The 57,671-nt window shown below is 49.4% G+C and carries 47 protein-coding genes and 1 riboswitch (1 of these 48 only partly in view); of the genes, 17 read left to right on the forward strand and 30 right to left on the reverse strand.

Annotated features, from left to right (window positions below):
- Positions 1-291 precede the first annotated feature (291 nt).
- The 16 genes from LQV63_RS14620 to LQV63_RS14695 all read right to left on the reverse strand — a co-directional run bounded on the left by LQV63_RS14620 (position 292) and on the right by LQV63_RS14695 (position 21,565).
- Positions 292-1,173 carry a lipoate--protein ligase family protein gene (locus LQV63_RS14620; protein ID WP_407672926.1) on the reverse strand — a complete coding sequence of 294 codons (882 nt, stop codon included), beginning with the start codon at positions 1,171-1,173 and terminating at the stop codon, positions 292-294.
- Positions 1,174-1,214: 41 nt separating this feature from the next.
- Positions 1,215-1,433: a hypothetical protein gene (locus LQV63_RS14625; RefSeq protein ID WP_233697272.1), complete on the reverse strand. Its 219-nt coding sequence runs from the start codon at positions 1,431-1,433 to the stop codon at positions 1,215-1,217.
- Positions 1,421-1,675 carry a YciI family protein gene (locus LQV63_RS14630; protein ID WP_233697273.1) on the reverse strand — a complete coding sequence of 85 codons (255 nt, stop codon included), beginning with the start codon at positions 1,673-1,675 and terminating at the stop codon, positions 1,421-1,423. Before LQV63_RS14630 ends, LQV63_RS14625 begins: the two co-directional genes overlap by 13 nt.
- A gap of 118 nt (positions 1,676-1,793) precedes the next feature.
- Entirely contained in the window at positions 1,794-3,719 is a 1,926-nt protein-coding gene (locus LQV63_RS14635) for an LTA synthase family protein (protein ID WP_233697365.1), read from the reverse strand.
- 72 nt (positions 3,720-3,791) lie between these two features.
- On the reverse strand, positions 3,792-5,087 hold the full coding sequence (locus LQV63_RS14640; RefSeq protein WP_233697274.1) for a DUF6080 domain-containing protein: 1,296 nt from the start codon (positions 5,085-5,087) through the stop codon (positions 3,792-3,794).
- 40 nt (positions 5,088-5,127) lie between these two features.
- Positions 5,128-5,445 carry an EamA family transporter gene (locus tag LQV63_RS14645; RefSeq protein WP_233697275.1) on the reverse strand — a complete coding sequence of 106 codons (318 nt, stop codon included), beginning with the start codon at positions 5,443-5,445 and terminating at the stop codon, positions 5,128-5,130.
- Positions 5,435-5,764: an EamA family transporter gene (locus LQV63_RS14650; RefSeq protein ID WP_233697276.1), complete on the reverse strand. Its 330-nt coding sequence runs from the start codon at positions 5,762-5,764 to the stop codon at positions 5,435-5,437. The genes LQV63_RS14645 and LQV63_RS14650 overlap by 11 nt, the downstream gene beginning before the upstream one ends.
- Positions 5,752-6,390, reverse strand: a complete 639-nt coding sequence (locus LQV63_RS14655; protein WP_233697277.1) for an HAD family hydrolase — start codon at positions 6,388-6,390, stop codon at positions 5,752-5,754. Before LQV63_RS14655 ends, LQV63_RS14650 begins: the two co-directional genes overlap by 13 nt.
- 23 nt (positions 6,391-6,413) lie before the next feature.
- Positions 6,414-7,304 carry a decaprenyl-phosphate phosphoribosyltransferase gene (locus LQV63_RS14660; protein ID WP_233697366.1) on the reverse strand — a complete coding sequence of 297 codons (891 nt, stop codon included), beginning with the start codon at positions 7,302-7,304 and terminating at the stop codon, positions 6,414-6,416.
- Between the two features lie 179 nt (positions 7,305-7,483).
- Positions 7,484-10,495: a GAP1-N2 domain-containing protein gene (locus tag LQV63_RS14665; protein ID WP_233697367.1), complete on the reverse strand. Its 3,012-nt coding sequence runs from the start codon at positions 10,493-10,495 to the stop codon at positions 7,484-7,486.
- A 5-nt stretch (positions 10,496-10,500) separates the two neighbouring features.
- On the reverse strand, positions 10,501-11,763 hold the full coding sequence (locus tag LQV63_RS14670) for a hypothetical protein (protein ID WP_019422336.1): 1,263 nt from the start codon (positions 11,761-11,763) through the stop codon (positions 10,501-10,503).
- A gap of 13 nt (positions 11,764-11,776) precedes the next feature.
- A complete protein-coding gene (locus LQV63_RS14675; RefSeq protein ID WP_233697278.1) occupies positions 11,777-12,412 on the reverse strand; it encodes a beta-mannanase in 636 nt (211 codons plus the stop codon).
- A 21-nt stretch (positions 12,413-12,433) separates the two neighbouring features.
- Positions 12,434-13,714, reverse strand: a complete 1,281-nt coding sequence (locus LQV63_RS14680; protein WP_233697279.1) for a vWA domain-containing protein — start codon at positions 13,712-13,714, stop codon at positions 12,434-12,436.
- A gap of 154 nt (positions 13,715-13,868) precedes the next feature.
- On the reverse strand, positions 13,869-16,328 hold the full coding sequence (locus tag LQV63_RS14685) for a transcription initiation factor TFIID (protein ID WP_233697280.1): 2,460 nt from the start codon (positions 16,326-16,328) through the stop codon (positions 13,869-13,871).
- A 4-nt stretch (positions 16,329-16,332) separates the two neighbouring features.
- A complete protein-coding gene (locus LQV63_RS14690; protein ID WP_233697281.1) occupies positions 16,333-19,722 on the reverse strand; it encodes a tubulin-like doman-containing protein in 3,390 nt (1,129 codons plus the stop codon).
- Between the two features lie 58 nt (positions 19,723-19,780).
- On the reverse strand, positions 19,781-21,565 hold the full coding sequence (locus LQV63_RS14695) for a VWA domain-containing protein (protein WP_233697282.1): 1,785 nt from the start codon (positions 21,563-21,565) through the stop codon (positions 19,781-19,783).
- Between the two features lie 528 nt (positions 21,566-22,093).
- Between LQV63_RS14695 and LQV63_RS14700 the strand changes: the two genes are divergently transcribed.
- From LQV63_RS14700 to LQV63_RS14730, 7 genes are all read left to right on the forward strand, one after another.
- Positions 22,094-23,047, forward strand: a complete 954-nt coding sequence (locus LQV63_RS14700) for a hypothetical protein (protein WP_233697283.1) — start codon at positions 22,094-22,096, stop codon at positions 23,045-23,047.
- A gap of 399 nt (positions 23,048-23,446) precedes the next feature.
- Complete coding sequence (locus tag LQV63_RS14705; protein ID WP_233697284.1) at positions 23,447-25,198, forward strand: copper amine oxidase N-terminal domain-containing protein; 1,752 nt, start codon at positions 23,447-23,449, stop codon at positions 25,196-25,198.
- A 122-nt stretch (positions 25,199-25,320) separates the two neighbouring features.
- Positions 25,321-26,016 (forward strand): response regulator transcription factor, encoded by a 696-nt coding sequence (locus tag LQV63_RS14710; RefSeq protein WP_019422327.1) that lies wholly within the window; start codon positions 25,321-25,323, stop codon positions 26,014-26,016.
- Positions 26,017-26,072: 56 nt separating this feature from the next.
- Positions 26,073-27,308, forward strand: coding sequence for a sensor histidine kinase (locus LQV63_RS14715; protein WP_233697285.1), 1,236 nt, complete (start codon positions 26,073-26,075; stop codon positions 27,306-27,308).
- A 222-nt stretch (positions 27,309-27,530) separates the two neighbouring features.
- Positions 27,531-28,691: an acyltransferase gene (locus LQV63_RS14720; protein WP_019422325.1), complete on the forward strand. Its 1,161-nt coding sequence runs from the start codon at positions 27,531-27,533 to the stop codon at positions 28,689-28,691.
- A gap of 245 nt (positions 28,692-28,936) precedes the next feature.
- Positions 28,937-29,629, forward strand: a complete 693-nt coding sequence (locus tag LQV63_RS14725; protein WP_019422324.1) for a response regulator transcription factor — start codon at positions 28,937-28,939, stop codon at positions 29,627-29,629.
- 191 nt (positions 29,630-29,820) lie between these two features.
- A complete protein-coding gene (locus tag LQV63_RS14730; RefSeq protein ID WP_233697286.1) occupies positions 29,821-31,038 on the forward strand; it encodes a polysaccharide deacetylase family protein in 1,218 nt (405 codons plus the stop codon).
- A gap of 120 nt (positions 31,039-31,158) precedes the next feature.
- On the opposite strand, the gene LQV63_RS14735 is transcribed toward LQV63_RS14730, so the two are convergent.
- The 5 genes from LQV63_RS14735 to LQV63_RS14750 all read right to left on the reverse strand — a co-directional run bounded on the left by LQV63_RS14735 (position 31,159) and on the right by LQV63_RS14750 (position 37,439).
- Positions 31,159-33,204: a methyl-accepting chemotaxis protein gene (locus LQV63_RS14735; protein ID WP_233697287.1), complete on the reverse strand. Its 2,046-nt coding sequence runs from the start codon at positions 33,202-33,204 to the stop codon at positions 31,159-31,161.
- A gap of 103 nt (positions 33,205-33,307) precedes the next feature.
- Positions 33,308-35,023 carry a gamma-glutamyltransferase gene (gene ggt, locus LQV63_RS14740; RefSeq protein WP_233697288.1) on the reverse strand — a complete coding sequence of 572 codons (1,716 nt, stop codon included), beginning with the start codon at positions 35,021-35,023 and terminating at the stop codon, positions 33,308-33,310.
- 99 nt (positions 35,024-35,122) lie between these two features.
- A riboswitch (cyclic di-GMP riboswitch) is annotated at positions 35,123-35,215 on the reverse strand.
- A 678-nt stretch (positions 35,216-35,893) separates the two neighbouring features.
- Positions 35,894-36,016, reverse strand: a complete 123-nt coding sequence (locus tag LQV63_RS31425; RefSeq protein WP_267934056.1) for a hypothetical protein — start codon at positions 36,014-36,016, stop codon at positions 35,894-35,896.
- Positions 36,017-36,406: 390 nt separating this feature from the next.
- Positions 36,407-36,769, reverse strand: coding sequence for a helix-turn-helix domain-containing protein (locus LQV63_RS14745; RefSeq protein WP_019422317.1), 363 nt, complete (start codon positions 36,767-36,769; stop codon positions 36,407-36,409).
- Positions 36,770-37,076: 307 nt separating this feature from the next.
- Positions 37,077-37,439: a helix-turn-helix domain-containing protein gene (locus LQV63_RS14750; protein WP_019422316.1), complete on the reverse strand. Its 363-nt coding sequence runs from the start codon at positions 37,437-37,439 to the stop codon at positions 37,077-37,079.
- A gap of 134 nt (positions 37,440-37,573) precedes the next feature.
- Here LQV63_RS14750 and LQV63_RS14755 point away from each other — a divergent pair, with 134 nt between their 5' ends.
- Both LQV63_RS14755 and LQV63_RS14760 read left to right on the forward strand, forming a co-directional pair.
- Positions 37,574-38,026 (forward strand): arylsulfatase regulator, encoded by a 453-nt coding sequence (locus tag LQV63_RS14755; RefSeq protein ID WP_233697289.1) that lies wholly within the window; start codon positions 37,574-37,576, stop codon positions 38,024-38,026.
- 189 nt (positions 38,027-38,215) lie between these two features.
- Positions 38,216-39,283: a hypothetical protein gene (locus LQV63_RS14760; protein ID WP_233697290.1), complete on the forward strand. Its 1,068-nt coding sequence runs from the start codon at positions 38,216-38,218 to the stop codon at positions 39,281-39,283.
- Positions 39,284-40,269: 986 nt separating this feature from the next.
- On the opposite strand, the gene LQV63_RS14765 is transcribed toward LQV63_RS14760, so the two are convergent.
- The 4 genes from LQV63_RS14765 to LQV63_RS14780 form a co-directional block, all read right to left on the reverse strand.
- Positions 40,270-41,727: an RtcB family protein gene (locus LQV63_RS14765; protein WP_407672923.1), complete on the reverse strand. Its 1,458-nt coding sequence runs from the start codon at positions 41,725-41,727 to the stop codon at positions 40,270-40,272.
- Between the two features lie 350 nt (positions 41,728-42,077).
- On the reverse strand, positions 42,078-43,298 hold the full coding sequence (locus tag LQV63_RS14770; protein WP_233697291.1) for an acyltransferase: 1,221 nt from the start codon (positions 43,296-43,298) through the stop codon (positions 42,078-42,080).
- Between the two features lie 100 nt (positions 43,299-43,398).
- Positions 43,399-44,238: an EcsC family protein gene (locus tag LQV63_RS14775; protein WP_233697292.1), complete on the reverse strand. Its 840-nt coding sequence runs from the start codon at positions 44,236-44,238 to the stop codon at positions 43,399-43,401.
- Between the two features lie 91 nt (positions 44,239-44,329).
- Positions 44,330-44,611, reverse strand: a complete 282-nt coding sequence (locus tag LQV63_RS14780) for a hypothetical protein (RefSeq protein ID WP_233697293.1) — start codon at positions 44,609-44,611, stop codon at positions 44,330-44,332.
- A gap of 453 nt (positions 44,612-45,064) precedes the next feature.
- On the opposite strand from LQV63_RS14780, the gene LQV63_RS14785 reads away from it, so the two are divergent.
- The 5 genes from LQV63_RS14785 to LQV63_RS14805 all read left to right on the forward strand — a co-directional run bounded on the left by LQV63_RS14785 (position 45,065) and on the right by LQV63_RS14805 (position 48,567).
- Positions 45,065-45,544: a MarR family winged helix-turn-helix transcriptional regulator gene (locus tag LQV63_RS14785; protein WP_019422308.1), complete on the forward strand. Its 480-nt coding sequence runs from the start codon at positions 45,065-45,067 to the stop codon at positions 45,542-45,544.
- Positions 45,541-46,401, forward strand: coding sequence for an MBL fold metallo-hydrolase (locus LQV63_RS14790; protein WP_233697294.1), 861 nt, complete (start codon positions 45,541-45,543; stop codon positions 46,399-46,401). Before LQV63_RS14785 ends, LQV63_RS14790 begins: the two co-directional genes overlap by 4 nt.
- Before the next feature lie 136 nt (positions 46,402-46,537).
- Positions 46,538-47,335: a class I SAM-dependent methyltransferase gene (locus LQV63_RS14795; RefSeq protein WP_233697295.1), complete on the forward strand. Its 798-nt coding sequence runs from the start codon at positions 46,538-46,540 to the stop codon at positions 47,333-47,335.
- Positions 47,319-48,275 carry a hypothetical protein gene (locus LQV63_RS14800; RefSeq protein ID WP_233697296.1) on the forward strand — a complete coding sequence of 319 codons (957 nt, stop codon included), beginning with the start codon at positions 47,319-47,321 and terminating at the stop codon, positions 48,273-48,275. Before LQV63_RS14795 ends, LQV63_RS14800 begins: the two co-directional genes overlap by 17 nt.
- Positions 48,276-48,327: 52 nt before the next feature.
- Positions 48,328-48,567: an NHLP leader peptide family RiPP precursor gene (locus LQV63_RS14805; RefSeq protein WP_233697297.1), complete on the forward strand. Its 240-nt coding sequence runs from the start codon at positions 48,328-48,330 to the stop codon at positions 48,565-48,567.
- A 57-nt stretch (positions 48,568-48,624) separates the two neighbouring features.
- Here LQV63_RS14805 and LQV63_RS14810 read toward each other — a convergent pair whose 3' ends face one another.
- Both LQV63_RS14810 and fabF read right to left on the reverse strand, forming a co-directional pair.
- Positions 48,625-50,532 (reverse strand): sensor histidine kinase, encoded by a 1,908-nt coding sequence (locus LQV63_RS14810; RefSeq protein WP_233697298.1) that lies wholly within the window; start codon positions 50,530-50,532, stop codon positions 48,625-48,627.
- A gap of 802 nt (positions 50,533-51,334) precedes the next feature.
- Positions 51,335-52,576 carry a beta-ketoacyl-ACP synthase II gene (gene fabF, locus LQV63_RS14815; RefSeq protein ID WP_233697299.1) on the reverse strand — a complete coding sequence of 414 codons (1,242 nt, stop codon included), beginning with the start codon at positions 52,574-52,576 and terminating at the stop codon, positions 51,335-51,337.
- Positions 52,577-52,700: 124 nt separating this feature from the next.
- Here fabF and LQV63_RS14820 point away from each other — a divergent pair, with 124 nt between their 5' ends.
- Both LQV63_RS14820 and LQV63_RS14825 read left to right on the forward strand, forming a co-directional pair.
- Positions 52,701-53,561 (forward strand): helix-turn-helix transcriptional regulator, encoded by an 861-nt coding sequence (locus LQV63_RS14820; RefSeq protein ID WP_019422301.1) that lies wholly within the window; start codon positions 52,701-52,703, stop codon positions 53,559-53,561.
- 159 nt (positions 53,562-53,720) lie between these two features.
- Positions 53,721-53,882 carry a hypothetical protein gene (locus tag LQV63_RS14825; RefSeq protein WP_019422300.1) on the forward strand — a complete coding sequence of 54 codons (162 nt, stop codon included), beginning with the start codon at positions 53,721-53,723 and terminating at the stop codon, positions 53,880-53,882.
- A 131-nt stretch (positions 53,883-54,013) separates the two neighbouring features.
- On the opposite strand, the gene LQV63_RS14830 is transcribed toward LQV63_RS14825, so the two are convergent.
- Genes LQV63_RS14830 through LQV63_RS14840 form a run of 3 tightly spaced genes read right to left on the reverse strand, consistent with a single transcriptional unit; the run spans position 54,014 to position 57,241 of the window.
- A complete protein-coding gene (locus LQV63_RS14830) occupies positions 54,014-54,724 on the reverse strand; it encodes an SDR family oxidoreductase (RefSeq protein WP_019422299.1) in 711 nt (236 codons plus the stop codon).
- 34 nt (positions 54,725-54,758) lie between these two features.
- Positions 54,759-56,003, reverse strand: coding sequence for an aminotransferase class III-fold pyridoxal phosphate-dependent enzyme (locus tag LQV63_RS14835; RefSeq protein WP_019422298.1), 1,245 nt, complete (start codon positions 56,001-56,003; stop codon positions 54,759-54,761).
- 38 nt (positions 56,004-56,041) lie between these two features.
- A complete protein-coding gene (locus LQV63_RS14840) occupies positions 56,042-57,241 on the reverse strand; it encodes a hypothetical protein (RefSeq protein ID WP_233697300.1) in 1,200 nt (399 codons plus the stop codon).
- A gap of 241 nt (positions 57,242-57,482) precedes the next feature.
- On the opposite strand from LQV63_RS14840, the gene LQV63_RS14845 reads away from it, so the two are divergent.
- A protein-coding gene (locus tag LQV63_RS14845; RefSeq protein WP_083858884.1) for a thiazolylpeptide-type bacteriocin crosses the window boundary here: on the forward strand, positions 57,483-57,671 show its 5' portion. Its footprint extends 6 nt past the window's final position; only the first 189 of its 195 coding nucleotides appear in the window; the start codon lies at positions 57,483-57,485; its stop codon lies beyond the right edge, outside the window.

A 57,671-nucleotide genomic window follows, 5' to 3' on the forward strand; every position in this document is an offset into this window, starting at 1 on the left:
ACTAGGATGCAGGCCAAATATATCTCCTGATGGAAGGAAAGAGTGACGCAAAGGAGTGAACGAGAACCCCTTCTCAAGGAAGGGGAAATTAACACACTAGGATGCAGGCCAAATATATCTCCTGATGGAAGGAAAGAGTGACGCAAAGGAGCGAATGATGTCATATTCTCTACTAATGATTCAAATGAGATTGCTGTAATGGTTGTTATATGTGTTATATGCAAACAAGGGACCGGATATAATTATCCCATCCCTTATTAACATTTTTGCGAATTGTTGCCACAGACCAGCCTACGGCGCAATCCCATACCGGCGCTGGAACAATTCCATCGTCTCCTGCACCTGATCTGGCTCTGGCAGCCACAGCTTGGCTGCGGCTTCGGTCAATCCTTGCGCCGTCTGCCGAGCGCGAATGACGCGCTTCACCGCCTCCGTGAACACCTCGGCCGCCCCGGAACCAAGTCCGGCCGATTCCTCCAAGCTGGCCGTGCTCTCCTCTGTAACGACGGGGTGATCCAGTCGTTCCGCTCCGGCGGCCGCTCGCTCATAAAACGCGCGCACCAGCTGCGTGCTCTCCCGTCCTGAGCCTGCGGCGATAACGAACGCCTGCACGATATACGCGTGCGCTTGCCTCCTCTGGGCAATGCCGCAGAACTTGCGGCCGCCAATGCTGAGATCGAAGTCGCCCGGGCAATAGGCACCTTCGACTTCGCCCTTGTCCACCCGACAGCCGGTCTCGCGGAGCGCAAGCTGAATCAGGTGGTACATCCGCTCGAAGTCGCTGTGAAAATGCTTGTCTCCCCGCTCATGCTTCGGCAGGATGAGAGAAATGTTGACGACGCCTAGGTCGAGCGGCACAGCCGCGCCGCCGGTATTGCGCACGCCGGTCGAGTACCCAAGCGAATGTAGCCAGCGCTGCGCTTCCCCGGCTCCGGGCAGGCGGCTATCGCGCTGCCCCATGACGAAGGCACGGGGATGGCGCCATAGATGACACAACGGCGCACCGCCCATGCCCACATGTCTACATAACAGCTCATCAAGCGCGAACGGATAGAGCGCATCCTCTTCCGCAAGATCATTCGTCCGATCCAGCAGCAGCAAATTATCCAGCCCGTCGATGACATCGCCATCTTGTTCTATGTTTTCTATGCCGTTATCCGTCAATCGGTTCATTTCATCCATCATGTTGAGCCTCCAGGGCAGGAGCGGTTTTTTTACTCCGTAGCTTTTGTTACTTTTGTTACTTTTGATACTTTTGATACTTTTGATGCTTTTGATGCTTTTGTTGCTTTTGATACTTTTGATGCTTTTGTTGCTTTTGATACTTTTGATGCTTTTGTTGCTTTTGATGCTTTTGTTGCTTTTGATACTTTTGATGCTTTTGTTGCTTTTGTTTCTATGTTGCTAACGTTCCGTACTTTTAAATTTTCCACTCTCGCAAGTTGAGTTGTCTTACGCCTTCCACCACGTACGGATCGTTCTCCGCAATCTGCCGAGCTTCCTCCATCGAGTCGGCGATATATACGACCATACCGCCCGAACCGTCACCGAATGGACCTTTGGCAAATAGCTTGCCCTGCTCCTTCAGATTGTCCAAGTAATCCAAATGCTGTTGGCGAAACGTCTGGTTTTTGGATGCATCCTTCATTTCCAGTATTGCTGCAAAGTATGCCATGGTAAGATCGTATCTCCTTTTTCAATAAAGTAGGTATCCGATTCTTCCTTTAGAGTACACCACATCGACTTGTCTGAAAAGCCGAGGTTGCTGCCGACTCGGCGCAGTTCATTCGTTCTTATCGTTTTGGCAAAAGTTGAACGTATTCGTCCGATAATTTCATCAGTGACATTATATAATCATAGTCCTTGCGGTATGAACTCTGAACTTGTACAGGTTGGAGCGTCTTTAAAGAAATGGCCGTTCCATCGTCAAAGCCTTCACCTGGAACAAATAATACATCGTTATTGAAAAAGGAGCCTGTGGGCAGATAATATCGCATCCCAATAACGTTGTTATCCGTGTTCAACAAATCTCGTCCAAACGCAGTGAACTGTTGCTCCTTCAGCGATATTCCCATCAGATTGGCTACAGTCGGCAATATATCAATCTGTCCGCCTATTCGTTCAACGACCTTGCCTTCGCCTTGGCCCGGAACGTGAATGAAGAGAGGGATGTTAAAGCGACTGACCAGATTATCGTAAGGAATGCCCAGCCGAGACGTAATTTCCTTCCCATCCGTCTCTTTCGGGTTGACTCCGGAGTGATCTCCATAGACAACAAGCATCGTATTATCCCAGAGCCCTTTTTCTTTCAATTGTTCAATGAATTGGCCAAGCGCGTAATCGGTATAGTTGATAGCTTCCAAATAATTGCCCAGCTGCGTTCCTTTCATATCTGCTGGGACGTTCAATCTCCGGCGATCTTCCGGAATGACAAACGGGGCATGGCTGGACGTCGTAACGAACTGGGCATAGATTGGCTTGCCGTTGCTGGACGTCTCGACCAGCTTCTCGATACCGACTCGGTACATCTCTTCATCCGAAGCGCCGAAGTCATTAAAAAAGTCATTGTTATAAAAAGGCTTATCATAGTAATGATCAAAAGCAAGTCCCGGGTACAATAAATCACGGCTCCAAAACTGAACATCGTTGATATGAAAGGTTGCCGATTGATATTCATGTTCATGCAGGAGACGCGGCAGACTCGGCAGCTGTCTGTTTCCAAAACCCGTTGACATGGCAACCTTCCCCGTCGGGTAGATGGAAGTGTTGGACAAGAACTCCGCATCCGACGTATTGCCTTGGCCGATTTGCTGATAAAAGAACGGGAAATAATAGCTTTCTTTGGCAAGGCTGTTCAGTACAGGTGTAATTTCCTGCTGCTCAAATTTTAAATGAATAGGGAAGTTCTGAAATGCTTCCATTTGCACAATAATTAAGTTCATGTTTTTGGCTGAACCGAAATAGGCAGGATTTGCTGCTCGTGAGCTGTCTTCCTGATACGGGTAGGTCGATTGCAGCGAATTCACTTGTGCTATCGTCAGCTGCATATTTCCATTGGCAATCAAATCATTCTCTCTTTTATTTTTAATAGCGGTAGCCACCTGAAAATTCAAAAATCCGAGATTCTCAGCCTTCACAAGTTCATTATCAATGGCTTCTCCATTATGAATGAAAAGCATTGAAAAACCGATGCAGAGCACCAAAATGAAGGCAGTAGCAACCTTCCATCTGTATCCGATGACCCGCGAGGAGCCAAATGCTATACCCGAAGTCTGAATGTGAAAGTCCCGACGGCGGCCGGAGAAGCGAATCCCCCCGATGATCGCAGCAATCACAAAATCTCCAAAAAACAGAAAGTGTAAGGGTTTGATCAGTGGACGAATGCTGGATTGGATCTGAGGTACCTGCCCCAATTCTCCAAACGCCGTATACGTCGGCACCGAGTTAAAATGAATCTGATACAAAGTAGCTGCAAAAAGAATGAGCGAAAAAACGACATTAAACGCCCAAAATACGGTGCTCTTTGCTTTACGAGGCAACGCGATCTCCAGCAAGCTCATAATCACGAGCAGGGACACCGTATCCTTCAGCAATCCGCTTGCCGTGATTTCTCCAAAATAGAAAAAGCGGAGAATAGATAATTTCGCTAGCAACAGCAATGACGTAACCACCACCGTTGGCAGCAGGAAGCGCCTTGATTCCAACTTGATTTCATACATTTTATTCACTTGCCGTACTTCCTTTACAATAGTATTACATTCTGTTCACCATCTTATCATGACGTAGGCCATTTACTCTACGGATTTCCCAGAAGGTACCGCTTCATGATAGATTTGCTTCACGCTATCCAACGCTTTCATGTGGCCGACAATATTACTGGTGAACGTAATTAGCGCACAGATGACAATGACCCCTGTGAGAATGCTGCGAGCTTTGCCCCGCAGGCTGTGAACAAACCACGCGCTCAGCAGGAAAAAGGCAAACAGATAATGACCGGCGTACAAATACATATCATATTCAAATGCGCCCAGCCCAAAACCAATGACAATATGCAGCAGCAGAGCAAATAAGGGGAATACAGCTAGCGAGCGAACCTCTTTGGAAGCATATCCTCTCACTAGAGCCAGCAGTGTCAACCCGATGATAACCGCCCCTATTAGGTGACCGTACAGCGGAAAAGGATCGGACATGTTAGTGACAAAAGCCATAATGGAGTCACTAATCATAACAAGATTGGGTGTGACAATGGGGCTCTCAATCATGGTGTATATTGCTTTCCAATGATGCTGCAGTGAAAACGGAGCGACGTAGCTAAAACCACCAGCTTGTATATTTTGCTGCCATGTCGTAATCCAAGAGTTACCGGGAAAAACAAAGAATTGCAGCATCGTAAAGAGAGCGACAAGCAATAAAGATACGATGGCTATCCTTATCCACTTGGACAATAACTGTTTGCCCTTGCCCAGCGTGCTGAAGAACAAAGCTCCTGCTGCTGTAACTACATTGGTAACCGTGATGCCAAAATTAAGAAATAACAGCAATGCTGCGGGCAGCGTATCCAGCCTATCATTCAGCCTGCAATATTGGCAGTACAATAATGTGAGCAGAATGACAAATACGGCATAGGGATAGGAATCCGGAATCAGAGCTGTAAATATATTATAAGAGCTGGCTCCATAGAATGCTGCCGTTCCCAAAGCTAATACATTGCCACAGTTATTTTTGCGCAAATAATAATAAATGATGACAACACCGAGCGCATTAACCATACTTTGAATACCGAGAAAGAGAGCGTTGCCAAAGGTTAGCCCGGCAAGCTGCTTCAGCGGTGTTGACAAGTAATTAAGCAGCGGGTGGATCACAGAAGACTGCGGCGCATAATAAAGAGAAGGGTCGAAATTGAACAAATTGAGCGTAAAAGGCGCTCCGTAAAAAGGACTGATCTGATTTAAAACGGCTTTATTTTGTTCCATATACGTCAAAAAAGGAATATTCATAGCTATATAAAATATGAAAAAAAACAAAAGCAGCAGCAGTGCTTTCCGGTTATCTCGCTTTACGGAAAACACGGTTCTCCAAAACCCCATGATCATTTTCCTCCATTTAATTCAGATGGCCCGGTCTCCATCACCACACGAGCAGCAGCAAACCGGCAAAAATAAAAGCAATGCCTGCCATCTTATATATTCCGATCGTTTCTTTGAATAATGCTTTTGCCAGATACATCGTCCAAATATAGGTCAACGCGTTAGCTGGGAGGACAACCGTGTATGGAAGAAATCGCAGCAAATATATATTGAGCAGCGCTCCAATTCCATAAAGAAGAAATCCGATGAGCAGAATCCACTTTTTTTTACGCAGGGAAAACATCTTGAAGCACGCGCTTCCGGCCGAGCCGAATAACGTCATCAATACAAGCAGGCCCCATAACCATTCACTTCTCATAGCTTATCAACGCCACTCCGATCATCAGCAACAGAACGGCGATCCCCTTTTGCAGATTGACGGTTTCGTTCAAGAGCAAGCCGCCATAGATGAGCGCAAAAATATAGCTGCTGGACATGAGCGGATAAGCGACGGACAGCTTTTCCAGCGAGAGGGACTTAATCATGAGCAGTGCACCGATGCCATAGAACACAAATCCTACTCCAAGATAAATCAGCTGGTGCACTCCCCATTTCCAGAACAGTTGTCCTGTTGCTGTGCAAAAAGCCGAAATGATCATCAGCACCTTCCCCATGTGCCGAGAATTCATGAGCTCCATCTTTTTTCCTCCAGCCCTTCACTTTGACCTTTATTACTGTGAATCAAGTAACCATTTCCGACAAGCTTGAACATGGGCAAATCACTCATGCAGTCCGAATAAGCGCACGACGCCTCATAATCAATGGCAAGTTGATGCCGATTCAAGTATTCTTGAATCCGCACCGCCTTTTCTTCCCCTTTGCAGTTAACTCCCTGAATCTTTCGGGTATAGCGGCCGCCCCGCATTTCAAGCCGGGTCCCGATGATGTCATCGACACAGCCCAGTTTAGTGAAATATTTCATATATGCATGGGGGGAAGCCGTGACGAGCAGTACATGGAAGCCTTGCGCTTTCTTTCTCTTTAATTCAGCCACAGCGTCCTGGTACATATCTTTGACGAGAATATCATCATAAAAAGCTTCTAAATCGGCCTCGTCCATGTACGCAATCGCATGAAAAAATGCCTGTTTTGCTTTATCGGCAGGTATCCTTCTCAGCTTGTAAAGCAATAGATTCCATGCAATTGAGAATAAATGAATCATAGCCTTCGGTTTTTTCGCGATGCCGTACTTGACGAACAATAGCATGGAATCGTGCCGAGTAATCGTTTTATCTATATCGAAAAATGCCATTTTTGTTGGCATATTCATATCAACCCCCTTACTCCTTACTCAAACAGGAGCAAAATAGCCACAACGCTGATCACATATAAAATGACGGTTACCAGGATATGTTTGTCCTCTAGCAGCATCCGATCAGGCGCCCCGCCTTTATTCTCTATATGAACAAGGTACAAATATCTGAAAATACCATAGATGACCAACGGTATTGTCCACATGAGATAGATAGTGCGTCCAGCTGTAAAAGTAAATAGCGAGTAGCTGATAATCGTCGCCGTAGCGACAATACCAGTCAGCTGATCAAGCAGCGCAAAGGAATAGTTTTCGAGCACTTTCCGGTGAGAGCCTTTTTGATCCTCTAGCAAAAACAACTCATGGCGCCGTTTCCCAATAGCAAGAAATAGGGATAGCAGCATCGTGCATAACAAAAACCACGGCGTTAGATGGACGTAAATGGCCAGGCCCCCCGCAATAGCGCGCAGGACAAAGCCCGAAGCGATGACCATGATGTCCAGAATGACCATATGTTTTAACTTGAAAGAATACGACACATTTAAGGTAAAATATACAACCAACAGGACAGTCAGGAGCGGATTGATAAAGAACGATGCAACCAGCGAAGCAGCCAGCAGTACCCCGCCAAACCATAATGCCAGTGCAGGGTTCAAAGCTCCGGAAGCCATAGGCCGGTTTTTTTTGACCGGATGTATACGGTCGGCTTCCCTATCTGCATAATCATTAATGATGTAGACGCACCCGGACACAAAACTGAACAGAAAAAAAGCTGCCAGCGAACGGATGAACGCTGACAGATCGACTGCTTTCAAAGAAAATAGCAGGGCCGCGAATACAAGTAAATTTTTGGTCCACTGTTTCGGTCTCAGCTGTGTAAACAGCAGCTTTAGCACATTGATGCCATTCGTTGAAGAAGAAGGCAACGGTCGATTTGTTGGTTCTAAATTCACATTCAATGCTATTTAAACCCCTTTGCAATCTTTACTATATCTACCTGCAAAAATACATATCGACATATTATATTATAAATCTCTGAGAAATTATATGGTTCTGGCGGCATCATTTCGGTAAAATCCAGATCAGTAAAATAGGGGTAACCCCCCTATTTCACAATGTATGGAATCAATTTTCCATCCACGATGACCTGATTGATGTTCGCGAGCGTAAGCTGCTCCCCCAATGGAACTACGACTTGATACTTCGGCTCGCCGGACGCTTGACCAGCCGACTGACTCGAATCTGTGCCCGGTGCAGTGTCGCTGCCTTCCGCATTGGGAGCACCGTTAGCCGCTTCTGTACCATTATCGCCATCCTTCACTTCCCCATTCCCGGCGTCTGCGCGCTTCTTATCTGCGGCAGAATCGTCGCCATCCTCATTGTTGCCGTCCCCGCTCTTATCGGATTCAGCAGAATTGTCGGAGTCGGCGGCGGTATCGGAGGAGGATGAATCTGATGTACCGCTGGTCGCACCCGCTGACGAAGTCTCTGCGGATCCGGCAGCGGTCGTGCAAGCATGCTGCAGCTGCTTATCCGTGAACGACCGTTCCGTACCGTCATCAAGCTTCACTATAATCGCCTTTGCCTGAAACGCCGTACACTCAGAAGCCGTGCCGAAGTCGAACACAAGCTCCGTCGCCAGCTTTTTCACGCCATCAACGTCTTCCTCTACGTCCCGCGCGAATACCGCCGGCTGCTTATCCACAGCAGTCTGTACATCACCCAGCGTCTTCGCATCTTCTGCAGGCTTGTCCGCCAACGCCTGCTTGTCCTTGTCGAATACCCCTGCGGCAAACAGACCAATCAGCGCCCCCCCAATAACGACGACAGCCGCTAATGAAAACAAGCTTGCCTTTCTGTTCCGTCTTATCAGCTTCATGAACGGCGAAGACAGCTCTAGTCGCGCCTTCTCATATACGGCTTGCAGCCCAGTTCCAGCCTGTGCAAAATATTGGCGATTGGTGCGCTTCTTGAACGCATCGCGATCATATTTTTTGAAGTACGACACAATCGCCGTTGCATATGCAGGAATAAGCTTTCTCGAACCGGCAAAGAGCGGATGCTTCTCGGACCAGTTCATGAACTGGTACACCGTCTCCTTATCCGGAGCATGCTGATTCAAGTAATGAAGCAGCGCCCCATATTCAGCCAACGCCCTATCGGCTTCACGGTAGAAGGCAAGCACCAGCCTGCCAAATTGAGCAGGCACAAGATCCTTCTGCAGCCAGCTGCGGCCTAACTGCTGCACCCGATCCATTTCCGTCAACGACAGATCGTCGAACACCGTTGCGTCTGGGTCCCGTTCGCTGAACCAGCGATAAGCGGACAGCATTACCGCCGCCTGAGACTGCACCTGCTGATTGAAGCGCGCAACCCACTGCTTCACCTCATGCGGATGCTGCAAGAAATCAATTTGTAAAAATGACTCCTTCCGCACCTGCTCCAAGTCCAAATCGGTCAGCAGGAACACGTTCGCCGCATAAGACAGCCGCTCCATAAACATCGCATAGTCTGCGCCCGAAGATCGGGAATCATCGCTCGGCAGTCGCGCAATCCGCTCGAGCACCTCGTTCACAGCCGCTACCGGCTCCACTTCCCGGCGCAGCTTCTCCACCAACTGTGTCGAAGCCAGCTCCATGAAATAAGCATCACGCAGCACTTGCGGATGCGTACTTGACCAATGATGCGCCAGCTGCACGACGTCAATCGCCTTCTGCGCGGCATGGAATTTATGCTGGATGTACGGCTCGAACAGCTCTTTGGATTTGCCGCCTCGCAGCACCGTGTCGAAGAACGATCGGCTTAATTCCGGCTGGCTCTCAATCAAGCCATAGAATGATTCAACCCGCTCCTTGCCCTTCTCCATCGCGGCATTATATATGGCGCAGATCAAATAACCAATCAAATTGTTGCCCATATTGGCGCCGTCCAGCTCATTGTACTCCTTGAAGCATTTCACAATGGACAGATCCGGCACCTGCCGCTGCTTCGCCTGCTCGAATTCACGGTTGAATCGGCCTAGGAACAGGTCATTTAGGCGCTCCTTGGCCGCAATCGCTCCCGCCGGAGACAAATATTCAAGCATCGCCCGCAGCACCATGCTTCTGTTCGCATCATACAACGCGTCATTGCCTTCTTCGATCTGAAAAAACACGGCAAGCTCATGATAACTCGCTATAGCAGTATGCCGCTTTGGGTCCATATCCGCCAACATTTGCTCGGCAAATTGGTAGAAGCTGTCCGCTCTATCCGGATGTTCCAGATTCGACCAAGCAAAGCTCAAATAAGGCTGCTTCGCAAAGTCGATGTCCACATTCGTGACGCGCTGCGAAGCGAGATCGAACGTATAATCCTTGTCGATATTGCGGTCGTTCGGACGCAAGCTTCCTTGCTCGACAAAGGTAAGATGAATGCCCTTCTTGCTCTGCGGCTCCATCGCGTAGGTGATGAATCCAAGCACGCTGCGGTACGCATAAGGCAGGCTGGCATACAGCAAGCTAAGCAATTGCCCTGCGTTCTCCGATATGGACTCTACGGGAACATCCAGCGCAACGTACACCTTCCGCTTCGTTGCAACCGAAGACATAATCGCGAACAGCAGCTGCTTGAACAGCTTCTCATCGATGCCGAGGCTTGCGAGCAGCGCTGCGGGTGAAGCTGGAAGAGACGGGTCTGCTGCGACGGGCAAGCGCTCTAATTCCGGAAGCGTCATGCCTGTCTCGATATCATAGCTTTCGGCAAACGATGCATTCAGTAAAGAGACATAATCTCTGGCCGTATCCGCCGCGCGCTCCGCAGGAATGACATAGTTATGAGAGAAGAAGGCGCTGCGCAATCCCGTAAAATCAGTCGCTTGATAGACGCTGCAGCCGAGCACCATCTGCCCTGTGTCCGTATGAAACAGGTGTACTGCCTTCGGATAAGCGGCATCGTCCTTCTCACCGCGTGCGGTCAGCCCCGCCGGGGCGTCATAGACGCAGAACGGATGCAGCACCTTTTTAATAAAGCTAGGGTCCAGCCCATCAGACTTGGCAATCGTGTCATAGCCTTCCGTAGAGCGAAATATCCCGCGCCGCTCTCGTGTGTACATCTGCTGCTGGATCGGTGTGGGAGTCATAGGCGTCACAGCTGTTCTCTCCCCTCGATGTAATTCAATTTATACAAGAGCCAAATGAACGGCTCGTCCACGCGGATCGGACTGACAACGCCCTGCAGCTTCTGATTGACCGGATTGCTGCCGAGTGCAGACACGGCGAAGTAGGCGGTATCGGAGAAATACACATCCATCGTTCCTTTGAACGGGCGGTCTACCTTCTCGATAAATCGCCGGATTTCGCCGTCGATGTTCTCGAATTCGGTGACATCCAAATGTTTACGGTGAACCATGTTGTTAAAAATGTTGCTGTTCGATTTAATGTATTCGCCGTCCTCGTCCTTCAACGAATGCAGCATGTCACTCTTCGTAAGCACAATCGCGGTAGGAATGTCCGTCTTGTTCTTGTCCTCATAAGCGATGAAGTCTCCGAACATCGTCAGCACCACGTCGCGGGGTTCGTCGTATTGAGGCACCCATTCGCCTGAAGTATCTCCATATTTAATGCGAATTTTCTCGCGAATCGAACGGATTTGGAGCGGATCCACCATGAACAGAATGCCGGCGGAATTTTTAATGTGCTGGCCGTGCAGTCCCAAATAATCCTGATCAACCATACCTTCGCCCGCGACGTCAAAAAAGACCAGCGTCAGCGGAGGCTTCGCTTCATCCTTGAACACGAATTGGAAAATAAAAGGCTCCTGCATCTTCTCCTTCTGCGTCGAAGCGAGCAGATCCCCGCGTTCGAACAGCGGCTCTTCGTACATCGTGCGGAACTTGCGGCTAATCTCTGCGTTCAGCGGCATACATGCGGCATCGAAATGATCGGCCGTCATATGCTGCAGTGTATGAATCAAGGTAGTCATGTACACGGATTTGCCTACTTGGGATGCGCCGATAATCGAAATGATGTTGCTCGGCACTTTACCTGCCGTCACCGGCAGCTCATTGTGGCAATGCGGGCACAGCCTTCTCCGCGTAACGACACCGTAACGGTCGTTCAGACCGATCAGCACATGATCCGAACGAATATGATGCTCCTCTGGGATATCGCGCGGATCGATGACCGCCTCCATGTCATACACTGTGTCCAGGCCGAAGCGTTCCCGGTATTTGTTCAGCTTCTCGTCTTCCTGCAGCGCGTAGTTCTCATCATCCTCCCGATGATGAGCCGCACGGAATACGGCGTCCTCCGGCGAGAACTTGCTGAAGCAGTACGGACATACGATATCGTAGAATAGCGGTCTGGGCGCCGCCTGCGGCTTCTTCTTAAAAAAATCAAAAATCCCCATGTTCTTGCCCTCCTTATTCCGGTATCAACTCATACAATTGCCCGTATAGGCGGCCGTCGGTGAAAAATAATCGGATGTAGTCATCCTTGCCAATCTCAATAACAGGCAGCACATTCCTCCCTGGGGCAAATGACTCGACGAATGGATACACGGTCCCATCCTCTTTGTTGGCGGGGTATCCGCCTTGCTTTTTCACATAGCACAGCACATCTTGGGCGACCGGAACCTCTGCCGTCACTTGAATTTGCACCGTCTTGTACTTTTTGAACAACCCGCTCTTCTGACGGATTGTGAAATAAATGTTAGCTTTGCCCGTGCTCATCACGATGCGGTTCTCGCCATCCGGCTGCAGGATGAGCCGCGTCTCGCCGCTTGTCATGACACAAGCGTACACCGTATATACGAGCCGCCCTATTCCTTCAATCCGATCGTAATAGCCGTTATTCGCTTTATATTCATCTTTGGTATACAGCTTCAGGCCAGCGGTGGGCGGCTGTTCATTCATCCGCTCATCCGCATTGGTCTTGTGAATGTATACGGCCTGAACGCCGTCAGGCCACAGCCACCGCAGCGTGCAGCGGTCTTCATCAACGCTATGACTTAATCCGCGGATGACTGGAGTCGTTGAATCCGCATCGATATACTGCATCTGTAATCGGCCTCCTCGCGACTAGAATCCTCTGCTGCGGCTGTCCTGCTTCCGCTCCGCCAAGCCGTCCGCGGCGCGTCCAGCCGAGCCCGGCCGGTGACGCTCTTCACGCGGCACATAACTCTCCTTCACCGGCACGATCAGGGTGAATAACGAGATAACGCCCGCGAGCACAAGGTCGGCGAGCAGGCGGCACAAGCCATCGGTGAATGGGCGTCCGGTTAGTCCTGTCTCCAGCAATGCGCCGGCTATGAGACCTGCTGCCGCTCCACCGATGGCGAAGCTTCTCGCCAAGTAGCGGTTGTCGAACACCAAGCCCAATGCCAGACCGATCGCCGCCCCGATAAGGGTCAGCGCCACAAGGCGCAGTATCATGTAGTAGCTGCTGTCCTTCACCGGACCTGTTCGTTCCGTAATTAATGTCCGGTCTCCGATGGTGCTATAAATCGTATTGAATACAAACGACAACTCGTCTGCTTTTGTAACATCATAATATTGTCCGCCGGTAAGGCTTGCGATCTCCTTCAGCAGGATCGCACCGTCCCCGTTAACAAGATTGAGTCCAATCGTGTTCACCGCAATGTTCCGCTGCTGATACTCCGCCAGCGCTTGGCCTGTATTCAAATCACTTACACCATCCGACAGCAGCACAACCATCGTGCCTCGTCCCGTGTCCTCGTTGTCCTTAATCTGCTTCATCGTCTCGGAGAGAGACAGTCCAATATCCGTCCCGCCTCCCAATGAATCGATAGCATCCATCTTGGCATATATGGCGTCTTTCTCCGCTTGGCCTTTCACTAGCACGAACGGCTGCAGCAGCTCGGCTCTATCGTCAAAAGCGATAACCGCAACGCGCTTGTCACTGTCCATCTCATCAATCATACGCTTCGCGGCTTCATACCTTTTATTGTGCGGATCGTTCTGCTGCATGCTTCCGGAATGATCAATGACGAGCGCAATGTCTTTGACCGGCTTAGAGCCGCCGATATCCAGCTGATATACGAATTCCAGCGCCAGTCCAGCCACGAACAGCATGACCAATGTCGCCGGAACGAGCAGCTTCCAGGAAGCGCCTGTGTATCGCTGCCGCCAGGATGAACCGTTCAAGCGGGGGGATATCATCTCGGCGATTAAGCAGAACAGACCGATGAAAAAGGCAATGATACCGAAATAGAGGCCGACGACGATGATATTCGGCCACTCGCCGAGCAGGCTGTGCAGCAGCCATTCACCGAAAGCAAAGCCGACCGCGCCACCGATCAAGCTGAACAGCAGCATTAGCAAGTTTACTTTGCGATTCATATGGTTTGCCTCCTTTCCTATGGAATTTAGAAGTTATAGGTTGAACAAGGCAGTGCGAGTGCGAATCGGATTGATGTCCCGTTAGCCCGTCTGACATCACATCGGTTCGCCTGGCCTTGTTCAGTCTGACACCACGTTAGCCCGACTGGCCCGCTCACCTAAGCTCCGGCAGCAGCCCGGGATCAATGCCGTGGAACTCATATCCGTTCTGAATGTAGCCTTCATAGTACACTTTGCCGTTCCGGTAATACATCATATCCTCGATGTGGAAACCGCCCATAATGTTCAGCTTCTCGACGCCGCTGCTTCGTTTCTCATGCACACAGCCGAGCTTGTATATGCGGGACGTATCGTCTGCGCTTAGCGCATAACCAATAAATTCGCTTGCAGCGTCGCCGAAGAAGTATTTCTCTTCATAGCGGTGTTCGTGCGTATAGTCCAGCAGGCGAATGTTAATCCCTGCATGTTCCTCTAACGTTCGATACAGCTTCTTGAACAGCTCGTCCTTCGACAGCACCTCCCGGTTGCTGTAATCGATCGTCACGTTGGCCCGCCGCAGCAGTTCTTCCTCGAACGTCTGCTGGAACGGCTCGGCAGTCAAAATGTGCTGTCTGCATACTTCAATCAGCCTTGCAGTGAAAGCTTCCATTCCCGACCCCAGCAGATGAGCAATGCTGCCCATATACCGCTCTTCGAAGAAGACGCCTTGGCCCCGCTTGGCTTCGATGTCCTGCATAATCGTTGCGGTGACTCGCTCGTAATACTCCATAATGTTCTGACCTATATAATCGTCAGCATGGCGAATGCTGTCCAGCGCGGCTTCCCGCAGCGTATGCTCCAGCTTGTTCAACTGCTGTACCTGATGCCTATAGACCGCATGCAGCCGCTCCAGCTCTGCCTCATACCGCCGATACAACTGAAGCTCCGTCTCCATCCGCAAGAGCTCCAGCTTCCTGCGGTATATGGCATCGAAGAAGCTGCGCACGAAGCTGCGCACATTGTGCTTGTCCATCAAAGGCAAGCGCTGGAACGACTGTCCCTCCACTCGCTCCTGATACACTTGTTCCAGCTCGGCACGCGCCGAATCGAGCGCTCGCGCCAGATCACGAATGCGGGCACGCAGATCCTTCCATACGCTCCCCGCCTCATTGGCTTCATTCGTCCACTCGTACACTTGATGGAATCCGACCTGTGCATATTCGGACATCTGCTTCTGAATAATACGGTTCAGCTCTTCCGCCGTATTCAACTGCAGCATGTATTTCTCTGCTTCCTTCACATAGTTGTCCTGAAAATAAACATGGCAGCCGCTTCCGAACAAAGCGGACTCCGCCTCCCGCAGCGACATCCGCTTTAGTTGACCGAAGCTCACATCGTGAGTCATGATGCCGTTCATATCGCTGATTCTGCTCTCATCGGGCAAGGCGCGAGCCACGCGGGCAGCCATCGCATTCGGATCCAGCCCGAAGAAGGCCAGCTTCTCCGCCGCGCTCCAATCCGGTCCGCCCTCCATCCGCAAGACCAGCTCCCGATAGAAATGGTACAGCACGGCTAGCGCAATGGATTGATTCGGGCGCTTAACCCTGGAGAAGCCAGCTGATACATAGCCTTGGCGGCCGGACTCGGTCATAATGTTATTTTTGAAGGACGTGTTGTTATAGCCGCTAATGTTGAAATCTTGACTCGAGTCCTTTAGCCTGCGGTTTTTCAACAAATTCATATGGCATATCATTTCGTAATTGTCGTCCATGTCATGGAAAGACGAAATGCCGCGTTCATTTTTGTCCGACAGCACGTACACGAGATCGAACAATGGCGAGGTGGAATGCGTAACCGGAATCGAGATGCCGTCTTCCGTCACGTGCAAGCGGGCTGAGAACGTGTAATCCGCGCTCTGCATGTAATCTAGCTCGCGCAGAAACGCGACGCCCACAGAGCTTGTATATCCGAATGCCTCAACCTGCTCGCGTTCGCTAATGAGCGCATACAAATCCATCTGCACCGACTTGAAAGATTGGCTGAAGATGGATTCGGCAAGCAGCGTAATTTCTGGAATGAACACATTAAGCGGGTCATCGACCCGCGTAATGACAGCAAGATGGATCCGATCGAACGAGGCGTACAATCGACCATACTCGGCTATATTGTGACTAACCTGACGCAAAGAGCGGTTCAGCTCGAACAGGTTACCTTCATCCTTGTACAACTGCTGGTATACCTCTTTACGCATCGTCTTCCCTTTTTCTTTCCCTTTGTCTGCGCAGACTGGGAGCACGAGGCGGGTAACCTGCCGATGATTCGCGTTCTCGCGGTGAAAATCGTTGGAACGCGCAGCTCCTCTATCAGCCAACGTGTCGTAGCCGGGTGCATCTGCTGAACCTGAGTTCACAGCATCACCATCCCGCGACACGGCATGCACATACATGACACCGGCACTATTGTCCCACTTGCGTTCATTAATCCGGATCATCGGTTCAATCGCATCCGCCGTCTTGTCTCCGATAAACAAGAAAACCGTCGGATAATGGATGCTGCTCTGGTCGTCTCCTTTGCCGGTTAGCCTTTCTTCTGCTATCGCATATTCGGATGCGAACCGTTCCAAGTATTCGTTCATCCGCTTATTTCAACTTTCTGCGAATCGCGTTAAGCTTCGTTGTCAGCTGCTTATAAAATTGATACGCATCTTCGCCGTTCGTCAATTCGATCTTCTCATACTCCAAGCGTTCGCGCGCTTCCAGGAACGCCTCGTACAAGTCATCCAGCTTCGTCAAGAGCGAAGTCACATCCTCCGAAGCGGTCAATTCCGCCGAGCGGCGGGCCGCCTTGCGCAGCAGCGTGCTGCGGTGCTTCTCATCCAGCTTGCGGAAGCTCTCGAACACCTCGAACTCTACATAATCACGGCTCTTCACCAAGTTGGCGAACGGCTCCCAAGCCTCCTCCTCGGCATCCCGGTCATAGACATAGAGCGCGCCCTTCTTACAAATCGTTCCGGTATAGAGCGCTTCGATAAATTGGTCCTGCCATTTCTCCTCATCTTGGTGCTGCCCGATCAGTTCCTCGAATTCGGCTGCCTTCGCACGGATGGCGTCGTATTTGGCAAGCTCCTCGCGCACACGCAAAATAAGCTCAGGCGAGCGAATGAGATTTTCCTTCGCCAGCTCATCGTTAATGCTGCCGAATATATCTTTGGCTCCCTCTTGCTCCAATCCATTCTCAAGCATGCGCTTCAGATCAAGATAAGCCCGCTTCACCTCGCCCAGATTCGGCTTGGCTGCTTGAAGCTGCAGATCATAGCCGTTCAGAACGCCATTCAAGTCAAACGGCTTCGTGAAAATGGCGGCATAGCGATTGCTCGTGTTCTGATCGATGCCTTTCTCGGCGATGACCTTGAACTGCAGCGCCTTGTCGAACTCCGTACGGACACGAGAATTGTACTTCTGGACTCGTGCGTTCATGTAGGTATCGCCCCACGACTTCTCCGGAATCGGTGACGGCAAATACGTCCAGTTCACTTTATCGGTCTGCACAAGATGGCGGCCGATGCCCTCCTTGTCGAGAATCGTCCGTTCATAGCTCTCTTCATATACTTTCAGCGGCGTATACACGAAGAGCGGCACGCCGTTGTGCGTATTCAGCCAGAAGATGCGATTCTTCACTTCGCTCTCCTTCACGGTGAAGTTGGACTTGCCGACCGCGTTGTTCTGGTAGTTGCGAATCCCCTTCAGAATACTTGGCGCCTTCACTGGGACAGACACGAAGCCCCAGCGCGGGAAGTGCAGATTGCCGGAGCTGTTGCTCAAGTGGAATACCGGCACCGCTTCTCCGTCCAGCTTGCTTGCGATGCTGCGCTCGACAAACTTGTCGATCGACTCCTCGTTGCCGAACTTCATCACCAGGAACTCTTCCATCGACTGCGTAATCAAATCTCCGAACTTGTCCGACAGGAAGTCAGAAATCGAGCTGACGATATCAAGCTCCTGCTCCTTAATCCATTGGTTCGAGTGGTTCAACAGCTCCATGGAGAAGTCGCGGATCAGATCGTCCACTTCCCTCTGCTCCATAATGTTGCTGATCACCTTCGAAATGTCCGGCACGCTGACAATATTCCAGTAGTAAGTGCGGTTGCCTTTATGATCGGCCTGCTCCTCGCCATTGATCAGGATGTCACCATTCTTCTCGAAAATAGAGTTCAACGCGTTCAAAATTTCGGTAAATACGCTATAAATGCGGTTGTTCTCATGGTTCAGCAGCTCGTACAGATCCTCGTAAAATTCGATCATCTGCTCCGTGCGCTCCACATCGGCATGCAGCCAGTATTCGTTAATTTTGGCCTCGATGTAGTTGTTCTTCTTTTTGTCTTTGGAGATAAACGCGCTCTTCGCGTCGCCAAGTCTATCGTTCGCCTGCTCCTGCGCTGACTCAATATCACGCGGGATCCGGTGCAGATTCTCGCGCAGCGTCTCGATATAGGAGAGCAGCATCTTCAAGAGACAGAAGCCTTTCTCCGTGTAGATGAGGCGCGATACATAAAAGGGCCCCTGCTCTGGATGAAGGAACATTCTGCGAATCTGGTCCGTGAATTGACCGACAATCTCACCCGGCAATTGCTTCTTCGCCTTAATATATTCTTCACGGACCCGTGCCAGAAAGCTCTGTTCCAGCTCAGTATCCATGTTGACGACTTGCATTTTGATGACATTGTGATAGCTTAAGCGCTCGCTGTTCTCATAACCCGGAAGCGGCTCGGGAACACGCGATTCGAACGTCTTCACCATTGTGTCGAGATCAATGCCCAGCTTGCGCGCGAACTTCTCAACATCCTCTTGGCTCGGCGCCTTCTCGAACATCTTCTCCATCTTGTCGAACAAGCGGTAGCCGAGATACGTCGTCATCTCTTCAATCGGCAGCACCGCCGAGGAAGCTCCGATAATGTTGTACTCGTAGTTAGCCGGATAAGCCTTGTTCATCTGGGCGATGTTCGTGCGGATGTTGCTGATATAGTCGTGAATCGCGAACTCTTCGCCGGACTCCTTCTCCTCGCTCGCCATGAAGTTCGTAATGTTCTCCGCCGTTACGTTCATGCAATAATCATAAGCGTTCTCCAGCAGCTTGCCTTCGGTATTCGTTGCCGAGATGAGATGGCATAGATTGAACGGCGGCAGCGGCGAATTGACAGTCAAAATGTTGCCGTACTTCTGCTGGAACCGTTCGCTGCGGCTATCGACATTCATCCAATAATCGAGCTCTTTGAGCGCGGCATAGCCGTTCTTCTTGACATATTCGCGCGTATGCTCGCTCAAGCTCTTGTTCGCCAAGTTCACATCCGGCGTGAACAAGTAACCGAGCGTATTGACGCGATCGATGCCTGCGGAGCCGTGATCGCGCTCAATGATGCCTCGCACGATGTACGAGATGTCCAGGAAGCAGCCGCTTCCCGTGCCGCCGGACAAGCCGGACAGCAGGAACACCATCAGCTTCTTGTTCGTGCCGACGGATAGCGTTTTGATTTTTTTATCAATCGCCTGCACGACTTGATTGATCTTCGTGAACAGCAGCAGCCGCCCCGCCTGGCGCACGCCCGCCGCGCCGTTCATGCCGTCGGTGATGCTCAGCTCGGGCGACAGCCATTCGGTAATGTACGGCTCCAAAATGCTGCGGTTCTGCAGCAATCCGCCGATTTCCGCATTCGATAGCAGCACGAATTCGTTGAGCGGATCGAGGCCGATCCCCCTATATTTTTTGTTGCGATCCTGTTCATTCGTCTCGAACGCCAGAAACTCCACGTTGTCCGGCTTCTCGCGCTTTTTCTTCGAAATCGGGTCTTCCGGCAGCTTGAAGCGGCGGTTAATCTGATATTTCAAGCGCAGCAGCGCGTCGATTCCAGTGCCGCCAAGCCCGATAATGAGAATCGGATTGTCAATTGTCTCGACCCGAATCTTATCGCTGACGATTCCCCCGCCAAGCGACACGTCCAACTGCTGAATATGTTCTCTTACTATCGGTTTCATTGAGGTTCCCCCTATACGTATGTGTTCAAAAAGGTCGCTTTTCAGCACCGAGAAGTACCTAAACGAGATATTCGATCAATACCGTTTTGTCGACATTGCTTAACGGTACGGTAATACGGTCACCAGTCTTCAACTCCAGGCCGCTGCTCGCGTCCACCGCGCGTCCGGACTTCTCAATCGTACCTGCTGATCCGTTCTTCAGCATGACGCGGTCGCCCTTGCTAGGCACAAACACGATCTTTTCGGTTTCCTTCAGTTCAGGCGCCAGCTGCAGCAGCTGATGGAGTGTAAATTTGCCTTTGAAGGCCGTCAGCTTCTTATACTGCGGGTATGTCTTCTCCCCCGTGTTCTCGTCGCGGATCTCGATCACCATCTGACCGACGAAGCCGCGCGTCGCCTTTTTCACGGCTGCGAGAATGAAGTAGGCCGCAGCGGCAAGCGCCGCCAAGACGGCAGCTCCGATGACCACTGCCCATACCGGGAACGGCTTCTTCTCCTCAGCCTCAGCCGAGCCCGCCGCAGCGGTGCCGCCCGATCCACCAGGCTTGGCGCTCACCTTGACTGGCTCTGTCTCCCGATAGAAGCTCTTCTCTTCCGCTCGCACCTTCAACTCGTATTCATGCTTATCCTCAATCTCATAAGCGCCCTCAAAGCGATCGCCGAGATTGTTAAGCGGGATTTCTTTCGTATCGCCTGTATCCAGATCCTTCACGGTCAATACGGCATTCATATTTGGATAGAGCGCATTGTTCTGCAGCTTCTGGCCGTTGCTCGTTAGATACGAGCTGATTTCGATTTTGTCGCCCTTCTTGTAGGCTTGCGCCGACAGCGGGTCCATCGCAAGCTCCAGATCATAGTTAAAGACGAGATTGATATCGATTTTGTCTTTGGCTACCCCTTTGACCTGCAGCTTCCAGTCGCCCTGAGCCGGCTGCAGCAGCTTGATGAGAGAGTAACTCTTAGAGCGTGATAGCTGCACGTCATCCGAAGGAATGGCTGCCTCCTTGCCTGATGGATCGAATAATTTCACATCGACCGGCTTGGACGACATGAGAGAAATGTTCGCCTCCATGACGTTGGCATTCGGCACATTCACGATGACATCTTGATAGCTTCCGTTGGCCGTTATCGATTGGATCGGCACAATCTTCAGCTTCAAGTGACTGGCGAAGATTTCACTTAAGATTTGCGGCAGCTCATCCGCCGAGGCCGTCACGAACGACTTGCCGCCCGTCTGCTTCGACAGCTCTGCCAGCGCATCCTTGTTCAGCTGACCGTCGGCATTCAGTCCGATCGTGTAGATGGGAATGCCTTTCTTTTTGGCGTCGGCTACAGCCTCATTGAGCTCTTGGTCAGACTGCTCCTGCGTCCGGCTTCCTTGTTTGTTCAAGTAGTTGTTGCCGTCAGCGAGCAGCACAATCATTGGTTCATGCGCCGGATCGGCACCGTGCTGGAGCACCTTGACAGCTTCCTTCACGCCTACGGCAATGTCCGTATAAGGCCCGCGGTTCAACTGATCAATAAACTGCTTCAAATCCTGCTTATCCGCATCAGATTGAATTTCCAGCAAGGCTTTCTCGCGTTCTATTTTATCGGTATAAGCGACGATCCCGACTTTGTCGCCCGCGGCAGACAACATATCGATGAACATCTTCATCGCTTCATTGCCGATCTTGTCCTTATCGCTTGTGTCCATCGAGTTGCTCACGTCCACCACGAGGACAGAGTCGATTTTGGAAGATTGCTGAGCGGCATGCGCTGCGGGAAGTTGCCCTATCAACGGCAGCAATAATATGGATAGAGTCAACAACATTGTAAAGGCGAAATGATTTCTACGAAGCATAGTTGTACTCCTTTATGAAAAAATGTTTAATGAATAACATAATACGGATTTAAAAAGTAGCTTTTCAGCCATTAGGTATAAAGTCTTAATAGGCGGATCGGTACTATATGTTTATACCTCATAATTCTTAATATTATATGAAGATTTCCTGAATAAACAATTTCCTTTCCCGTCATAAGTCTGCCTGATATGACAATTTATTTACTAATTCTACCACGAATCACCCGTTATGATATAATCAGTGACTATAAGTGCGTGTGCAAAGCGTGAATTTTTCCGCACCGTTATTCAATATCACTCAACACAGACAGCGAATGGGGGTAAAAATCACATATCCCTCCCGCTTCATCTTATATATTTAAGCAAAAGGAAGGATTTTCATATGTTAGCATACGGATGTATAGGCATTTTGTTTCTATTTGTCGCCGTCAAATCAATACTTTATTGGGTTCGCCGCAAATCGACGCCCTCTCATGCTGATATCGACCAAACCCTGTTAACTATACTAAATGGCGAAAGCGGACAATCATGATGAAAAAGATACCTGTATTTTTTAGACCCTATCATACAACGAGATACGCCTATCAAAAGTTAAGGGTTTGCAAACATTGTCAAACCTTTACGGTATTATCCGAGGAGGAGTGCCCATCCTGCGGGAAATCCTCCATCATCCCCGTTGAACGGCAGGCGGCGAAGGAAGTGAAGCGTGCGGATTGCGCACGGCTGTTCATCTCCGCGCTCTTTGCGCTTGCAGGCGTGCTGCTGAGCGATGGCCCCTTGCAGATGGCGCTCTGTGGAGCCGCTGGACTTCTGCTTATATCGCTCCTCTGGTTCATGCAACAGCGAATGAGGCCGTTCGAAGTCAACCGGGCGCTCGATAAGCTGCTGAAGCGCGAGCGGGAACGAATCGGGCAGGATGTGTACCGCGACTGGGAAACCGCCTTTGCCAACTGGGATACAGACAAGCAATTAACCTATGAGCTGCTGCGCGAGCTCGGCACGCTGCTCCATAATGACACCATTCGGCTGCAGCAGGTTGCGCTGCTCCATTTTTTCGCGCTTCGCAAAGATATGGACTTGGTGCTGGAGCCGTTGCTGATTAACCAGTATGATCCGCTGCTGGCCGATTACATCGGCGAAATATCCAAAATCAAACGTGATTTGATCAAAGACAAAACGTTTCAATATGTCATCAATCATGAAGTTGAGATTCTCGGACTCGATAACGGGCAAGACATTCTCACCGGAGCTGCCGGTGCGGCCGTGCGCATGAAGCGTTACGTGCAGTCTTATCCCGGATTGGTGCGGCGTTACGCACATCGGCTGCCCAAGGACCGGTTCCTCCGCTTGTACCGGATGATACAGCAATATCCGAATGACAACTGGGACCGCTTGGCCACAGAAGTGAACCGCATCTATCATGAAAAATATGAATGGGATCCCGATTTTCAGATAACGGCCGTAAGAAGCTCAACGATATGACGTTGTAATGAGCCGCAACCCCGTGAAAATTGTTCTTTATTTTGTGCGCCGAGACGTGGTAATGATTGGGATTAACGTCCCGGGACGGGTTCATGGCCACAAGGCATCGATGTCAAAGCAGTCCACAGGCTGCTTTGACTCCATCTGCTCGCATCCGGCACAAAGCTCGTTTTTTTGACCCCGTCATGCAACCTGTTTTTCACTTTATGGTGCTCAATGATCAAAATTTTGTAAATATTTTTTCGCCTATGAACCGCGACGCTCCACACCTCCTCGCATCCCCTCTTATTCCAGCATTCGACTTCAGTGCGAAACTTTTCCGACAAACAAGCGTTAAATATATATTCACACGTCCATATGTTAAAAATTCTAGATCAACTATAATGAAGGAGTGGAAGCATGAATGCATACATCTCAAAAAGCTTTAAAGTAATCGCGATAGGTACGGTGCTGTCCTGGCAGCTATTTGCCTTCGGACAGACCACGAGCGCAGCAGGCAGTTCCAGCCACAGTCTCAACTTAACGGAAAATAGCAGCAGCATGAACTACAATGGCCAGACGATCAAAGCCTCTCAGCCAGTTACCCAAAAAGGGGACAGAGCCTATGTCCCTCTGAAGAGCATCGCGCAGCTCTACGGCTTCTCGCTCTCCTACGATGCAGAGACAAAAGAGACAATAGCCATGAAAGACAGCGTGACTCTCCGCTTCACACCGGATACGAAGAACATCGATGTCAACGGCTCTGCCGTCACTTCGGCGGGCATAATATACGCTCAGAAGGGCAGCCTAATGGTTCCGCTGCGCACATGGGCCGATCTGACGGACAGCAAGCTTAGCGCATCCGGAACGAGCTACACCTTGTCCTGGAATACAGGCCCTGAGAGCCATTCCGCGCCTGTGGCCGATTTCCTCACGGATAAGACCATCTACCGGATGGGCGAGAACATTCGTTACGAAGATCGCAGTCATGACGAGAACAGCGAGATTGTGAAGAGAACGTGGACTGGCAAAGCACCCGCATTTTTCGAGACGGGCGAACACCAGATTACGCTGGAGGTAGAGAACAAGCACGGCTTAACTCATTCGGTCACCAAGACGGTATCGGTAACGGATGAAATTTTGTACTCGCCTGAAGAGCACGGACTGCTCTTCACACCGCCGGGAAGCAAAATCGCCGTGCAAAACTATGATGTGCTGGGCTATGAGCAGGTTACATATAACGCCATATCCAACCCGATGACGTTCGTGCGCAGCAACAGCCCTGAGCATCTGTACGGAGAGGAAGGCATCGGCTATCAGGATAAGCTGACCGGCGATTTCCGGATTAACATTCACAATCAGAACCGTTCGCAGAAGGAATTGTCGGTGTACTTGCTGGCGACGAACCACGGCACAGATGAAGCGAACGTCACCCTGAAATCGTTCGGGATGGGCGGACCGACGAAATATGTTTCTACCAGCGGCAAAACAGCCGTATCGCGATTTCTCGAATCCTTGACCATTTCCGAGCCTGTGAACTCATTCAAGGTGCCGGCAGGCGAGACGGCCATCGTGCTGCCCGATATTAGCAAGGTGACCCTCAAGCCGGGCTTGACCATGACGTCATATTCGGAGTTTCATACCGATCAGGAGATCGAATTTTCCGTTGTCATACTCGATCCAGATAAGGAACCTATCACCTCCCTTCCGCAGCTGAGCTACTTGGAACGGGACGGCAGGCATGTGCGGGGGACGTTCCCGCAAGGCAACCGGTCGCTCGAAATCAGCGGCACGCTTGGGGAAAAGCCGCAGCGAATTATCATCGGGGATGATAATAACGATGAATTCGTGGTCGGTGAAGACCGTATCACAGGGAACGAGGAACGAAATATCGGCAATACGGGCGTGCTCTACAGCACGCAAATCAAAGTTGCCCCCCGGACCGTCATTGCCTTGAATGCGCGCGGCGGACACTATGCCGGAGCCTTTCTGGTCAACGGCAAGGTGGTCAATATGACGGAAGAAAGCATCTTGATCAATCCAGAAGAAGCCGGCGTGCTGTACCGCACCGGCAACAAGGAAGAAACGGTCCAAATTTCATTCGTTCTCGCCTCTGGCAGCAATCTGCCAATCCATATGGTATTTTTGCCTATGCCGGATGCGAAGGAATAAGTCATTGATTACAAGAAGAATCGGATGAACGATATGTCAAGACGCTTCCTGTGACAAGGGGCGTCTTGTCGCGCGTTTACCCGATAAGGAAAATTGCATCATATCGAAAAGGAGTCTGTCCGATGACTAGAGAGACGATATTATTGGTAGACGACGAGAAAGAAATTGCAGAACTCATCGAAATTTATTTAAAAAACGAGGGGTATCAACTCTTGAAAGCTAGCAACGGATTGGTGGCTCTGGAGCTGCTGCAGAACCATTCGGTCGATTTGATTATTTTGGACGTCATGATGCCGCACATGGACGGCATTCAGGCATGCATGAAAATACGTGAGCAAAACACCATCCCGATCATTATGTTGTCCGCCAAAAGCCAAGACATCGATAAGATCGCGGGACTCAGCATCGGAGCGGATGACTATGTGGCGAAGCCGTTCAACCCGCTCGTCCTGATGGCGCGGGTGAAATCCCAGCTGCGCAGGTACAAGCAATTCAACACCAGACGTCTCCCGAACGAGAACGAGATTCAAATCGACGACCTGGTTATCAATATCGCCACCCATTCCGTAACGGTGGACGATATCCCCGTGAAGCTGACGCCGCGAGAATTCTCCATCCTGAGGCTACTGGCAATGAACCGCGGCATCGTGCTCAGCATGGAGAAAATTTATCAGGAAGTATGGAACGAACCGTTCATGGAATCGAAAAATACGGTCATGGTCCATATTCGTAAAATCCGTGAAAAAATCGAAAAGGACAACCAGAGCCCGAAATATATTAAGACGGTATGGGGCATCGGCTATAAGATGGATTCTTAATAGCACGTGATCAAAAGGGGACTATTTGAACAACTTCTGAACAGGGAGATGCGGGGATGGAAAAAAACAAACTGATTTATACGGTCCGGTGGAAGTTCCTGCTTGTGTTCGTCGCAAGTCTGGCCGGCACGGCGCTCTTTCTATTGCTTGGCCGCTTGTTGTCTACGTATATACTTGCTTTCAGGCCTTACAACATTCCGATTAAGTGGGTCGTGAACAATATCGGCTCAACCCCGGTCCTCATCGTGACCGGCATCGCATTGTTCTTTGTTCTCTATTTTTTGCTGAGCCGCACCATTATCGGTTATCTCGAACAAATCAACCAAGGCTTGAAGGAAATTTCCAACGGACATTTCGATTACACCATTCCGATCAAATCATCGGATGAGCTCGGAATGATCGCTGGCCATGTGAATGTGATGGCAAAGGAGTTGAATAGCTATTTGCAGGAGATTACGTACGGCCTGCAAGAAATAGCGAAGGGACAGTTCGAGCATGTCATACCGGTCAAGCCCTCCAACGACCTGGGCTTGGTGGCGGACAGCATTAATCAAATGAGCGCGCAATTGAGCCATTCTATCCAAGAAGAACGAAATGCCGAAAAGACGAAAAATGATCTCATTACGGGCGTATCGCACGATTTACGGACGCCGCTAACCTCCATTCTCGGCTTCTTGGAGCTCATTGAAAACGATCGCTATAAGGATGAGATCGAGCTGCGCTATTACGTCAATATCGCTTACGAGAAAGCGTTGAGCTTGAAAAATTTGATAGACGATCTGTTCGAGTATACACGCATCAACAACGGCTTTCCGCTTGAAATTGTCGAATTGGACATGGACGGTTTCATCAGGCAGTTAATCGAAGAGTTCGTGCCCAGCTTGGAACGCGCAGAGATGACTTGCCGCATTCATGCAGCGGATCAGCCTTTTAAGATCGCCGCCGACGGAGACAGACTCGTTCGCGCCTACGAGAATCTGATATCTAATGCAATAAAATATGGAAATAAAAGCAAATACATCGACATTTTTATCGGCGAAGAAAGGGATGAGACGTTCGTCAAAATTACAAATTACGGAGAGCCGATTTCGGAGAGAGACCTGCCATTCATATTTGACCGCTTCTACCGGGTGGAACAATCCCGCTCGAAGGAAACGGGCGGTACTGGTCTCGGCCTCGCGATTACGAAAAGCATTATCGAGGTGCATGGCGGTAAAATATCCGCATATAGCGACGAACGCCAGACAACGTTCGAAACGAGGTTCCCTCTTCCCAGAGCTCACACTGTTTGAAGGTGATTGATTCACTCACCTTCAAGGGCGTGAGCTCTTTTTTATCCCCCATGCTCGAGACATGGCACACACCCTCACTTCATTTTCCCGCCGCTGACCTCCGACAAGCCGGAATCATTAGTAATGTTTTAATGATTTGATAAGAAAATGCTAAGAAATGCTGTGCGGAATCGTTAAGATCCCTCCCTTATACTTCGCTAAATAGAAAACAAAGAGGGAGTAGTGAAGTCTGTGAGAGAAAAGCTGTCCGAAGTTCAGCTCGTTCGAGCCATGGCGATTCTCGGGGTTCTGTCCGTGCACTCAACATCGTTCGCAACGCTTGCCATGAAGGATTCTAATTATTATATCCTTTACAATTTCTTTAACATTTTTACGAAAATAGGAACGCCTACATTTCTGTTTTTGAGCAGCTTTGTTCTGTTCTACAATTATGCTTCGCGTCCATTGGACAAACGGCTTATCGTCAATTTCTACAAAAAAAGACTAAAGTACATTATCGTTCCGTATTGTCTATTTTCCGTGTTTTATTTCGTTTTGCTGCACGTTATTCATTACCGCGACCGTTCCCTTGAAGAAACGGTAATGAAGTTCATCATGCAGCTGGCGACGGGAAAAGCATATACGCATTTGTATTTTGTCTTTATCAGCATCCAGTTCTATCTGCTGTTTCCCCTGTTCCTGTGGCTGTTCCAACGCAAGCCAATCATCGCCAAATGGAGTGTCCCGCTTGGGTTGGCCCTGCAGTGGACGTTCATCCTGCTGAACAAATACTTTCTCCAAGTGCCCAATAAGGGAAGCTGGTCGCTCTCCTACATGTCTTACTTCCTGCTGGGCGCTTGCATCGGAATCTACTATCCGAAGCTGAAAGCTTGGCTCAACGTTAGCAGGGAGAACGCGAATGCCGGCCGCATCGCGTCCTGGATAGCGTTGTGGTCTATCGGATTGGCTGCCGGTCTAGGCCATGTCTATGTGTGGCATAACACCCGCCTGAACGGCATTCAGTATAATTCGCTCTTGTATGAGCTGTTATGGAATGTGCATACGTATGCTTTTGCCTTAATCGCTTTTCAAATTGCGCATATGCTGCACCGGCATGGATGGTCCTGGCTTAATCGATGGATGAAGCGGCTCGGAGAGCTCTCGTTCGGTATCTATCTCATCCATCCGTTCTTTCTGCTCGTGTACCGAATGTTTCCGCCGCACACTTCCATATCGCAACTCCATCATCTGTGGTACGCAGGAGGCTTCCTGTTTGCGCTCGTGTGCTCTTGGATTATCGTTGCCCTGGCCGTCCAGATTCTGCCCCACTCCTGGCTCCTGTTCGGGAATATTCCCGCGCGGAAGCCGCAGCGGCCTATTACGGTCGCCGCAAGCAATCATTAACGGGACATTGAAATCAATGAGATTCAACTCATTCCGATCCCCCTTCCAGGGATTACATAACTCCGGCCTGCGGTATGGCGGTGCCGGAGTTTTTGCTGCGTAAATTATTAACAATTTCTTAACGAAAGTTGGATTTATTTCGCAAATGATAAGCTATCTTTAAGGTTTTAGGCACGTATTTATTAAGTTCTTCCTTCTACACTTGCTAATAGTGAGGGAATAGATGCTGTAAAGGAGCTTGTCCGATGTCTAAAGAGACCATATTGTTGGTAGACGACGAAAATGAAATGGTGGAGCTGATCGAGATCTATTTGAAGAACGAGGGGTACGAGCTGCTGAAAGCGAGCAGCGGATTAGCCGCATTGGAGCTGCTTCAAAGACATCCGATCGATCTCATTATTTTGGACGTCATGATGCCGCAAATGGATGGCTTTCAGACATGTAAAAAAATACGGGAGAAAAATACCACCCCCATTATTATGCTGTCTTCTAAAAGCCGGGACATCGATAAGATCGCAGGACTCAGTATCGGAGCAGACGATTATGTAACGAAGCCGTTCAATCCGCTCGTCCTAATGGCGCGGGTAAAATCCCAGCTGCGCAGGTATAATCAGTTCAATCCAATACGTCTCCCAAATGTGAACGAGATTCAAATTGACGGCTTGGCCATCAATATTGCCACCCACACCGTAACTGTGGATGGCACACCTGTGAAGCTGACGCCGCGCGAGTTCGCCATTCTGAAGCTGTTGGCGAAAAATCACGGCATCGTAATGAGCATGGAGAAAATTTATCAAGAAGTGTGGAACGAACCCTTCATGGAATCGAAGAATACCGTCATGGTTCACATTCGCAAGCTCCGTGAAAAAATCGAAGAGGACGGCCAAAACCCGAAATACATCAAGACGGTATGGGGCATCGGCTACAAGTTGGAATAAGGGATTACATAACTTCGGTCCGCCTTACCGCGGATTCGGAGTTTTTTTACTGGCGATTCATTAACAATTTCTTAACAAAAACCATATTTATTTCGCTAATAATAAGCATTCGTTAAGGAATGAGGTACAGATTCGTTAAGATCCTCCTTTTACACTCCTATATAGAAGAAACACTATAGGAGGATTCATCCATGAAGGTTCAACTTCCCCATTCATTCAAAGTTATGCTTCTATGTCTGCCGTTATTGTATCTGCTAACCGGTTGTGTGCAGAACAATACCGTCCAAGCCATCTCTGTTGTGGTGGATGGAAAAGAAATAAATGATTCCACGGCCGTTATGATGGATAGCGGACAATTGATGGCCTCGGCTTCGTTCATTAAGAACACGCTTGGCATGAGCGTAGATGCCGCCAGTCCGGTCGCTTCCACTTCAACTGCAACCTATTATTCGGATCAGGTCGCAGTGCTCATGTATCACGATATTGTCGATAAGCCGGAAAAGCCCCACATGCTGCCCGTGCAGCAATTCGAGCGCCAGATGGAGCTATTCAAGACGAACGGCTTCAACGTCATCACCATGGACGACTATGTCAACTTCATGACGAAAGGGGCAGCGATTCCGGATAACGCCATCTTGCTTACGTTCGACGATGGGTATGAGAGCTTTTATACCCACGCCTTTCCTATTTTGAAAAAATACAACTACACCGCTACAAATTTTGTCATCGTGTCCTTCATCGATAACCGCGAAGGACGCCCGAAATTGACATGGGACCAGATGCGGGAAATGAAAAAAGAAGGCATGAGCTTCTACAGCCATACGTACAATTCCCATAAATACGGTCCCATCGACGCTGGGGGGAAAACGAAGCCAATGCTGACCCGTCATCTTTATTTGAAAGATAAACAGCGGGTGGAGAACGATGAAGAGTACATCGGACGCATTACGGGCGATTTAGCGACAGCTGAGAAGCGATTGCACCAAGAGCTTGGCAACACGCAGGGCATCATCGCCTTTCCTTACGGGGCTTTCAATAAGGATGTGATCGGGGTCATGAATTCGCTTAAGATCGAGCTCTCCTTCACGATCAAGAAAGGGATGACGACGCGAAAAGACAAAAATGCATTCCGGTTCGACGCAGGGAACAGCAAGCAATCGCCGGAGGACTTGATTAAGCTGCTTAAAGAACAAGGAAACGGGAAAGACGTCGGCAAGAACCCGAGCGTTCCCCTGAACGTTACGGTCGACGGCAAGGAAGTCCGCTTTACGAAGAAGCTTCCGAGTATGAAAGGGAACGAAGTCATGATTCCATTGCGTGAGTTCTGCAATTTATACGATATTCGAATTGACTGGAACAACAAGAAAAAAAAGGTTACTCTTTCGACTTCACCAGCTCCGAATGCCTAAGCCTATCGAAGAAGACGCAGCCATCCAAGGCTGCGTCTTTTTTTTGCGAAAAAATAAATGGAGAACAGGAGCCTCGAAGCATTTCGAAGCATCACCATTCTCCATATCAGACCCTAATCGCTATACCTTAAAGCGCGACACATGCGCCTGCAGATCTTCCGCCATCTTGGCCAGCGCCGTGGACGAGGAACTGACCTCCTCCATCGCGGCAAGCTGTTCTTCGGTTGCAGCGGACACATTCTGCGTGCCTTCCGCAGATTGCTCAGCGACCGCCGTAATTTGCTGTACCCGGTTGACCGCTTGGTCCGTATCCTGGGACATTTGATGCGCATAGACACTTACGTTCTGAATCTGTTCTGCGACCTGTCGGATCGCCTGCAGAATCTGTTCGAAGTAGTCGCCAGCTTGTTGGACTACGTCGATGCCGACTGTCACTTCCTTCGTTCCCTGCTCCATCGATTGTACGGCTTGATTCGTCTCCGATTGAATCGCATCAATTAAGGTTGCAATTTGCTGCGCATACTGTGCCGTCTGCTCGGACAGATTCTTCACTTCGCCGGCAACGACAGAGAATCCGCGGCCTTGTTCGCCAGCGCGTGCCGCTTCGATCGACGCATTGAGCGCGAGCAGGTTGGTCTGCGAGGCAACGCCGTGAATGACCTGTGCGATGCTGTCGATCTCCGCGGACCGCTGCCCGAGGCGCTTCACGATCTCCGCAAGCTGCAGCACTGTATCATGGATGGCGCCCATCTGCTTCGTCATCGATTCCATCGATTGATGGCCTTCTTGCGCGCTGTCGGAGGCATTCCCCGCTGAATCAGCCACCTGACGGGCATTCAAGGCAATTTGTTGCACGCCAACCGACACATCATGAATGGATTGCACGCTATTTTCTACATTGCGCACTTGTTTCTCCGTGCCATCCGCTACTTCCTGAATCGTAACGGCAATATGCTCGGTCGCCTTGCTCGTATGCTCCGCATTGGCGGAGAGCTCTTCAGCGGACACTGCCACCTGCTGCGCCGTGGCGTTAATATCCACAATAAAGCTGCGTAATTGCCCCACCATCGTGTTGACCGCCTGTGACAACATCCCCACCTCATCCTTGGTACGGACAGACAGCGGTTCAACGGTCAATTCGCCAATCGACACCTGCTCCGCTACAACAGCCACTTTAGCAATAGGTCTTGTAATACTGCGGGATAGGATGATTGCGATGAACATGACCAAGATAGTGACGAAGAGCATGATGACCGTAACGTTGGTCTTCATCGAAGATACAGCCGAGGTAATGGACGTTTCCGGTATATGCAAATAAAGGCCGTACCCAGTAGCCTGAATCGGGGAATAGGCTACCACGTAGGATTCACCGTTATCTGTATAATGATAAGAAGATGCCTCATTCTCCTGCTTCAGCAAAATGCCGCCCAAATCCGAAGCAAGCTCAAGTTCGCTCACTTTTTTTCCGAGCCATTCCTTGTTCGGATGCAGCTGAATCTGCCCCAAATTGTCGACTATGATCGGATAGACCGCTCCGTTATCGATGAACAGATCCTGCAGAAAGCGATCGGCGAACGCCTCGAAGTTAATAAGACCGGTCAGCACTCCGATGACGTTCTCTTGCTTCCCTTTGACCGGCGATGCGACGATAATGGAGCGCTTGCCTGTCGTCTTCGCCAATATAACGTCGGTATAGCTTGATTTGCCTTTCAATCCGTTCTGGAAAAATGGACGCTCAGACAAGTCGATGCCGACACTGTCTGGGAACGTATCCGCAATTACGATGCCGTTTGAACCTATATATGTATTGCCGTCAAACACGTTCGCGCTCTTCGTAAATTGTTGGATAAACTCAGCCTTCGCCGCTTGGTCAGTTGAACGAATGTCTGTAGTGAGGGACAAAATGTCCATTTGCGACATGCGCTCCGTTAACCATTGATTCATAATAAGCGACGTACTTGTAACTAATTTCACGTATGATTCTGTTTGTTTGTCTACCAACTGCTTCGAACTGAACTGATATAAATACAGGGATGTAAGCAGCAGCGGAATTAATGCGACGATGAGAAACCACGCCGCCAGCTTATTTCCCAGCTTCCCAGTAAACCGTGATAACAACCCGTTTCTAGCCATCGCTTTGTTGAGAAACGGCTCCAACTTCCCCATCGGTTTCATCTCCATTTCCTACCTCTAGCGCCGTCATTGCGTTGCGACGGCAGCAGACTGCCGGTACTTGCCCGGCAGTCTTCCGTCTCACACATCCATTTAATTAATAGCCTAGCGCCGCTCCTTCGCCCCGCGGATCGGCACCGCCGAATTTGACGTTGGTGTCCGGATTAATCAGAATGACACCTGATTGGCCAACCGTATCCGTGTATTCGGCAATCGGCTGCACCGGATGGCCGCGCTTCACGAGTTCATCCCGTACCGCCTGCGGAACACGTCCTTCCATCTTCAGATCGTTCGACGAGGATCCCCAGTTGCGTCCATGCAGCCATCTCGGCGCTTCGATCGCATCCTGCACTGTAAATCCGAAGTCGACAATTCGCGTAATAAGCGCCGTCTGTGTCTGCGGTTGCCCTTCGCCGCCCTGCGTGCCGTACAGCACATATGGCTTATTTCCTTTTAAGAGCATCGCCGGATTCAACGTATGGAACGTGCGCTTTTTCGGTTCCAGCTTGTTAATATGGTTCGGGTCCAAGGAGAAGAAGCTGCCCCGATTTTGCAAAATAACGCCGGTGTCCTTAGCGACGACGCCTGCACCGTAGTCAAAGTAATGGCTCTGAATCAAAGATACGGCGTTGCCGTCCTTATCCACGAAGCCAAGCCATACCGTATCCCCTTTTGGATCGAGCGGCTTGACTGATTCTGCCGCTTTCTTCATATCAATGCGGGCAGCCATGTCTTGGCCATGCTGCTTAGACAACAGCTGGTCAAGCGGAATATCAACGAAATCAGGGTCAGTCAGCCACTTGTCCCGATCGGCAAATGCCTGCTTGGTAGCCTCCACGATAACATGGTAATAATCGGCCGTGCCTTCACCCATACTCTTCACATCAAAGTTGTTCAAAATGTTGAGAATGGACAATGACGCCATGCCCTGCGAGTTCGGCGGAACGTTGTACGCTGTATATCCGCGGTAATCGACAGAAATCGGCTTCACCCAATCCGCTTTGTGCTCGGCAAAATCCTTCTTCGTCAGCACTCCGCCATTCTTCTGAATGTCCTTGACGATTTTATCGGCGATTTCACCTTTATAGAAGGCGTCTGCCCCTTTGTTCGCAATTGTCTGCAATGTCTTGGCCAAGTCCTTCTGCACCATGACTTCACCTGGTTTATAAGCTTCCCCGTTCGGCTTCAGGAAGGTGTCACGGAAGCTTTCGAAGCGCTGCAGGTTTTTCAATTCCTTGTCGCTTGTATCTAGATTCAGCTTCGTCCAGTACTCCTGATTCGGCGTTACCGGGTAGCCATTTTCCGCATATCCAATGGCCCGTTCCAGCACTTTTTCCCATGGCAAATGGCGGTCCATCGACTTTTTAGCATATTCATAAGCTTCTCCCCAGCCAGATACCGCCCCCGGCACAGTGTTGGCCGCAAGATATCCGCGCGATGGGATTTTGTCATACCCTTTATTTTTATAAAAATCGATGGTGACGTTCTCTCCCGATCGCCCGCTCGCGTTCAGCGCCTTGACTTCTTTCGTCTTGGCGTTGTAGATCAGCCAGAAGCTGTCTCCGCCAATGCTCGTATAGTGCGGATAGACGACGGCGAGCGTGGATGCGGCCGCAATGGCGGCTTCCACGGCGTTGCCCCCATCCTCAAGCGCTTGCAGAGCCGCCGCGGATGCCAAATAGTGAGGCGTAGTTACCATTCCGTTCTGAGCCATCGTCGTCGGACGGTTGGCTGCACCGGCTGCTGAGAAGGAAGTCACAAAAAGCAGACAAGACATTAGCAACATAGACCACTTTTTAAAAGTAAACCGCATGATTACGTCATTCTCCTTCCATCGTGTGCATATTGTAGAATCAAGAAAATAAAAAAAGGCGCCCCCATTGTCACCTTCTTCATCATAAGAATCAGGATGGCAGGCAACAGGCTGGCATCGTCTGCCGGAAGGAAGACATTAGCCCCTGTAGCTTTGCGGCACATTCTCTCGAACGGTGTGCCTTTTTCTGTTATTACATGCTTATTTATTCATATATTCATATACATAATTGAAAATTATCCTTTTCTTCGAAACCTATCACTCAGAAGCGGCCGCTCCTTCACTATCATTTATCGGTTATTGCAGTGAAATTATGTATATTGCATGTCTCACATTTCCAAGATTGTCATATATCACGAGTTGTGATCAGTAACGAAATGTTCCGTTCGTGCAGTGGCATCACACTTCGGTGATCCGCTTCAACCGCCCCTTTGCTTCATTCTCCCTTTCCATCAGAAGGAGGCGGCTCACTTTGTGCGTTCGGTTCACTCTCCTCATTGGCTTACGTCATGCCGTTCGCGCAAGATATGACCGTCTGTCTTTTCCGTAACGTATCCCTCCTGTGGTCATGTCATTTGTGTATGATATTACGTGTACCTTTTCCTCGACGTTATCACTCCTGATTATATGGGAGAGTGCACATAAGGGCAGGGTAAGGACAGGGCTCATAAGCCTTCTCACCGAGTACCGCTTTACAGTACTGCCTCGAGCCTTTTGCAAGAGCCCCAAAGCCCAATCGAGCACAATAAATCAATATGTCCAAGTCGTGCACAACAGCACTAATTCCTTGCAATACACTCAGTCGTGCACAACATATCTGCAATACGTCGAATCACGTGCATTTCACGAATGCAACGGAACCATAGGGGTTCAGACTCGCTCCAGCTGCACCACAACGAGCGCTTCTTGACCGCGCGCGTTGCCAAGCTTTGGGCAGTGTAGCAGCCGAGCGCTGCTTATCGGTAACCAAGCGTATTGAAGCAGCTCTGCCATTGGAAAACATCCAATGGAAATTCACATGTTAAGCGGAAATGGTGCAATCCACTGGAAAACCTCCACTCAAATCAGTCCTAGTCCGGTGAAGCAGCCGAAGATAAGGTCATTTGACTGTACAGTATCCAATGGAAGTTTCCTTTCTCCACACAACCTCATCAATCTATTGGACGAAATCCAACAGACAGGAGCGCAGCAGCTCAAAACGCACAAAAGCAAGAAGCATTAATCTACATACGAGCATCCGATGTTATCCCTCCTAGATACAACAGAAGCCGAAGATGAAGACGACATCACAGTCACGATTAAAAAGGAAGAAAAACTGTCATCTGAATGAAGGGGAAAGTGAGACGATACAAAAAAGAGGCCTTGCGGGCCCCTTACTCCATCTTATGTATTCATTCTGCGGTCAAATGTCGCGAGCATATCTGTGGCAATGCGATGGACAAGCTTCACGTCGTCCGGTTCCCTGCCCTTAAGCAGCTTCACATGCAGCTCAAGTGTGCCGGCGATACCGAGACGTTCGGCGTCTACGTTGGCTGTATCGAACGCGAAGAAATCCTCAATACTTACGTCAAGCGCCCGAATCATCCGCTCTAGCGAATTCAACGAAATATTAATGCTGCCGCGCTCGGCACCTCCGATGTACGAAGCCTTCATTTCACATTTGTCTCCGAGCTCCGCTTGGGTATATCCTTTGAACTTGCGCAGCTGTCGAATCCGATCTCCTAAAAATATTTTCAAGTCCGCCATTCCGTTCACCTCATCCTAAGCATATAAGAAAGCTATCGCGATCAAAATACCATTATGAATGCCATTATTGTCTTTGGTATATATAAATGTTATCATGTCAATATAGAAGTAATATATGTCTTCGAGGTATTCATACCCTCGATGGTATCCTTCCTGGCTGTATGGAAGAGGACATAAGGTCGCGACATGGAAGCCTTATCACCGAGCACTGAACTTGGCCCTCCCGCGACTGGACTCTCACCGGCAAGAAGATGCGTGCTTCTGGGCACGCCAATCCAAAAAAAAGAGGCTTTGCGGGCCCCTTCAATTATGTATTCATTCTGCGGTCAAACGTCTCTAACATATCTTTGGCAATGCGATGGACAAGCTTCACGTCGTCTGGCTCCCTGCCTTTAAGCAGCTTCACATGCAGCTCAAGTGTGCCGGCGATACCGAGGCGTTCTGCGTTTACGTTGGCTGTATCGAACTGGAAGAATTCCTCAATGTTTACGTCAAGCGCCCGAATTATCCGCTCTAGTGAATCCAGTGAAATATTAATGCTGCCGCGCTCGGCACCTCCGATGTATGATGCTTTCATTCCGCATTTGTCCCCGAGATCCGCTTGGGTATATCCTTTCAGCTTGCGCAGCTGTCGAATCCGATCTCCTAAAAATATTTTCAAGTCCGCCATTCCGTTCACCTCATCTTAAGCATATAAGAAAGCTATGGCGATCAAAACACCATTATGAATGCTATTATTGTTTTTAATATATATTAATGTTATTATGTCATTATAGAAGTAATATATGTCTTCGAGGTGATCGTGTGATACCTAGAATCCACAACGTTCAGGACGTCGTATTGTGTAATGAACGGGATGAACACCTATGGTACCAATTTAAGGCGATGTACATGCTTGGGAATGAACAAATCGTTGTGCTTCATAAAGGGGACTTCAACTACGGATTCGAAATTATGGAACAAGACAAGAGCAGTTATCTTCAACAGCTGTCATATCATCGAATCAGCATATTAAAAAAGAAGTATCCCACCGTGTTTCACGACCTCCAAGAATCGACCATCACACACACGGCTCCGCTAAGGCTGATTGCCTTTACGTACAACGAATTCAAGACAAAGAGCAATTATCGCATATGCATTTCATTCGCATCGGATGAGTACCCGCTCGATGCGTACTCCTTTTTCCTGCAAACGGGTGCGGATTATGTGCATTTCCTGAAAGAACCTAAGCCTCCAGATGAACAAAATGACGACTAACCGACGCACCAAGATATAGACCCGCCCTTTCCTAAGGTGTGCGGTCTATTTCATTTGTTCTGCTATGCTGTGCATCAATTATACAACCGCAAGAGAAGAAAAATAGATTTATCGTCTTGTCTCACCCACATGGCTCATACAATGATCTTGTACACCTGCGCCTTCATTTATTTCAAAGGAGGGATATTCATGTCTTGTACACAGCCTGACAAACAAAAAGTCGAATTAAGCGCCGTACCGGTACCATCAGATATTTCAGGAGCGCAAGGAAGTGGCAGAAGACGGTTGTTTATTAGCGATAATCCCGAATCGATTAATGACAGCGTGCCGTTCGTCAACCATATGGCCACGGTATGGCATGATACGGTAAAGGATAGCAACAGCGTATCGTATCGCGTGTTTCTGTGGCATTATAATCGGTTGGACATTCCCGTGCGGGCAGCGGTCACGGTCAGCAATGATGGCGTTGCAGATAGTGCTAACCTGATTCAAATTTCCAAAGTAAGTGTACAGGAAGTGTTGCATACAGAAAATTTTCTTGCGGCAGGATTGTGCATGGCCAAAGCCCTCATCGGCGGGACATGGAATATTCGCCCTCCCGTGGACAAGTCAGTTCAAGGCGGAGACATTGGCATCGTATACGAAATGCAGATGAATCCCAATACATTAAGCGGTGCTGTTGTGGAGTTTACAGTGAAACAGAAGAAGAAAAGGAAGAGAGCGTTGCAGTTTATGGTACGTTCGGTATTGGCCAACCATGATTGTGCAGAGCTCAGAACGCACCGGGAGCCGCCTGTAACGCCGAATTCTCCCCACCCGCGAGGCTCTTGGGATTTTGCGGATATTCGGGGCAACTCGATTTCCTTTGATGTAAGGCAAGGGGAGCAGAGCGTGAGCATCATGGGCAAAGGGAATGACTTTCTGTACAAAGCAGCCTTAAGCTATGACCCGGAACACGCCTTTGATAATAAAGGACAATACGGCGCCAAATATAAAGTATCGGTCCGTCTTATCAACCGCACGCATAAAGCGAAGCAAGTGGCTGTTTATCTTAATCCGCGCGGCGGGGCATTTGCAGGGGCCGTCAAAATAAAGGGCGTCACGTACGGGGTGCCGATCGTCAAAGCGCCGAATGAAGCTTGTGAACTCATGAATGTAACGGTAAGAGCTCATAGTGTACTCAATATCCCACTAGAGATTGCCATTGCCGGCGCGGCCTCCTCGCCAATCGCTATCTTGTGCAGAACCTTGAACTAGGAGGCAGTGCAGGGCTAGCGGCAGGTGGTGGTAGGTTGATAGGAGCTGGTTGGCGCTGGGAGGCGCTAGTTAGGCGCTAGCAGGCGCTAGCCAGGCGCTAGCAGGCGCTAGCCAGGCGCTAGCAGGCGCTGATAGGCGCTGGGAGGGGCTGGCAGGCGATGGGAGGCGCTAGCAGGCGATGATAGGCGATGGCAGGCGCTAGCAGGCGCTAGCTGGCGCTAGTAGGCGATGGCAGGCGATGGCAGGCGCTAGCAGGCGATGGCAGGCGCTAGCAGGCGCTAGTAGGCGATGGCAGGCGCTAGCAGGCGCTGATAGGCGCTAGCAGGCGCTAGCAGGCGCTAGCAGGCGCTAGCAGGCGATGGCAGGCGCTGATAGGCGATGGCAGGTTCTGCTGGGTAGTGCTGGGGCAGCGGTCCTTGCGACTGAATCCAATCAAGGAATCCAGCAGTTTTTATGGCTCTTAACGAGTACTTACTATTAGCACGCTGTCTCTGCTCATTTGTACAGTAATGCCTTTGCACATTTAACTTACTATGCTCACATCCATTGGATTTCGTACAGTAGATTGTTGAAGATGAGCGCCGAGAGGGTGCTTCCATTGGAAATGGTACAGTCAAATGGCCTCAAGTACGGCTCTATCACTGAAATAGGGGGGATTTGATTGGAGATTTTCCAGTAGAATGAACCATTGCCACTTTAAATGGGAACTTCTATTGGATCTTTTCCAATGAACGAGCCGATTCTCAGCGCATGCCATGCTACGCCCGGCTATCCGTTCAAAGTGCGCGCAGGCCTTCCATAGCGCAAATGATATGCGGCTCAAGCGGTGCGGCTAGCGCGGGTTGCCAATGCCGCAATAGCGCACGGCGGCCTTGCGCACGGCGCGTGCCAATAAGACGCGCCACATAACGGTGATAGACCGCATCCCATAGCGGAATGCGGTCTATCTGGTTCAGAGCGGGCGCAGCGAACGCGCTGCCCGCATGCTACCCGCCTTTGACCGTAGCCAAAGGCTTGCATCTCGCCACTACGCCGGCAAGTCCGGCCCCAACGACGCTCTCTATAATTTGCTCCACGTCCTTGTAGGCCTGCGGCGATTCGTCGATAATCGATTCCAGCGTGCGCTGGTTCACGACCACCTCGTCCTCCGTGCCAACCCGCAGCGAAGCCGCGAACTCGTCGACCGTCACCAGTTGCTTCGTGGCGCTGCGAGACCGGACGCGCCCCGCCCCATGACAGATGGAATAATAGTTCGCCGCCCCCGCCTCACGGCCAACCATGAGATAGGACGCGCTGCCCATCGAGCCAGGGATGAGCGCCGGATGTCCAGTTGCCGCATACGGCTTCGGATTGTCCGGGTGCTGCGGCGGCAACGCGCGGGTCGCCCCCTTGCGGTGTACGAACATGCGGCGTCCGTCATGGCTTTCTTCCCACGCATAGTTGTGCATTAAATCGTACAGCGTGCTCATCTCCACCTTCGTGCCGAACACGTCGCGGAACGCCTCTCGGATGCCATAAGCCATCAGATGCCGATTCACCACGGCATAGTTGAGCGCTGAGTACATCAGATGAACATAGCGCTCTGCCACGGGTTCGGCAAGCGGCGCGAACACGAGCTTCGGATCGGCCGTGCCGCTGCCGATCGAGCGCATCCACTGCGCCATTTCTTTGCTGCAGAGTTGACTGACGGCGCCACCCCAAGCGCGGGAGCCGGAATGGATCATGACGATGACTTGGCCATCGAACAATCCCCAAGCTTCCGCGACCTCCCGGTTCGACTCGTCGATTTCCACGGCTTGGATTTCTGCAAAGTGGTTGCCGCTGCCAAGAGTTCCGAGCTGACGGTGGGAGCGGTGCCACGCCGCTGCCGGCATCGCGTCCAGCACGTCCTCGTCGAACGCGAACTTGCTGTGCTCCACATGAGTTAAGGACGTCGCCTTCTTCGGCGTATAGGCATCTGGCACATATTTCTTCGGCAAGCCATGGAGCCCTTTCACCAACACATGCTCCAAGCGGATGTCAGAGAAATGACCACGCGCATGGGAATCGATGGGGATCATCTTTTCTATCGCCTTCACGAGCTTGCGCCGCAGCTTCACATCCTGCAATGCGTCGCGGTGCAAATTCGTGAGATGGACCCGCATGCCGCAACCGATATCGCTCCCGACGATGGAGGGAGATACGTAACCGTCGCTCGCGTTCCAGACCGCCGTTGTGCCGATGCACGTGCCGACACCGACATGAACGTCCGGGGTATAGCTCATGTAGACCCGGTTCGGAATTTGCAAATTGTTGTTGGCCATTTCAAATACTTTGACCCCCAAATCATGGTAGAGGGCATTATTGGCATAGACGTGCAGCGTCCCGGCAGGCAGCTCCATTGTGCGATAATAGCACTCCTGCTCCTGCTCCTGCTCATTATATAAAGAATCATTTGTATACATATATTTTTAAGTTCCTTTCCAGTTTCCGTTCTGCTCTGTTCCAAAAAACACAAAAAAAGACCGCAGACTCTCGTCCTGCGGCCATCCGAACATACAAAAAAGCCACAGACTTCATCGTCCATGGCCAAGCAACCGATATTAGCCTCCCCCGAGGGGGATCGCTCGATTATCTTGTTCTCACTCCGTAGAGGCCGACGAGAGACCGTTCACTATCATTATGCAGTTGCACCGTCACATATTGATTCCATGTCATCTTCATCAACCTCCTTTTTCCAAAATGTATACTCATCATAAAATGGTAAACCCGTAAATGTCAACCCTTATTTTAGCAGAAAAGAAAAGATGCAGCGCTAGGAGTAAGAAGAACTCGCCTCGCCTCGCCGGCCTCCAGCCCCTTCTGCTGAGCTTGTCTTCCTGCGCTTCGCCCCGATGAACAAGCTTGCGAATGGCGAGTGCTGCAGCCATCTGGTGATAAAAAGCGATGCCGCTGCGACCACCACGAACGTCAATACGGTTGCGATTAGGTGAAAGCCTTCCAGCGACAACTGGCGGGTAAATCGGGACACCAGCGCCAGCACGAGCGCATGCACCAAATATCCGCCGAACGAATACGTTCCGGCCATCCGCAAGAACCGCTGCATCAATCCGCCGCGCTTTTGGATTTGCAGCGCAATCGCGTAAATGAGCAGCATCTGCACTACGATGAGCACGAAGACAGTCGGCTTCAAATACGTCGAGATATTCAAGTTAATTGGCGTGATCCCTGCGGACAGCAGATCATAACCGATGAAGATGTAGCACGCGATAAAAATAAATAAGTTCCAAGAAGCAGCCTGCTGCACCCACTGCCGCCACCGCTGCAGATGAAGCGCGCACACAATGCCTAGCGCAATGTAGAAAAAGTAAAATATGACGATCATCGTCCGGTGTCCGGCAAGCACTTGTCCGATTCCTCCGACAGATCCCGCCCACCCCGCGGCCTTATAATATGACCAATACATGAGACCTGCATAAGCTGCTCCGAGCCCGAGCAGTATCCCCGTCACATGGCGCACGGATATCACTCCGAACCAAGTGAATAGCCGCTTCCGCACAGCCTGCACGAACCGTGCCAGCCACGGGTAGAGGAGGTACAGCTGAAAGATCATCGGAATGAACCATAACTGATATCCGTAAGTCGGCGTGAGAAACTGCTGGCTCAGCAGCACCCAGCCTTCCTTCGTCAGAAGTAGCCCTTGCAGCGAGAATACGCCGTATATCAAGGTCCACAGTGCGAAAGGCACAAGCACGGACTGTGCGCGCCGCTTGATGAACCGGCCGTAATCAAGAGAAGCATCGTAATTATAGAACAAGATGACGGTCGACAAGAAGACGAAAGTCAACGTTCCGTATCGCGTAAAGTGATACAGCATCCCCAACATGACAGCATCCGCAGGCAAAATATCCGCACGATAGATGTACTCTCCAATGCTATGCTGCAGTACAATAGCAAAAAAGGCGAGCGCCCGCATAATCGTAATTTCTTCAATTCGTTCTTTCTCACCTGATTGGATAGGTGGTTTTGTGGTCATTGCCCCAATCCTCTCGTTTTCATAGTTGAAGGTAAGGAACCATTATAAACCATTAACCTGAAAAAGAGATGAAAAAGAACTGTAAATATTTACAAATATATTAGAGGTTTGAATCCAATTCCCGCAACCGCGCCTTAACCGCCCGCTTGCGGTACATATTCTGCGCCGTTTCGGCCATATCGTGAATCATGGAGCGGTTCATGAAGGAGCCGAGCACCATGCCGAGCACGGGAATCGACTGAAACAGCTTCTTCCACCCGAAGCTATCGGTGAACGAGGCCATCGTCTCCCGCCAGCCCTGCACTTCGGAGATAGCATCCCGAGCCCGGTCCGGATTATCATAATCGGCCAAGTCCTTCAATATGGCCCGCTTGCCGACGACGTCCGACGTAGCCAACTGCATGCACTTGACGATAAAGACGCGCTCCCGCACATCGTTCGGATTGTAGCCGTAGCAAATTGCCGTCTCCTGCAGCACCTTCAGCGCCAACCCGAGCACAGCGGGAATATCGATAGCAAGCGTAAATATGCCGCCGAACCCGGTCGTCGCCCCTTGAGCGAACGCCATCGTCTTGTTCGCCTCACGCACCTGTTCCGCCACGCGATCGCACACGGCGAGCGGCATGGCCTCCACAAGCGCGATGTCTGGCTCCGCATACTGCCCCGCCGTTGCCGGATCAGCTTCTTGCCAATTCGCATGCAGCTTCTTGAGCACACTCTTCTCCTGCACCAAGTAATTGCCGCCGGTATGCAAATAGCTGCCCAATTCATCCAGCAGCTCGGCAATCTTCTGCTGCAGCCCTTTCGGCGTAAATCGATCCAGCAGCGTGAACGGCATCCGCCCGATTTTTTCCAAAATCGACAAATCGCGCTGTTCCTGTTCCCACGTTTCTATTTCTTTCAACGCTTGCTTCAGCTCTGAACGTTGTTCCTGTATCATCCTTCGCTCCAACCTCCACGATGTGCGCATACATACCCATCAGTTTCATTAAACAGTTGTACGCTGCATGAAGGATACCGTTTCGGATGTTTTACATGGGCTCACCGTAAATCAATTCCTTCAACGACTGGGCCTCTGCCTTCTCCCGATCGTTTAGCAATCCATCGAACTCATATACGTACGTGCCGTTGTCCGCAATTTTCAAAATAGCCGCCTTCTGCTTCACGAAGTGCTCCAACAAGCTGCTTGCCTTTTGCACGCTTATGCGGGTATACATGGCTAGCTCGGCAGGGGTCAGGCGCCCTCCGTGACTCGCCGCCAAGACGAGCGTCGCGCTTTCCAACTCCTCTTGCTTGCGCCGTCTCCGCTTCATGACCGAAGCACATCCAGCCGCCAAGCAATGCGGGCATAACGCCGACCAACAGCACCAGATCCAGCTGGGCGCTAGCCGACATTTCCGAATCCGTTCCAATGATGGAGCCTGTAACAATCATCAATCCGAATACCATGATGATAATGCCTGCGAACATTAACACGTGCTCTTTTATAATCCGTCCATATTGGGGTGGTGAATTCTCCACCATACGACTAACCCTCTCCAGTTGAAAATATTGTGGACGATTATGTACGTTCACTTCTCCAATATATGAGGATTTGATGGGAAAATCCATACATTGCTGCGCCGCACGATACCGCTCTATGTTCTGTCTCCGACCCCTGTGATCGCAATTGACAGCTCAAGAAATCCGGTTTATATTAAAACAATAATTAAGTTAAGTTAACTAAACAAATTTGTTGCAACGAGGCGGAAGGAGGTTGTTCGTCCATGTATGACGAGTATCGCCGCGTCATGGATCGGATCAATGAGCAATTCGAACGGTTCAAAACGATCATTACGTCCGGCTCACCTGAAGTGGAACGGTTGAATGACTTCAAATTGACGCCGCAGCAAGAGCTCATTATGTTCCACATCATTCGGTCTCAGCCTATTACCGCACACATGATCGCAGCTTACATGAACGTGACGAAGAGCGCCGTCAGCCAGACGATGGCGAAGCTGGAGAGCCGGGATATGATTGTCCGCGATCCCAATCCGCGCAACCGAAGGGAAGCGCTCATCCGTCTCGGCAAGCGCGGCGAGGAATATCGGGCAGTGCTCGAAGACATTGATGAGATGCTGGTCCGCAAATATTATTCCAAGGTCGAGCTGAGGGAATTGCAGCAAGTGCTTGACACCCTTACGAAGCTGAATGGCATTCTCGGCGACGAATCTGGCAAAACACGGTCTAAGGAGGAAGACAAATGAAGCATGAACGAATTTTGAAACAATTAACGGATCATATCGTGTTCTTGCCTCCAGAGGAGGAGACCGACCGTCCAATTATCGCGGCGATACGCGGTACAGAGCGGACGCTTGTCGTAGATGCGGGGAATTCGCCCGCCCACGCGGAGCTGTTCCTTTCTCTGTTGACTGAACGTCAATGGCCTCAACCGTATGCAGCCGTAATTACCCATTGGCATTGGGATCATATTTTCGGAAGCCACCGCATGGGTATCCCTCTCATCGCCCACGAGGCGACGAAGCAGGCGATTGAGCAGCTCGTGCCGCTGTCTTGGACCGACGACGCTTTGGATGAAAGAGTGCGCAATGGAACGGAAATTCCTTTTTGCGCAGATATGATAAAAAAAGAGCTCGGCCCCAATCGCGACGTTGCGATCGAGGTCCCTGCGATGACGTTCCAAGATTCGTTGGAGCTTGATTTGGGCGGCTTGCATTGCAGCATCGAGCACGTCGGCGGCGATCACGCCCATGACTCCTCCATCATTTATGTCCAAGAAGAGCGCGTCCTGCTGCTTGGAGATTGCCTGTATCAGGACTTGTACAGCAATCCGGTTCAGTATACCGTCCCCGGCACCCGCGCGCTGCTGGCACGGATACAGAAATATGAGGCCGACATCTATGTCCTGTCGCACGAGCTGCCGCTGTCCAAGGCCGAATTCCAACAATTTGCCGGACAACTGCAGCTGCTCTGTGATCTGACGGAACAACATGACGGCAATAAAGATGCCGTAACTGCATCGATTACGCAGCTGTTGGGCCGAGAGCCCGAAGAATTCGAACAAACGGCGGTTGAATGGTTTGCCAACGGTTATCGAAAATAACGCCTATTCCTAATCGCTGTCGATTCCGCTCTCATGAATCGACGGCATTTTTATTTTCCTGATATTGCCTTCCACTCGCCCTGTAATCTATACTGAGTATGACTTTCATCCCAGCAAATGTTGAGGAGGGCTTACAATGACGCCGCAAATCGACATCTTCGACATCTTCGACGACATGCTTGAGTTGACCGCGGACCTCTTGTTCGACACGGAGAAGCTGTTGTATTTCCGCGATTCCGCACCCGGAAGCGTGCTTGATGTGGGCTGTGGGAACGGCGCCTATCTGAATCGGCTCAAAGCAGCCTTCCCCGAATCGGCATGTGCGGGCATCGACCACAATGATGCCATTTTGCAAAGAGCCTGTGCCCAGCCGAACCAGCCAATCGCCTGCTATCACGGAAGCTACGAAGAGTTGCCCGCAAGCGGCACCTTCGACACCATTATCGTCAGACTCGTCATCGATCACATTCCGGACAGGGCGCATTTTTTCCGCTGGCTGCAGGATCGCACAGATGATGGCGCCCGCATCATCATTATGGATATTGAAGAAGACGGCATTCTACATGTAGACGAGCTTCCGCTGTTCGCCAGCATGTATGATGAATCTCGCCGTCACATTCGCAAGCCCTCACTTCTTGCCCTCAAAGACACACTCAAAATGGAGCTTGCGCATTTTCGTTTTCAACCCATCAACGTCACATCTTACGACATCTCAACCGACAGCATGCAGATTAGGGAAAAAGTTCATCGTTACCTGCAACTCGTGTCTCAGTTGTTCACCGGAACCGATCTATCTCAGGAAAGGGCACAGGAACTGGACGAATGGTACCATTCGGACCGCAACCTGAACATTCGTATGTTCGGCTTGGAAGCCATTCGCACGAGTTCTCAACCGCTAAGCAAAGGAGGATTATCGTATGATATGGTTCGATGAGCACAAAGCGGAATTGCACGAAGTCTTCGCGGAAGCGGAACGGAGAATAGAAGCCTTTCCTGCTCCCATGAACGTTTTGGGGCAACGATATATGGAGAAATTCAACCCATTGATGCAGGATAGCACAACCAACTACATATGTTATTTGCTTCCTTACTGGGTGCAAGCAACGGCAGGCTTGACGCGGGAGCAATGCCGTCAGTTGTCCTTAGCCAACGTGTTCGTCATGCTATACTTCTTCCTTCAGGACGACTTGATGGATACCGTACCGGAAGAATGGGGTCAGCAGCTCATCCTCGGAAACTTATGTTATTTGGAATTTTTGCAAATATATCATCAGTTGTACCCATCCGATTCTTCCTTCTGGACATCGTTCCATCAATACATTACGGAGTGGGCAGAAGCCGTAGCGAAGGAACGGGAGGAAGATATTTTCCTGACGCATCGCGTCATGGTCGCGAGAAAGGCGGCTCCCGTGAAATTTGCCAGCACTGGAGCGTTATGCCTTACCGGCCGGACTCAGCTGATTGACACCTTGTCCAATGCGGTCGACACCGTGCTCGTCACGCTGCAAATGGCCGATGACTGGGAAGATTGGGAGGATGACTTGCAAGAAGGGAGCTACAATTGCCTCATGTCGTGGATCCGATTCGAGCTGAATCTGCCGGCTACGGAGCCGCTGTCGCCGGACACGGTGCAGACAGCGATAGCCGTACACGACTGCATGAAAGGCTACGCAGAACAGGCGCAGGAGCATCACCGCCGGTTGCATGCGCTCAACCTCGATATTCCGCATCTGCATCAATTTCATCAATTTCTTATCGATGGTCTCGTCGGAGAAGCGAACCGCGTTCAACAAGAACGGGAGACTTTAATGCTAGGCGGATTGAATCATTGGCTGTCGAAAAACGGTAAAAAAGTAGTGGATTCTACAAATTAAGCATGATAAACTATAATTCAAGCAAATTCCAATTTGTGGAGGGATGAGTATTATGAGCACCGAACAACTGGTCAGGAATCAAATTGTTCAGAAAGCTTGGGAGGATCCGTCATTTAGACAGAAACTTCTGTCTGCTCCGAAGGCTGCTATCAAGGAAGTGCTGGGCATCTCCATTCCCGAACATATTGAAATAAAAGCTGTGGAAGAGACAAAGGATCAATTCGTATTGGTTATCCCTCCGAATCCGACAGATGTCATCACAGCAGGCCGCGTGCAAATGGGCACTTGGTAAACATATATCCTTACTTGAAGAAGAGGGACAAGCCCTCTTCTTTTTAATTGCCCCGCCTCACATCGCTTTCTCATAAACGGAGGGGAAGCGTACGACCACTTCGGTGCCGACACCCTTTTTGCTGGTAAATTTGATTTCCCCTTGCATGACCTCGATAATCCGCAACGTCACCATGAGGCCGAGTCCGGTTCCTTTTGTTTTATTTGAAAAATACGGCTCACCCAACCGGCTCAATTCCTGCTCATCCATGCCGGCGCCATTATCCTGAATGTGAATGGTGACTTTGCCTTCCTGCTCGTATCCCCATACGCGGATCCATCCTTTGTCGGTTAAGGCCTCGATGCTGTTTTTGATCAGGTTAATGAATGCTTGCTTGAACTTGGAGGAGTTCCCGTTAATGCACAGGTTCGGCGGCACATCCAACGTTATGACGCCGCCCTGCATGTTGGCTAGCGGAATGAGAATGCCTTCGATATGGCTTAGCTCTTCGCCTACATTCAGCACAGTAATGTCCTCCAGCTCTGGCTTAGCAAAGGTGAGGAAGTCGGTAATTATGGCGGAAGCCCGATCGAGCTCGGTCAGCGCCAGCTTCAAGTATTCCTTCTCTTTCATCGCCGCCTTACTGTCCAATAGCTGCAGGAAGCCGCGCGTCACTTGCAGCGGATTGCGCACTTCGTGGGCCACCGAAGCGGCAAGCTCGCTTAATATTTCCATCTTCTCCGAGTGCTGCAGCTTGCCGTTATACATCTCCAGTTCCTTCGAATACTGGATGACCCGCTCATGATTCAAAGCAACTCGTCTTCCTAAAATTAGGATGAGCGCAAGGACGAAACATAACGTCCCCCACTTCCATAATGACAATTCATACTGGGCGTATCGTATGAGAAACCATATCACCTCTGCGATCGATGTCATTGCGAATATGGTAAAACCAACCGCAAATAGAACGACATCTTTATTTTTCCGCAGCACATACAAAACAGAAACGCTAAGCAGCACGATAAGTTGGATGACAATGATAAAAGCCAGAACCGTTACCGTCAGAAAAAAATAAACGCTATAAATGGCATTATCCGAAATCAAATTGGCAACAGCCACTAATAGAATAAATGCCGAATAGCCCACTTGAAATTTACGTAATTTCGTAATAATGGCACTAGGTCCGGGACCGGTTATTATCTCGAAGTAGTAGCTTAAAGCAGGAAATAATATCATTAAACCTAAATCGAACAGAATAACAAAAACTTTTCCATACTCACTGAAAAAGGTATAAGTAAATCGGGAATACGTTATCATCAGAACGCCGGAGGATAAAATGACCAGACTAAGCGACAACCAGCTCGGCACATCGATATTCCGCAAAAACAAAGTGCAGCTTAACATGACGACGGCGGCAAATACCAAGGCGCTGCCCAAAATGATGTCCAGCAGCCCCTTATTCACATACAACGGGATCAGGTCTCGATAATTCCCGATCGTAATCTCACTGTGAATGCCGAATTTATCGCTTGATGTCGAAGCATGAATAAAGATATCTTGCCCTGCGGGATTGGCAGCGAGAGGTGCAAGAATGTGGTAAATATCATAGGTATAGTCCCGGGAAGATTCGAATACCTTCCGTCCATCCTCGGTATATACCTCCACATCAAACGCATACAGCTTGTCGATGTACAGTCCGGACTCGTCCCAAGGCGTAGCCGGCAGCGCAATGCGGAACCAAGCCGAATGGATGCGTTCCGGCTTCGAAGGGATGCCCCGGGCGAGATCCACCTCTCTCCACCCTTCCTTCGTGTGCGCGACGTCCTCCCACTTCAGGGGACTTGCTTCCCACAGCACGTCCCATTGCGACAGCTTCAACTGCTCCGAATGTGACGACGATGCCGTCCAGAGGCAGAATGGTTGAACAAATAAACCTATAATAAGAAGGAGTACCCCTATTGCGATACCTTTGCGAAGGAAATCCATACAGCACCTCTATACCGTTTTGTATGATCGTGACCTAAAAGGTCATTCGCACTATTTCAACAAATTTCTGTAAATTCCTTCTCACTATTTGGAAATTCATCCGTTTTTGTCGAAGTTCCGCTGCATTAGAGCATAGAGCACTGTTTTGTCGTTTAAAAACGAGAACTAGCTGTAGATGAAATCGCCGACGTATTTATCAAATGAGGTACCAGTAACGTGTTAAATATGGGGTTCGAGTAAGTTCAAAAGGATACGCGCAGTTCGATTTTATTAGAATAGGCATGAATAGATTTGAATGGCTAGTGGTTGCTTATCAGTTACCTTTCTAGTAGATATCGCATCTTCTATTAGTATGTAGCAGAAGAGCGAGGTGAATGATATGACAAGAATAGATGTGGTGACGATTGCATTTAGACGCAGCATCGTAAATCGGCGCAGATTTATTATAGCTTTCCGTATAGTAGGTAGTGCTAGACCGTGTCGCCGATTCTTGGTGATCGGTGGACGCGTGCTTTTTGCTGAACGTTGTCTTTTGAGAAACGGATTCCGTCTTGTGTCATCCAGACGAAATGTTCTTGTTTTTGAACGAAGAAGATAAAAATCTCATCCCAATCAAACAAGCCCTGGAAGCAATTCTAGATGAGCTTAGCAGCAGTCCCTGTGATCAAGGCCCCTTTGAAAAAAACCTATTTAAAAACTGGCGTCGGTAATCCACCGACGCCAGTTTGTTAATCTGTTTAATATAGCGATACTTCCGCTATGGTAAGCCTGCATGAGGGCAACCTCTTCTATCTAATTCGCATCACCGCTCGTATGCCTTCAGCACGATAACCGCATTGTGTCCGCCAAAGCCAAACGAATTGGACATTCCGATGTTGACAGAGGCGGAACGAGCCTGATTCGGCACGTAGTCCAAATCACAATCGGCATCTGCTTCCTCCAGATTGATTGTCGGCGGGATCATGCCTTCCTGCAATGTTTTGATCAACGCGATCGCTTCCGCGCCGCCGGCAGCGCCCAACATATGGCCGAGCATTGATTTGTTGGCGGTGACGGGTATATGGTGAGCCTGTTCGGCAAACAACCGCTTAATTGCCGTCGTCTCCGACAGGTCACCGATTCCGGTGCTCGTCGCGTGCGCGCTGATGACATCCACTTGCGCCGGTTCGATGCCCGCCTCTTGAAGCGCCAGCCTCATCGCTTGAGTCGCTCCGCGTCCCTCTGGATGAGTTGCGACCATGTGATACGCATCCGAGCTTGCTCCATAGCCTATCACTTCCGCATAGATGCGCGCATTTCTGCGCAAGGCGTGCGGCAATGACTCCATAATCAAGATGCCTGCGCCCTCGGCCATGACGAACCCGTCCCGATCTTTGTCAAAAGGCCGGCTCGCTCGGGCAGGCTCGTCATTCCGCGCCGATAAGGCGGTCGCATTGCTGAAGCTGGACAACGATAATTCCGTAATTGCCGCTTCCGTTCCTCCGGCAAACACGACATCTGCTCCGCCGTACCGAATGAGCCGGAACGCTTCGCCGATAGCCGTGTTGCCAATCGAACAGGCCGTCACGGGCGATAAGCTCGGACCTAGCGCTCCATATTTAATACTAATCTGGGCGGCAGCCATATTTGCAATCATCATCGGCACCAATGTCGGACTTACTCGCTCAGGACCGCGGTTAGTTAAGATGGCTTGCTGCTCCATCATTGTCTGAATGCCTCCGATGCCTGAGCCCACGTATACGCCCATTCGCTCCCGGTCGAGCTGATCCCAAGCGGCGAGTCCAGCATCTTCATAAGCTTGTTCTGCCGCCGCCAAGGCGAATTGACAGAAGCGATCCAAGCGCCGCGCTTCCTTGCGGCCGAATCGCGCATCCGCATCGAAGTCCCGAACTTGACCCGCTATTTTTGTTTTATGTTTCGATGTATCAAATGTATCGATAAGGGAAATTCCCGATTCCCCACGGATGAGTTGATTCCAAAATGCGTCCACCTCATTGCCGAGCGGAGAAATAACTCCCATCCCCGTAATGACGACTCTGTTCATCACATTTCCCTCCTGAGTTCGAATTGTATTAATACTATCGTTGCATAGTCATTATCATATTACAAGTTGTTGTTTATCCTAGTATAATAAGTACTATCATAAAGCAGGTGAAAGGGATGAGGCGATGAATCACCAATCGCGGCTCCAAATGCTGTCCGACTTTCTCAAATCTCAACGGGCTAAAATTCTTCCTCAAACCGTGGGTCTGCCAGAAGGAACCCGCCGCAGAACCCCAGGACTGCGAAGAGAGGAAGTCGCGCAATTGGCGGGAGTGAGCACGACTTGGTATACGTGGCTGGAGCAGGGACGCGACATCAAAGTATCCGCATCCGTACTGGACAATGTGGCAGCGGCGTTGCAATTGACCGTGGACGAGCGCAAATACTTGTATGCCTTGGCGCTGGAGGGCGGTGCTGGAGCCAATCCATGGCAGGAAGAAGAAGCGCAGATCAGTCCTGCTCTGCAGCGCATTTTGCAGGAGCTTCAGCACTGTCCGACCATTATTTCCGACAGGCGCTGCCACATCGTCGGCTGGAATCAGGCGGCGTCTCATGTCTTCTTGGACTTTACCCGTATCCCGCCTGAGGAGCGGAATATGATTCGTTTATTGTTTACGCGCAAGGAATTCAAGAGCCTGGCTGTCAATTGGGAGCATTTCGTCAAAGGATTTCTGTCGATCTTCCGCGCGTATTATGGTCAATATGTGGAGGATGGATGGTATGTTCGGTTTCTCGAGGAAATGAAGGAAGCCCACCCCGGCTTCCACCAGCTCTGGAACCAGAGCCAAGTCAGCTCGGCCCCTGAGGTCGTCATCGAATTCCGGCATGCCAAGGCGGGCAAAATGCTGTTCCATTTGACTTCACTCCAGGTGCAGGGCAGCGCCGACTTGCGCTGCAGCATCTATACGCCGGCCCCGGAGTCTTCGACCGAATTCAAGCTGAGGAAGCTGATGGATCTGAGCGCGGCAAGAAGCGGCGAGGAATAAACTCCGATCCATTATTATTCCAATTTTACTATATTTTTATTTACAATTTCCGTTATTTGTTATATGTTAACAGCGGGTAAGACAATCGGTGAATAAACTGGGTAAGTCAGAAGGCAGAATGCTGCTTCCGAGAAGCCATGATGTAGTGGAGGGGTATGCATGAACGATAACGAGCGAATTGAACGTCTGGAAAGAGAGCTTCATGAGATCAAAATTAAATTGGAAGAAGTATCCAACGAGAGCCGCGGATTTGATTTTTCATGGTTTTGGATTCTCATTCCTGTATTAGCGCTGGCGGGATGGGTAGTAAGAGGTTTTTGAAGCGCATTTGTTCGTATTGAATCAGCTTCCCCCGGATTTACCCCCAGCAGCTTGTCATAAGAAAAATAGCCTAATCTCCCGTCTTTGTACAGAAGGAATTAGGCTATCATCCATTTTAGCCACTATAGTCGTCATACAATTGTATAACCATAGTCGACAATAATGTTTTGTCCCCTGATAGCTTTGCTCTCATCAGACATTAGAAATTTGATGACCGCGGCAACATCAGTTGAATGGATCAATTTTTTATAAGGAATTCTTTTTATTAATTTCTTTCCCTCCATGGTTTCAAAATAGGCTTTATTTTTTTCACTCAGCACATAAGTCGGTGATATGCTATTAATCTTTATATCTTTATTCTGATCCTGCGAGAAATCAACGGTAAGATTTTTTACGAGTTGAATGAGGGCCGCTTTGGACGGGCCGTAAGAAACTCTGTTTTCATGGCCGATCACGCCATTCTGGGAGGCAATGCAAACGATTGCTATCTGTTGGCTGAATAAATCGTACCATCCCTTCAAGCAGAATAGAAAACCAGCGGCATTAATATCCAATGAGTTGGCCCAATCTGCATAATTCACATCATAAAAATTGGTCATATAGTTGATGCCGGCTAAATAAATGATGCCATCAATCGTTATCGAATGATGATGCAAGTACGAAGCGACTCGATCGATGCTCTCCTTAGAGGTTACATCGAAGTTCATATAGATTCGATTCCCCTCCACCTTTACAGCTTCTTCAATATTTTTGTCCAAACAAATGGTTCGAATATGATGGTAGACTCTTTTTACTTCTGCCCCTATCTCGCCTTCCGATCCGATAATTACGAAGGTTTTCAAGCTAAATCCCCTTTCTTTTATGGAATGAATCCGTTTATAAATAACGTTTTATTTTTTTGCAGATGATATGCAAGGCTGCTTCTAATTTATTGGCGTCGAGGAATAAGGGAGGAAAGAGCGTAATGCCCGAGTTGACTCCTTCATTGGAATAATCATAATAATAGTAAACTAAAATGCCAAATTCTTTTAACTCATTCACAATTCGGTTCGTTATATTGACATCATTGATCGTTATGGAGAACATGGCTCCCGCACCGCTATATCGCATGGAATAATGATCAAACACCCGCTTTATGCAATTTTCCATTTCGGCTACGTTCCGCTTGATTTCAGCTTCTTTTTCTATCATGTAGTTTAATGTCTCATTAGCTGCATGAATGGATAACAAGTTGCCATTTTGCGTTGAAAAATGATCAATGTGTTTATTCAATAATAGACCGCTTACCTTCTCCCCTATTAAAACTGCCCCAAAAGGCAAGATGCCGTTGTTAATTGATTTGCTTAAAATTAATATATCCGGAGGCGAAGCTAGCTTATGATAATAAAATCTAGCGCCAGTTCTGAAAAAACCCGTTGCCACCTCATCGAAGATTTTCAAAATATCGTTCATGTCGCAATGTTTCATCAGGATATTTAAATAGGTGTCATTTACGGCTATCGTACCGCTTGATCCTATAACAGGCTCAAATATAAATGCTGCGATGGTCTCCTTGTTACGATCGATAAAAGCTAACAACTCATCTAACATGCTTTGATTCCTCGGCGCAGGGAAAAAAACAACATGCTCATTGACGTTATTATAAGCTTTGCTAATGTCGCAATCGACGCCGCTTACCGCCATTCCGCCAAAAAAAGTGCCATGATACCCTTCTTGAAAAGCCAAAATCATTTTCCTTTGCTGATTGAAATGGGATAATTTAAGCGCCAGTTCCGTACCTTCAGAGCCGCTGCTTGTATAAAAAACTTTATGGAATGCATGATGTCCGCAATTTGCAAATTCCAGCAAGCTAACGGCAAATTCCTGATAGATGCCGTGATGATAAGAGTGGATATCCAAATAAAACAATCCGTCCGCCAACAGCATGCTCATTTTTTTTTGTATTCTGGTCAATAACTCGGCACGGTAGCCCAAGCTTACATTCCATAAACCGCTTCTTAAATCCAAGTGCTTTTTCCCGTTTTTGTCGATGATATATTCGTTGGATGCCTTTGCAACATCCAGGTTGTAATAAGGGTAATTATCAAATAAAGTCATCGGCACGACATAGTTGTAGACCATAATGCAGCCCCTTCCTGTTTCGTAAAATAATGAGAAGCTTAATCATTCACAATGCTTCTAAATTTGTTGAGAATGGCAGGGAAACGAGTAGAGTATTTTGCTTTCAGCTCTTCTGAATCTATTTTTTCTTTCAGATCGAATTCCAAAAAATGAAGAAACGTATCATTAACCTCATACATTTTGTTTGTCAACACATGATACGCATATTTTTTCCCATCATTTATAATCCCCAGGAACTTCAAGCTTTTGTGTCTATCGATGGTCTGAGCTACTTGATGCACGGAGTACGGAGTGATAAATGTCGATGTGTTTCCTTGCAGGTGAGCCGAGATGTTGAGAACAAGAGGAAAAATATCGTATAAAGGGTTTGCTTTTCTAGTTGATATGTAACTTAACCTGTTTAACAACGACATGAAGCTGCTGTTCAATTGCTCGGTTATGCAGCATGTCTTTCTATAATCTTTATAGATCCCGTCACTGAAATAAAAAAGACGATTGTTTCTATCTATATGAAGAGTGTGCGCATAATCAATAATTCCTTGTATTTTTGATGGATTATCAATGGTTCCATCAGATTTGAATGTATCTATCATTTCCTGCAATTCATGCTCAGGGAGGTATAAGGAAGTCGGCAGCAGCTTATTTTGCGTGATCTTATCATAATCCACATAAATGCAAGGAAATTGTGGAGACTCCAGAGGCGTTGGATCGTTAATAAGTACGGCGCTGTTGATAGCCGCAAATTTGTATATTTCGACATGAATCTCATTCAATAGATTCATGCTATCAACATATATATGTTTGATTAAGCTATTCCCTATAGAAAAAGGGTATGCTCCTGTAACCAAAAAGCGAAGTCCGTTTTTTAATTGGATGCCTGATAAATCATATTCATTTCCCGTAGCGGAAGACAACTCACCTTCAAGATTCATTGCCACTCTGGAAATGATGTCCTTATCCCCAACCATACAGTTGAATTTTGTGTCGCATAAATGAAAGCTTATGTCGTAATGCAAGTTCATAAACATGACGAATCTTTTTACTCTGGCCCCGTCAGAAATAAACACATAATCACTGACATCATGAAATTGTAAATAATCATAGAAGTCGTTGCTGGAATGGGTATGAAAATCGAGGTCGTCATTAAAAAAATTGTCGGAGCTTGTAATAGATGCCGGCAGCTCTTGCTTGGAAAAAACACCGAGCTTGTTTTCCAGTACAACAGATATTCCAATCATGCCATGTTACCCCCTTATTACCATTTTACCGTTACGTTTTTGGTAAATACTTACTATCCATTCATATATTATTTTAGTTAATATCAAGAAAAAAAGATAGAGGAGATTGCAATAGACTAAGGATTAAGCAGGAAGGGATGTTCTGTCCGAATTTAAATTCAATTAAAAATTTAGAATATTTTAGTTGAATTATTGTTCCTCCGATGTAATAATAAGGAGAATAAAAAGGAGGTGTTTCTATATGAGTACTGTAAGCACTAGTGTCAAAAATGAACAACAATTACTGGATGAGCTCTTTTCCAACGTAGAAGATTTAGAATTTATCGAAATCAACGAAGCAACGGCTTTGCCCGAAACAGCTGCTACTAGTGGCTCCGCGTTCAGCAGTGGCTGTTCGACTTGCGGTTCCAGTTCGACATGTTCCTCCTCG

Origin of the sequence: Paenibacillus profundus, from assembly GCF_021369635.1 — a bacterium.
Taxonomy (GTDB): domain Bacteria; phylum Bacillota; class Bacilli; order Paenibacillales; family Paenibacillaceae; genus Paenibacillus_B; species Paenibacillus_B profundus.

Bases quoted from the DNA above. Each gene is read 5' to 3' on its own strand.
- LQV63_RS14655 (WP_233697277.1), bottom strand. From the start codon at position 6,390: ATGCCAACAAAAATGGCATTTTTCGATATAGATAAAACGATTACTCGG.
- LQV63_RS14640 (WP_233697274.1), bottom strand. From the start codon at position 5,087: ATGGGGTTTTGGAGAACCGTGTTTTCCGTAAAGCGAGATAACCGGAAA.
- LQV63_RS14685 (WP_233697280.1), bottom strand. From the start codon at position 16,328: ATGAACGAATACTTGGAACGGTTCGCATCCGAATATGCGATAGCAGAA.
- LQV63_RS14820 (WP_019422301.1), top strand. From the start codon at position 52,701: ATGAATCACCAATCGCGGCTCCAAATGCTGTCCGACTTTCTCAAATCT.
- LQV63_RS14680 (WP_233697279.1), bottom strand. From the start codon at position 13,714: ATGAATCGCAAAGTAAACTTGCTAATGCTGCTGTTCAGCTTGATCGGT.
- LQV63_RS14780 (WP_233697293.1), bottom strand. From the start codon at position 44,611: ATGAAGCGGAGACGGCGCAAGCAAGAGGAGTTGGAAAGCGCGACGCTC.
- LQV63_RS14630 (WP_233697273.1), bottom strand. From the start codon at position 1,675: ATGGCATACTTTGCAGCAATACTGGAAATGAAGGATGCATCCAAAAAC.
- LQV63_RS14695 (WP_233697282.1), bottom strand. From the start codon at position 21,565: ATGCTTCGTAGAAATCATTTCGCCTTTACAATGTTGTTGACTCTATCC.
- LQV63_RS14750 (WP_019422316.1), bottom strand. From the start codon at position 37,439: ATGGCGGACTTGAAAATATTTTTAGGAGATCGGATTCGACAGCTGCGC.
- LQV63_RS14770 (WP_233697291.1), bottom strand. From the start codon at position 43,298: ATGACCACAAAACCACCTATCCAATCAGGTGAGAAAGAACGAATTGAA.
- LQV63_RS14775 (WP_233697292.1), bottom strand. From the start codon at position 44,238: ATGATACAGGAACAACGTTCAGAGCTGAAGCAAGCGTTGAAAGAAATA.
- LQV63_RS14825 (WP_019422300.1), top strand. From the start codon at position 53,721: ATGAACGATAACGAGCGAATTGAACGTCTGGAAAGAGAGCTTCATGAG.
- LQV63_RS14805 (WP_233697297.1), top strand. From the start codon at position 48,328: ATGAGCACCGAACAACTGGTCAGGAATCAAATTGTTCAGAAAGCTTGG.
- fabF (WP_233697299.1), bottom strand. From the start codon at position 52,576: ATGAACAGAGTCGTCATTACGGGGATGGGAGTTATTTCTCCGCTCGGC.
- LQV63_RS14835 (WP_019422298.1), bottom strand. From the start codon at position 56,003: ATGGTCTACAACTATGTCGTGCCGATGACTTTATTTGATAATTACCCT.
- LQV63_RS14620 (WP_407672926.1), bottom strand. From the start codon at position 1,173: ATGAACCGATTGACGGATAACGGCATAGAAAACATAGAACAAGATGGC.
- LQV63_RS14790 (WP_233697294.1), top strand. From the start codon at position 45,541: ATGAAGCATGAACGAATTTTGAAACAATTAACGGATCATATCGTGTTC.
- LQV63_RS14670 (WP_019422336.1), bottom strand. From the start codon at position 11,763: ATGGGGATTTTTGATTTTTTTAAGAAGAAGCCGCAGGCGGCGCCCAGA.
- LQV63_RS14765 (WP_407672923.1), bottom strand. From the start codon at position 41,727: ATGTATACAAATGATTCTTTATATAATGAGCAGGAGCAGGAGCAGGAG.
- LQV63_RS14760 (WP_233697290.1), top strand. From the start codon at position 38,216: ATGTCTTGTACACAGCCTGACAAACAAAAAGTCGAATTAAGCGCCGTA.
- LQV63_RS14675 (WP_233697278.1), bottom strand. From the start codon at position 12,412: ATGCAGTATATCGATGCGGATTCAACGACTCCAGTCATCCGCGGATTA.
- LQV63_RS14650 (WP_233697276.1), bottom strand. From the start codon at position 5,764: ATGGAGCTCATGAATTCTCGGCACATGGGGAAGGTGCTGATGATCATT.
- LQV63_RS14710 (WP_019422327.1), top strand. From the start codon at position 25,321: ATGACTAGAGAGACGATATTATTGGTAGACGACGAGAAAGAAATTGCA.
- LQV63_RS14840 (WP_233697300.1), bottom strand. From the start codon at position 57,241: ATGATTGGAATATCTGTTGTACTGGAAAACAAGCTCGGTGTTTTTTCC.
- LQV63_RS14800 (WP_233697296.1), top strand. From the start codon at position 47,319: ATGATATGGTTCGATGAGCACAAAGCGGAATTGCACGAAGTCTTCGCG.
- ggt (WP_233697288.1), bottom strand. From the start codon at position 35,023: ATGCGGTTTACTTTTAAAAAGTGGTCTATGTTGCTAATGTCTTGTCTG.
- LQV63_RS14700 (WP_233697283.1), top strand. From the start codon at position 22,094: ATGATGAAAAAGATACCTGTATTTTTTAGACCCTATCATACAACGAGA.
- LQV63_RS14785 (WP_019422308.1), top strand. From the start codon at position 45,065: ATGTATGACGAGTATCGCCGCGTCATGGATCGGATCAATGAGCAATTC.
- LQV63_RS14690 (WP_233697281.1), bottom strand. From the start codon at position 19,722: ATGAAACCGATAGTAAGAGAACATATTCAGCAGTTGGACGTGTCGCTT.
- LQV63_RS14645 (WP_233697275.1), bottom strand. From the start codon at position 5,445: ATGAGAAGTGAATGGTTATGGGGCCTGCTTGTATTGATGACGTTATTC.
- LQV63_RS14795 (WP_233697295.1), top strand. From the start codon at position 46,538: ATGACGCCGCAAATCGACATCTTCGACATCTTCGACGACATGCTTGAG.
- LQV63_RS31425 (WP_267934056.1), bottom strand. From the start codon at position 36,016: ATGGCAGAGCTGCTTCAATACGCTTGGTTACCGATAAGCAGCGCTCGG.
- LQV63_RS14705 (WP_233697284.1), top strand. From the start codon at position 23,447: ATGAATGCATACATCTCAAAAAGCTTTAAAGTAATCGCGATAGGTACG.
- LQV63_RS14665 (WP_233697367.1), bottom strand. From the start codon at position 10,495: ATGACTCCCACACCGATCCAGCAGCAGATGTACACACGAGAGCGGCGC.
- LQV63_RS14730 (WP_233697286.1), top strand. From the start codon at position 29,821: ATGAAGGTTCAACTTCCCCATTCATTCAAAGTTATGCTTCTATGTCTG.
- LQV63_RS14810 (WP_233697298.1), bottom strand. From the start codon at position 50,532: ATGGATTTCCTTCGCAAAGGTATCGCAATAGGGGTACTCCTTCTTATT.
- LQV63_RS14745 (WP_019422317.1), bottom strand. From the start codon at position 36,769: ATGGCGGACTTGAAAATATTTTTAGGAGATCGGATTCGACAGCTGCGC.
- LQV63_RS14725 (WP_019422324.1), top strand. From the start codon at position 28,937: ATGTCTAAAGAGACCATATTGTTGGTAGACGACGAAAATGAAATGGTG.
- LQV63_RS14715 (WP_233697285.1), top strand. From the start codon at position 26,073: ATGGAAAAAAACAAACTGATTTATACGGTCCGGTGGAAGTTCCTGCTT.
- LQV63_RS14635 (WP_233697365.1), bottom strand. From the start codon at position 3,719: ATGTATGAAATCAAGTTGGAATCAAGGCGCTTCCTGCTGCCAACGGTG.
- LQV63_RS14735 (WP_233697287.1), bottom strand. From the start codon at position 33,204: ATGGGGAAGTTGGAGCCGTTTCTCAACAAAGCGATGGCTAGAAACGGG.